The organism is Runella limosa DSM 17973, assembly GCF_000482465.1.
Taxonomy (GTDB): Bacteria; Bacteroidota; Bacteroidia; order Cytophagales; family Spirosomataceae; genus Runella; species Runella limosa.
In genome coordinates this window covers 66,267-123,937 of sequence record NZ_KI519431.1, presented here as the reverse complement: position 1 = coordinate 123,937, position 57,671 = coordinate 66,267, and the positions used below count along the sequence as shown (strand labels likewise).

Here is a 57,671-nt window from a genome sequence, read left to right as displayed (position 1 = left end):
GACAGTATAGTGCAAGTTCATGCCCTTCGAGCAAAGCATTCCTTTGCTCGAAGGATGCTCGGGATCGCCTTCTACCGAAATGCGTCCGTCGCGGTTTTTTTTGACCAATACCCCGCAGCCTACCCCGCAGTAACAACAAGTGGTTTTGTGGATTTCTACCATTGGACAATTTGGGTTAAACTGCTTGTAACTCTGCTTCAGGCTGCTCAATGGTGATGGTTTTGCCAAAATTGACTAAGAAAAGTAGCAAGCCGACGGTAGCGACTAATCCGCCGATGTACATAAATGCCTGTCCGTAGCTAATCGACTGGGACTTAAACAAAAAGCCCATCAACATTCCTCCAACGTTGCCTCCTGCGCCTACTACACCCGAAATTACTCCTACCGCTTTTGGGTTAACAAATGGAACAATCGCATAGGTGCCGCCGTTGGCCATTTTCAAAAACATGGCAAAGCCTAGCATAGATACAACTGCCATGGTCAGGTTGCCTGCTTGGGCAAAGAGCAAAATTCCGAGCCCTTCCAAGAGAAGCATGGAGGCTAAAAGAATACCTTTGCCGCGCATACCGTATTTTTGACCTACTTTATCTGCTACAATGCCTCCAACGGCACGGGCAAAAATGTTCATAAAGCCAAACAACATCGCCCAAAAACCTGCTTCCGTTTCTTCCATCTTAAAATTATCAAAGAAGTACAAAGCTGCTACGCCGTCGAACGTGATTTCCATGCCAAAGCAACACGCATAGGCCAAGGCCAAAGCCCAAACGCGAACATCGGAACAGGCTTTCCAAAAACTTACCTCTGACTTGGTCGTGGTAGTGCGGTTGATTTCGTCGTAGTTACCAGCAGGCGTATCTTTGGTATATTTCCAATAGATAAAGGCCATCAATAGCATGAGTAAGCCTGGAACAACCATGGCCAAACGCCAAGCGTCGGCTTTTACAAATCCAAACCCAACGATGGTTGCCATGATAAGGGGCATGGCCAATTGAGTGATTCCACCGCCAAGGTTTCCCCAACCGCCTGCTACGGCGTTGGCTGTGCCTTTGATGCTGGGCGCAAACATGGCCGAAGTGTGAAACTGCGTAATGACAAACGAAGCGCCAATAATGCCAATGGCCAAACGAAACAACAAAAACGTGGTGTAGTCGTGGGCCAGACCTACCAACATCACAGGCAAAGCGCCGATGATCAGCAAAGCAGTGTAGGTTTTGCGAGGCCCCCAGCTATCGCAGAGTTTTCCGATGATGAGTCGGGCAAAGATAGTGGCTGATACGGCCGCAATGATGGTGTTGCCAACTTGGGGTTTGGTCAAACCTAAATCGGCCCGAATCGTGGGCATGAGCGGCGCAAGGCCAAACCACCCAAAGAAACAGACAAAGAAGGTAAGCCAAGTAATGTGAAAGGTACGCATTTGTACCCCTTTGGTACTGAAAATAGTGAGTTTTGAAAGAGGCTGATTGGAAATAAGCTGGCTCATTGCGCTTTGTTGGTTAAAAGTAGAACATGAAACCAGCGTAAGGCCTGAAGCGATGCAATAGGGTACATCCAATAACGACTCCTCGTTCAACGAGTTTCGTTAAAGACTGTGCTACCTGCATCGGTTGAGCGCCGCCACGCTGCACCGATTTGGTACATCAAACATACAAAATAAGTAATTGTGCTCAAAGTTAAAAATGAGTAATTTTCGGAAAATACTCAATATTCTTTAAAATATTATACTAAATTTCTATAAAATAACAAAATACGATACAAAAAACGAATGTTTTTAAACTTAAATATGGGAATTGGTGATTTTTTTGTTTGTACTCAGTTGGAAACCCAACTGAGTACAAATGCAGCTACTTATTCATCTTCAATCGAAAACTTGTCGAAGAGCAAACTCATTAATTTGTCATGGGTTTCCATGTAAATTGGGTCGTGGACAATCTCCTTTTTGTTGCGTGGACGCGGTAAGGGAATCTCCACAATTTCTTTGATAGTGGCTTCGGGGCCGTTGTTCATCACTACCACGCGGTCAGACAAGAAAATGGCTTCTTCGATGTCGTGCGTTACCATCACGATGGTTTTGTTGCGGTTGTCCAAGTTCCAGAGTTTCAAAAGTTCAATGTGCATCGATCCTTTGGTAAGCGCGTCGAGTGCGCCAAAAGGCTCGTCAAGCAGCAAAATGCTAGGATTGATGGCAAAGGCGCGGGCAATGGCTACGCGTTGTTTCATTCCGCCCGAAAGTTGTCCTGGGAGTTTGTCTTTGTGCGCCCAAAGGTTGACCATTTTAAGGTTTTCCTCAACGATTTCCCGCTTCTCGGCGGCTGTTTTGTCTTTAAAAACGGAGTCCACCGCTTCGTAAATGTTTTTATAAACCGTCAGCCACGGTAGCAACGAATAATTCTGGAAAACGATGCCTCTGTCGGGGCCAGGGCCTTTGACCACTGCGCCGTTGGCGATGACCTGCCCGTTCGTAGGAGCCGTCATGCCCGAAATCGTCCCCATTAACGTGGACTTTCCGCAGCCAGAGTGGCCAATCAGCGCCACGATTTCGCCTTTTTTGATGGTGAGGTCAATGTCCTTGATGGCCGTAAAAACACCTTTGGGGGTTTTGAACGAAACGGTGATGCCTTTTACTTCGATGGAAGCAGGGCGCGACTGAATTTTATGAAACTCACTCGCCGAATCTATGGGGGCGGTAATTGGGTTGGATGTCATGGAAGTAGTGGTTTTGCTCCCCTTTCGCCTTTTAGGAGAAAGGGGTTGGGGGATAGAGGTTAAGAAAAAGCAAAGCGTTTTTGGAGCCAATCGAATCCTTTGTCGAGCAGTAACCCGACGGTGCCAATGATAAGAATCGCCGACAAGATTTTTTCGAGACTGAGGGCGTTCCAGCTATCCCAAACAAAAAAGCCGATGCCAACGCCACCCGAGAGCATTTCGCCTGCCACAATCACCATCCAAGCTACGCCAATGCTGAGGCGTAAACCCGTGATAATGTGGGGTAAAGCGTAGGGGATGATGACTTTGGTGATGTATTTCCAACGAGAAAACCCGAACGCTTTTGCCACGTTTTTATGGTCTTGGGGGATGGAAGCCACGCCAAACGCAGTATTGATCAAAGTGGGCCAAAGGCTTGTTACAAAAATGATGAAAACAGTGGCTCCTTCGGCAGCTTTGAAAGCCAGCAGTCCCAACGGAAACCATGCCAACGGCGAAACAGGACGGAGGATTTGAACAATGGGATTGATGAGGCGAAAAGCTGTTTTGCTTGAACCAATCAGCAACCCAAGTGGAATGGCCAACAGGCTCCCCGCACCAAAACCGCTAAATACGCGAAGAAGAGAGCTGAAGAGCTGATTTCCAATGCCTTTGTCGTTGGGGCCATAGTCGTAAAAAGGGGTAGCGAGCATTTCGCTAAAAACCGTCCAAGTGGACAATGGATTCGGGATTTCGTTGTTGGTCAGTAATGAAACTGTCCACCAAGCACCCAGTAAAAGCGTAGTACTTCCTAAGCCAAACAACAGTGGCAAGTAGGTTTGAAAATTGAGTAGTTTTTTCATGGGGTAAAACAGGGGGCTATTTTTTTGTTGAAGCTAAATACGCACCGACATTGCTAGGGTCAAACGACACATCGTAAGTGGTTTTGAAAGGTTTCATATCGTCGGTCATCACGGGTACTTTGGCCTCACGGGCAACCTCCGCAAACAAATCGTCTAGGATGAGTTTTTCTGCAATTCCTTTAAAATCAGGGTTAGATTTGAGGTAACCAAACCGCACATACTGCGCCATAAACCACATTCCGTGCGATTTGCGCGGGGTGTTTACGTAGCCTTTATTGTAAAAAGTCATGTAATCTTCTTTGTATTTGGCAACGCCCAACTCGCAACCTAAATCGCTTGAGCCTAGCAATCGCGCTTCAATAACAGGCAGGGCTGCATTTACATAAAAGGGTTTGGAGAGCCAACCTGCGGCTTTTTTGCGGTTGCCCATGTTGTCGAGCCATTGGCAGGCTTCCAGAATGGCCTTCATCACGTTTTTGAGGTTTTCGCGTTCTTTTGCCGCAAATGCTTTGTTGACAACCAATGCTTTTTCGGGATGGTGTTTCCAAATATCTTGCGACGCTATTTGGGTAAAACCGATGTTTTGAGAAGCCGCCACGCCGTTCCAAGGTTCGCCCACGCAGTAGCCTTCCATGTTATCGACGCGCATATTGGCGACCATTTGTGGCGGCGGAATGGTGATGATACCAACGCTTTTCTGATTGATACCCGCCGCTGCCATCCAGTTGCGCAGCCAAATATCGTGCGTACCTCCAGGGAAAGTCATGGCAAACGTGACCTCTTTGCGCCCTTGTACTTGTTTTACGGCAGCGTTTACTTTGCCCACCTCTTTGTAGCCGACGAGCCCACAAAAATCTTTGGAAAGGGTAATGGCTTGGCCGTTGTTGTTGAGCACCATCGCAATTTGCATTTCAGAGCCAGCTTTTCCACCCACCCCCGTATAAACCGAGAAAGGCATTCCAAATAGGCAATGAGCGCCGTCGAGTTCGCCATTAAGGACTTTATCGCGGATATTGGCCCAAGAGGCTTCTTTGGTCAAAACGACATCAACGCCGTACTTTTGGAAAAGACCTAGTTCTTTGGCAGCGACCAAAGGTGCGCAGTCGGTGAGGGGAATAAAGCCTAATTTAACTTGGGGAAGGGCGGCTTTGCGCATCGACATACCAGCAAGAAGAACCACGGCTGCACAGGCAGCAAGGAGAAATTTATAACTTAATTTCATTGATTTAGACAGTTAAAATGGAATAGGGAGACTAGGCTTATTGCTTGATAGCCACGGGCTTGGTATAGAAGAAATCAGGACGAATGTTCAACATCAAGTACGCCCAGTTGGCGCTGTGTTTGCTTTTGTCCATCGTGCCCAACTTGGCATATTCGAGGCTATTGGTACCGCTCAAGTGCGAATACCCCAATTCGACGTTGGTAAATTTGTTGAGGTTATAATTGACAATAAAGTCAAATTCATTGCCCAACTGACGCGCAATTTTTCCTCCCGAGGCATCTAGGCCATTTTTCATGTCATTGGCCAACGCAAAATTGTGGAAGTCGAGGGTAAAATAGAGGTTTGGATTGGCGACGTATTTGGTTTTTAGGAAGGCATTGGCCAAGCCACCTGCCGCTGCTCCAGTGCCTACGTAGAAATAATCCATGTAGCCCCAATGGCGGTGCGGTGTGCCATACAATGGGTCGAAACGGTGGTCTTTACCGTCGGGAGATACAGTATTGTTGCCCGAAAGTACTTCATAACCAGGGCCAAACGAGAACTTTCCTTTTTGGATGCTAAAGTTAGCCCCGTAGTGGAAAGCCGTCAGGTCTTGCCCGTCGCGGTTTTTACCACCTTGTTGATACGCAAAGGCTTGCCATGCAATTTTGCCTAATTTAGAAGACGCATTGCCAATTAAACCCGTAAGCATCGCCCCGTAGGTAATGCGACTATTGGTGCCTTCTACGTCGTAGCGGCGGCCATAGACTACGCCGTTGGCGGTGCTACCGAGGCTGTCTATACGGTACTTTTGAAAATCATCTTTGAAGACCAATCCCGAGAATTTTGTCTGTCCAAATTTGCGGCTCAAGTAGAGCATTTGCATTGATTTGAACATCTGGTTTTGTCCGTTGGTACTGAGCGGGGAGGCCAATACGGGAGCGCCCCCTTTGCCCGACGTGGGTATAAAATCGGAAGGAATGGTGACGTACGCCCCTTTGGAATTGGCAACTGTCGTGGGAGCATTGCCAGCGGTATAAAACGTACCCGCCCGACCAAAGGCGTCTGAATTTTGGTTGAAAGCAATGCCAAGGTCGATTTGCCAACCTTTTTTCATGGCTTTCAGTAACGCCATGTCAAAGCGGCGGCCTTGCTGAAGCCAATCGAGGTTGCCAATCAAACGCACATCGTCGTAGATTAACTCCTGACGACCTACTTTGAGGGAAAGATTGTCGAACGCCTTAAATTTAATGGTGGTATCGGCGATGTTGGCCAGTACAATTTCGGCCCACGCTTCGTGGACAAACAACTTAGAACCATCGGCGTTGTTGATAGACGCCGCATCTTGTCCCCATACGCGTACATCCCGTACGTTCATGCCAAACGTAAGCCGATCCCACTTGTAGCCAAAGTTCAAACTGGTTCGTTGGGAGGTAAAAGCGGCGGGTTTTGCGCCGATTTTGGCAAGGTTGCCCAGGCCGTCTCGTACTTCGGTACGGGTTCGTAATTGGCCTTGAAGAGAGATTTGAGAATGAGTAATTCTACTTACCAGTAGAGCAAAAAGAAGTACGCTGCACGATTGGACGTGTAACAATTTTTTCATAATTTTGTAACGTTTTAAGTTAATCCCTAATTTAGAACTACCAATAGCCCCGTCAGAACCGCCATTCTGCGGGGTTTTTCTTTTTCCTTACCACGAGCGTCCGCCAACGCCGTTATAAGTTCACGTAAGAGCATCCGATGTTATTGAGGTGGGTGATTGCTTGTATTCTTAAAAAAATTCAATTTGTCCTTTTTTTCTTTTCTGGGACGACAATTCGCTAAAAAACCTCTTGTGAAAAATATCGTTTGTAAAAAAAAGATTATTGAAAAAGTTTATACATTTACTACTCGGTTTAAGCAAAATAATATTTGTTAGTTGTGCCTGCTTAAAAATTTTACTTAAAGCTAGGTTCAATTTGTATAACTGCCAAATTTTAGTTTCACTTTTTGAGTAAAAAGCTAAAAGTTCTTTATATTTTCAAAAAGTTTCTTTGAAAAAGTACTATTTGAAAATAATAAATTGTGATATTTGATAATATTAGTTTTTAAACTAAGTAATTGATAAGTAATTGTGACAGCAACAGATTTCGCCTTAAAATACAATATAGACACACCTCTTGCGAAAGGAATTCGCCAAGTAGGGATAGGAAAACATGGAAGTAAATCACTTTCTGCCGAACTGGTAGAAGAGTGTTTGACCGAACTTCACCGAGGTGCAGCTAGTCATCTACAAAAAGGCATCTTTTTTGGTGCACTGATGATGAAAGGCCCGACCGAAGCAGAGCTAAAGTTAGAAGAATATATAGGTAAACACGCGTTTAGCAACCCTGTGTTTTTTCTCAATCGACTGTGTCCTGATTTGCCACCTCAGTTGTTTCCAATTGGCGTAAAATTGCTTAACGGACATTCACTACAGGTGTCAGAAGCGCATCAGTTGGGGGATTTTTTGTTTACTAGCGATTGCTGTGAAACTTTTAAAGGAATGGCCGTCAGTATTCTTCGGGTACGGTACGAGACAAACGATGAATACGAAGGTTTGTACGATGCCGTGAAAACTACCTTTACACCTGGGTTTCAACGGCACGTCAAAACCAAATTTCCCATTGTACAACTGGCCGAACCCTTTGATGGCGTGGAACATTCGTACATGATTACGCCGCTGTTGGCTTATTTTTTCCAAGAACGAAATTACAACGCCGTTACGGCACTTGGACGGTCGTCGGGGCCCAAATATGGACTTAATTCCCACGATTTATATTTATATATGGGAAGTTGGTTGCTGGCCGACAACCACGAGTTGCTCGAAATGAATCCTACTTTTGGCTGGGTACTTGACCAAAAATTGCTTTCACCCGCCCTTGATGGTTGGGTTGAACGCCGCCGAACGTCCATAAAACGCCCGTTTTTGGCTACCCTCGAAAAGGTATTAAATCCTTGCGGTGCCCGTATATTGGTGACGTCGGTGTTTCATATTACGTACCAAATGAAAATGGCCGAGTTGGCTTTGATGGCAGGTTTTGACGGCGTGATGGTGCTTAAACGTGGGTTGGAAGGAAGTCTTGCCCCTGCCACATCCAAAGCCAATGGCTTGCTGTGTGCCGTAAGAAATGCCAACGGACATTTGTTTTTTACGCACTTGGAGCACGATTTTCCGATGTTTTCGCAGTTTCGTACGGAAGCCGATGATGTCGTTGCAAACCCCACAGCAGAAGTGAATGCTACGCTCATTCGGAAGTATTTGCACAATGGCCGCACCGATTACCACGATTTTGATAACCGTGTCAATTATGCCAAAACCTTGTATATGCGTGGACTTGACTGGATTGAAAATCAGATTGGGTACTGAGTAAAGTACCCAAAGGGTATAAATAAGAGGAAAGGTGTCTTTTGGGATAAACCAACCACTTAACTCTTGAAGAAAATGAAAAAAGCCTTTTGTATGATTGCCGTTGCTTTGCTGTTGGTAGGGCAAGGAGTTTTTGCGCAGTCAAAAGTATATGATAACCTGAGTTTACCGAGTAAAATCCTCAAAGGCGACCGCAAGTTTGCCATTTATCTTCCTCCCAATTACGAAGCCTCCCAACGAAGCTACCCTGTGTTGTATTTGCTACACGGGGCTGGCGATGACCAAACAGGTTGGGTGCAATTTGGCGAAGTGCAGCACATTGCCGACAAAGCGTTTGCTGAAGGCAAAGCCACGCCGATGATTATTGTGATGCCAGATGCCAACACGGGGCAACGCGGCTACGCCAATGACCCTAAAAACGAATGGCGGTACGAAGATTTTTTCTTTCAAGAATTGATGCCTTACATTGAAAAGAACTACCGAACCAAACCCGAAAAGCGTTTTAGGGCTATTGCTGGTTTGTCGATGGGGGGAGGAGGTACGTTTACGTATGCGCTTCGCCGTCCCGAACTTTTTTCATCGGCTTGTCCTTTAAGTGCTGCCACTGGGCCTATGAATTTGGAAATGACCAAGGCAACTTTAAAACGCGCTAAACCCGAAGTTGAATATACCGATGCAGAAGTGGATGCGTATTACAAACGCCAAAGTGTGCTGGAGCTTATCAACGCTGTGCCAGATGACAAGAAAAAGGCAGTTCGTTGGTATATCGACTGTGGCGACGATGATTTTCTTTATGAAGGTAACTCGTTGGTACACATCGCGATGAAGAAAAAAGAGATTCCGCACGAGTTTCGTATCCATGACGGAGGACATACTTGGACGTATTGGCGCCGTGCCCTGCCCGAAGTGCTAGGCTTTATTTCGGATGCTTTCCATCAATACTAATTAAAAACAAAAAATCCCTTGGCTTTGGCTGAGGGTTTTTTTATTTCCGTTTATCCTTGTTTACTGCCGTTTATAAAAATATTTTACTACAACAAGGTACTATGTATTGCAAAGTATCTTTCATAGCATATATTCGTGGGTAAATTAACAACCATCCATCACGTTTAAAAAAGTAATGCTATGAAAACAACCGTCTTTTTTGCTACATTTTGTATTATCGTAGGGATTGCAAGTCTTCCTTATTTTGTAAAAGAAGCCAATGGTGACAACATAAGTATCAGTGTGAGTGATTCGGACGATATGTATAAGGTATCGGCAGATTATCCCAAAGACAAAGCAAGGAACGTTCAAAAGTGTTTGGATAAATGCCTTGACCCGTCGGGGATGTCATTTGTGAACGCCGAAATCGACGGTGACATTAACCCTGGAAATGACATGTTTTTTTACATCAAATCATCTCCTGGGAAGTTGAGAATCAAATTTGACAAACGGAAAAACTCTGCAAGCTCACTACGAAAAATGAAACAACTAGGAGAAGAGATTAAGAACGCAGTACGCTAATAAAAATGAATGTCGAGTGCAGAATGTCAAGAACAGAGTGTCGAGGGTAGAATGCAGAATGTCGAATAAAAATCCATTCGACACTCTGCACTCGACGTTCGACATTCAATTCGACATTTAACTCGACATTCTGCACTCGACGTTCGACATTTAACTCGATATTCTGCACTCGACGTTTGACATTAAATTCGACACTCTGCACTCGACGTTTGACATTAAATTCGACATTCTGCCCTCGACGTTCGACATTCGATTCGATATTCTGCCCTCGACGTTCGACATTAAAAACTATTCTTCTTTGAAGCTTTTGCTGATCCAGCCTCCGCCTACCACGTCGTCGCCTTCGTAGAAAACCGCCGCTTGTCCTGGAGCGATGGCGCTTACCGATTCGTGGAAACGAACCTTGATACGGTCGTCTTCGACTTGGGTAATGAGGGCAGGAGCACCGTCGTGTTTGTACCGAACTTTCGTAACTGTCTCGATGGGAGACTCAATGCGCGCGTATTTCTGAAGGTTCAGTTTTGAAACAAACATCCCGTTACGCTCAAGTTCTTTGTCGCGACCTAACACCACTTCATTGGTATCTTTACGAATTTCAGTAACAAAAATAGGATACCCCAACGCAATGCCTAAACCTTTGCGCTGCCCAATGGTATAGAAAGGGTAGCCTTCATGTTTGCCAACCACGGTTCCGTCTTGGAGCACGTAATTTCCGCCCGCTACTTGTCCTTCGAGTTCGGGCAAGCGGCGTTTGAGGAAACCACGGTAGTCGTTGTCGGGCACAAAACAGATTTCGTAGCTTTCCGATTTATTGACCAAATCCATGAAACCACGCTCTTTGGCCATTTCACGGATTTCGCTTTTGTGCAAATTCCCCAAAGGCAACTTTGTACGGGCCAAGCTCTCTTGCGATACGCCCCAAAGCACGTAACTCTGGTCTTTCCAAGCGTCGATGCCTTTTGATACCACAAAGCGATTGTTTTCTTCGCGCAGGTTGGCGTAGTGGCCCGTGGCAATAAACTCACAATCGAGGCGGTCGGCGCGGCGTAGAAGCGCATCCCATTTGATGTGGGTGTTACACAACACGCAAGGGTTGGGCGTGCGTCCTTCCAAATATTCGCCCGTAAAGTGATCGATGACATAATCACCAAATTCGTTACGAATATCTAATATATAATGAGGAAAGCCCAGCTCGACGGCAATGGTACGGGCGTCGTTGATGGAGTCGAGCGAGCAGCAGCCTGTTTCTTTTTTGGTGCCGCCGCTGCTGGCATAATCCCACGTTTTCATGGTCATGCCAATTACTTCGTAGCCTTGTTCGTGTAATAAGACAGATGCGAGAGAACTGTCGATGCCGCCACTCATGGCGACCAAAATACGTCCGTGTTTGCTCATGTGTCGTTTCTAAACGGATTCAAAGTCCGCCGAATTAGTTGAAAAAAATATTGTGGCTGCAAAAATAGCCATGAAATTTGTAACGAAGGTAGGTGGGTTAAAGTTCTTTTTCGGACGACTTGTAAGATATTTTAAACGTTTCATCCCCCGAAAAGGATGATTTAACACATTTTTATTCTTGGATGCAACCTTCCGTTATACATTTGCATCATTAGAGTGCGTTAACAACCAGAAGGGCTCATTGAAATTATTGAATGACAGCATAAACAAAGCGAAGTGTCCGCTATTGCAATTTAAAATGTTCGGAAACGGACAAATTTAAAATAGTTAAAATTTTGTAACTCATTGATAGTCAATAATATAAAATAAGTGACATAACTGGCACAACCTTTGAAAGTAAATAATTACAACAGCGATGTAACCTTTTGAACGATAGACAGTATTTAATAACAGCCATCAAGATTTTTTTTTTACAGCCATGAAGACAAGTAAATCATTCACTCAGTTTTTCCCAGATACATAACAAAACAGGCATTTGCCACCCATCCTTTTTAAGTACCGCTTGTGTACTTTGTATTGCAAGGTACTAAACAAAACAAGCATCTTTGTAACGTCAATAAGACAAACAGCCATTGAAAATCAAATTTTAATCATACACAACACAGCCAATTTTAAATTTCCAAAACCATGAAAACTTTCGTAACAACCCTCGTTTGCGCTTTAGCGCTTGGTTCAACTGCCACTTTTGCTTCTGATCCAACAGAAGATAAAAAAGCGAAACCGATTCAAATCGGCGTATTTACTACAAAGGAAGCCAAGATTCAGATGGCGGTGCGTAAAGGACAGGGCGAAAAAGCCGTTATCACCCTCCGCGATGCCAAACAAAACATCTTGCACGAAGATGTAATGAGCAAAAAGTCAGAAAAGTACGATGCGCGTTTTGACGTAAGTCAGCTCGAAGAAGGTGAATACACCTTAGAAGTAACTTCAGGGAAAGACAAAATCCAGAAAAAAGTGTCAATCCAGTCTGCCAAACAAGAGGCAGTTCGTAATGTAAAACTCAATAAGTAACAGCCATTTAATCCACTGCCATGAAATTCTTATCAAACATTTTTTTAGGGGGGCTCCTCCTGACAGCATCTACTGTGGCTTTTGCAAGTCCAAGGGTCGGGGAAAAAAAAGTTAGTCGGGTGTCGGACAATCGAACAGGAGTAACTTTTGAAACCAGTGCGTTTGTAACGAAGGATGCGGCCATACGCTTGGCCGTGAAAAAAAATGCGCCAGAGCGCGTATATATTACGCTACGGGATGCTAAAAACGTCATTTTGTACCGTGAAACAATCACCCAAAACGAAATGTCGTACGCCGCTAAAATTAACGTCAATGATTTGTCAGACGGTAATTACAAGCTCGAAATTGCCACCAACCAAGACCGCGTTGTCAAACACCTCCATTTGACTTCACCAAAGTCGGAGACCGAACGCGTTATTTCAGTAAATTAATTTTTTTCTTTCATAATCACAGCCAATTTAAAACAGTCAAACCATGAAAACGTTCATCAAATCAATTGCTTGCGCTTTGGCGCTTACTTCTACGGTAGCTTTTGCTCACCCTACAAAAGAAGAAAAAGCAGCTTCAAACACGCGTCCAGTTGCGGTATTTGAAAGCAGTGCTTACGTAACCAACGATGCCCAAATTAAAGTAGCCATTAAGAAAAATAAAGCCGAAAAGGTATTTCTTACGCTCAAAGACGCACAAGGGGATGTGCTTTACAAACAAACTGTTGGTAAAAACGAGATGAATTACTCGGCCAAATTCAACATCAATGAGTTGGCAGACGGTGTGTATAACTTGGAGATTGAGGCAGGCGAAAACCGTGTAGTAAAGCAATTGAATGTAGTGTCCAAAAAAATTGAAATCGAACGGAAAGTGACGGTTCAGTAACAAATAGGAGTGTTAAGTGTGCGCATCGGGTGATGCTGAGTAGGGTTCCTACTTAGTATCACCCGTTTTTTGTTGACTCCTTGGTTCAGACAGTTCACACCGCACATCCGACGGGTCGTCGCAGATGTGTGTGGTACAATTTACGGGATGTTGTAGTTTTGATACTAAATAATTCCTTTACTTTGGCTTTTATGAATGGGAGAAAAACACCGATGAAGTTTGCCATTAACCGAACAGACGCTATTAGCTGGTCGATTTCGGCAGCGTTGATTTTACTCTTGAATACAAACCTCAAAACAGGTGCGGTAAACTGGACGTGGACACTACTTATTTTTGCATCAGCCCTGACGATTAGTCGTATCCAAGAATACTTGATGCCGTTGTTGATGCGCCGTGCGGCCAACTGGCCCGTGCAGCGGATGCTGGGCGCCTATGTACTGGTATGTGTGCTGGTGGCAACCCTCATTAGCACGTTGGTGTTGATTATCATTCAATTGGTAAAAAAAGAAGCATTTCCCGCCCGAGTCTATGTCTCAAGCGGCCTGACGTACGTCTTGATGACCATTGCTTTTACGTCGGTATATGTGATTCAGCAGTTGACCGACCGCTGGAAAAAATCGCTACTTCAGCAAGAACAACTCAATCAGGCGCTGCTTAGGGCGGAATACGACGCCCTCAAAAATCAAGTAAATCCCCATTTTTTGTTTAATTCGCTCAATATCCTGAGTGCGCTTATTCCCGAAGACCCCGAAAATGCGGTGAATTTGGTCGAAAGGCTTTCTAAAGTGTTTCGCTACAATTTACAAAACAACGACCGCGTGACGGTAGAGTTGGGAACGGAGCTTAAAATCGTGGAGGCATATTTGTTTATTCATAAAATGCGTTTTGGGGAAAATTTACAATATGATTTGTCAGTTGATAAAGCAGATGGAACCCGTTCGATTGTCACCCAAGGGCTGTTGACGTTGGTGGAAAATGCGTTGAAACACAATGAATGTTCGAGCGAAAAGCCTTTGACCATTTCGTTGTTTGTCGATGGTGACCGTGCAGTGGTTCGAAATACGTTTCAGCCCAAAAACAAGCAATTTTTGGAATCAACGGGCATTGGATTAAGCAACCTGAAAAGTCGCTATAAGCTCGTTACATCCGCACCCGTTGAGGTGAAAGAAACTGCTGACTTTTTTGAAGTAAGTATTCCCTTTTGTAGTGCCTCTGGCTTCAGTACTTCTGGTTCCGTATAACCAGAAGAAAAGTATAACTTAAACGCTTTCAGCAATGAATATTGTGATTTTAGAAGATGAGCCTTTGGCGGCCAAGCGATTGGAAGCACTCGTCAAGTCTATCGAACCCCAAGCGGTTATTTTGGCTAAACTGGAAAGTGTGCGAACTGCGGCAAAATGGTTGAACGAAAACCCGCAGCCCGACTTGATTTTAATGGATATTCAACTCGCCGACGGTCTGTCGTTTGAGTTGTTTCAACAGGTCGATATAACGGCGCCGATCATTTTCACGACGGCTTATGACGAATATGCCATTCGAGCGTTTAAGGTAAATAGCGTCGATTATTTGTTAAAACCGATTGAAAAAGATGAATTGGAGGCCGCTTTTGAGAAATTTAATCAACAGCAAGCGGCAAATTCTCAGGACAAAATCGGGAAAGTGTTAGAGGCCATGTTGAGCCAACGTACCGACTGGAAGTCGCGTTTTTTGTTGAAAGCAGGTGCGAGATTCGACGTGGTAGAAGTACCCGAAGTGGCGTATTTGTATGCGGAAGACAAAGTGGTGTTTTTGGTCACCAAAGAGCAAAAGAAATACTTCGTGGACGATACATTGGATGAATTGGAGCAAAAGCTAAATCCGAAACAGTTTTTTAGACTCAATCGGAAATATTTGAGCCAAATTTCGGCCATTGAGCGCATTGAGCCGCATTTTAATGGGCGATTAAAAATCAAACTTCGCCACCGTGATGATGATGAAATCTACGTGAGCCGCGAAAAAGCAGAGAATTTTAAAAAATGGCTAGATGCCTAAAAACTTGCCAAGTTTTATTGTGTCGGAGTAGAAACTTGGCAAGTTTCGTTTGAGTCTGAGTAAAAACTTGCCAAGTTTGATTGTGTTAGAGTAGAAACTTGGCAAGTTTCGTTTGAGTCTGAGTAAAAACTTGCCAAGTTTGATTGTGTCGGAGTAAAACTTGCCAAGTTTGCTAGTTCATTAATTTTGATTTGATCCACCAGCTAATCTCTTGTTGCGGGTAGGTGGTTTTCCAAATATAATTCACCATGTCGTTGGCACTTGCAGTACGATAGGTAAACTCGACAACCCGCATGACGTCCGTGTGGTGCACTGCCACGTCAAAATCGGGGGCCAATGTCATTTGAATATCGCGGAATGGTACGTAAATCTCCAATTTGGCGCACACGTACTGGTCGCGTTCTACGTCGTAAGCCACCACGCGCCCGTCAGATAAGACAAGCATAAGTGGGCAGTGGAATAGTTGTTCGTAGAGAGAATTGAAATAATGCCAACCAAAGAAAAGATAAACTTTGCGTTGGAAACTAATTTCTACCATTTGCAGGGCGTGTTCAAGCGCGTAAGTGCGGTTCTTGATGTGGTCGGCCCAGTTGGGAAGTTTATGCGGGTCGATGTGGCGAAGCCAGCGGCGACTTTGCCAATCGTAAATTTCGGGTTTTCCGATTCGAAGCTTATAATCGTAAATGGAAGGCCGTTCGTGAACGTAACCAGGATAATACCACTGGCGCTCGGTCGATTTGGCATATTCCATTTCGAGAAGCATGGTATAAATCCCCAAACTGTACGAAGAATAACCTGGGTCAAACAGCCCCAGCAGACTCATTAGGCTGTTGTGGCCTTGGTCAAAGTAGCTGATAGCAATCAGGCGGTCTTCGTCATAAATGTCGATTTCGTAGGTTTCGAAGCGTGGTGTAAGTACCAAAAATTCTTCCAAAGAATTACTCAAAAAACTTCTGAACCGACGCTGGTGTTGGTGGAATAGTTCTTCTTTTTCGCGGGTGATGGTCGCCTTGCGAATTTCGTGCCGAAAAAGCTTTCCGTTCTTATTCAGTAGTTTTCTCATGCGCTTCGAATGCTCATGTTCCGCGAGGTTGATACGGATATTGATGGGGGAGCATATATCGTTATCGAAGCACGTTACCTTTGCTCTAAATAGCATATTTACAGTCCGAAACCAGCCTGATGCGAGGTAGCGGTCGAGGCGTTTGGGCGAGAGCTGATGGGGTAGGTAGTACTGAAGTATGGCGTCGTTCATGCACTAAAAATAAATGAAAAAAGGGGTAAAATGAAAAAGCGGTGAAAATTTTATTTTCACCGCTTTTCTAGTGCAAAAATCACGCCGAAATTATCCCAAACGGTTGATACAATTTAGGTCTTCAAAAGCAACTGCAAGGCGGTCAACCATGCTTTCTTCGCCTTTACGAAGCCATACGCGTGGGTCATAATATTTTTTGTTCGGAGAATCTGAGCCTTCTGGGTTACCCAACTGTGACTGCAAGTATCCTTCTTTTGATTTGTAATATTTCAAGACACCTTCCCAAGTTGACCACTGCATATCGGTGTCAATGTTCATCTTGATAGCGCCGTATTGGATGGCTTCGCGGATTTCTTCGCGGCTACTTCCCGAACCTCCGTGGAAGACGAAATTTACTGGAAGTGGGCCTGTCCCGAATTTTTCTTGGATATAGTCTTGAGAATTTTTCAAGATAATTGGGGCCAATTTTACGTTACCTGGCTTATACACGCCGTGTACGTTTCCGAAGGCTGCCGCAATGGTAAATTTGTCCGAAATTTTGCTCAACTCTTCGTACGCATACGCTACTTCCGAAGGCTGAGTATATAGTTTTGAGCTATCTACGTCGGTGTTATCCACGCCATCTTCTTCGCCACCCGTTACGCCTAGTTCGATTTCAAGCGTCATTCCAAGTTTTGACATACGCTCAAAATATTTTGAGCAGATTTCGATGTTTTCTTCGATAGGCTCTTCTGACAAGTCAATCATGTGTGAGCTAAACAAAGGCTTACCATGTTGGTCAAAATATTTTTCGCCTGCATCCAACAAACCGTCAATCCAAGGAAGTAATTTTTTTGCGCAGTGGTCGGTGTGCAAAATTACTGGAACACCATACAACTCAGCCATTTGGTGAACGTGCATTGCACCTGAGATTGAGCCCGCAATGGCAGCTTGTTGGTTCGCGTTTGAAATGCTCTTTCCTGCGTAGAAAATCCCACCGCCGTTTGAGAATTGGACGATGACAGGCGAGTTTACTTTTTTCGCTGTTTCAAGAACTGCATTGATGGAGTTGGTACCTACTACGTTGACAGCAGGAAGGGCGTAGTCATTTTGGTTGGCATGACGAAAAAGTTCGCTCACACCATCTCCTGTTACGACGCCCGCTTTGAAGAGGCTTGAAGTTTCGCTCATAGGAAAAATAATCTTTTTTAAAGGAAATGTTTAATTTTTACGGTGGGTTTCCCGACTAACGAGTGTTAGCGATGCAAAATAGGGAATTTTTAACGAAAAACCCTGATGTAGGGCTTCATTTAAGAAACCCTACTCGTAGCGACAGGGAGAATTATTGATACCAATTACCGTTTCAATTCAGCATAATGCTTGAAAAACAACGGGATGGTTTCAATGCCTTTGTAAAAATTGAACAAACCGTAGCTTTCATTAGGCGAGTGAAGGGCATCAATGTCAAGCCCGAAGCCCATCAAAATAGACTTTAAACCCAACTCTTGTTCAAACAACGCCACAATCGGAATACTTCCGCCGCCGCGCGTAGGCACGGGTTGTTTTCCGCCCCATGCTTCTTTCATCGCAAGTTCTGCGGCACGGTATTCGACCGAGTCAACGGGGGTAACGTATGGGAGGCCGCCGTGGTGGGGTTTGATGATCACTTTGACCGACGGTGGCGCAATCGACAAGAAATGTTGGGTAAACAACTCCAAAATTTCGTCGTTGTGTTGGTCGGGTACGAGGCGCATACTGATTTTGGCGTAAGCTTTAGAAGGCAGCACCGTTTTGGCACCTTCTCCAATATATCCTCCCCAAATCCCATTCACATCAAGGGTAGGACGGATGCCTGTACGCTCGATGGTGGTATATCCCGTTTCGCCCTCAATTTCGTCGATGGCCAAGTCACGCTTGTATTCGTCCAAATCAAACGGCGCTTCGTTGAGCGCGGTGCGTTGGTCGGCGCTTAGTTCTTGTACTTTGTCATAAAACCCAGGAATCGTAATGTGGTTGTTTTCGTCTTTCAACGACGCAATCATTTCGCACAATACATTAATTGGGTTGGCTACGGCACCACCATACACGCCCGAGTGGAGGTCGCGATTGGCACCCGTTACTTCTACTTCGAGGTAAGTCAGGCCGCGCAATCCTACTTCAATGGAAGGCGTATCGTTGGCGATGATGCTGGTATCGGAAATGAGGATGACGTCGGCTTTGAGTTTTTCTTTGTTTTCTCTCACAAACGTTCCGAGGTGGTCAGAGCCCACTTCTTCTTCTCCCTCAATCATGATTTTGACGTTGCAGGTCAGCGTGCCCGTTTCCACCATTGTTTCTAGGGCTTTGATGTGCATGTAAAACTGTCCTTTGTCGTCGCAAGCACCACGGGCATAAATCCGCTCGTTTTTGATGACGGGTTCAAACGGCGGCGAGTCCCAAAGCTCGTAAGGGTCGGCAGGCTGCACGTCGTAGTGGCCATAGATTAGCACGGTTGGGAGCGCGGGGTCAATGATTTTTTCACCATAAACGACTGGGTGGCCAGGGGTTTCGTGGATTTCGGCGAGGTCGGCACCTGCTTTCAAAATGGCCTCTTTGACTGCTTCGGCGCAACGGCGTACGTCGTCTTTGAATTTAGGATCTGCACTGACCGATGGAATGCGGAGCAAGTCGAGCAACTCGCTCAAAAATCTATCTTTGTTGGCTTCGATGTAGTTTGTCATCTTTTGGAATATAACGTTCTTGTTTGTTGGAATCCCTTTGCCCCAAAGTTAGTGCGGTAAACGGATTTTCTTGAGTTATTCTTGGTAAAAAATAATCTTTGTGAATAAATAAACAGACAATTCTAAAATGAAATTTTAATTTTGTCTGTTTATTTAGAAAAAACTATGATTACAAGAAGCATTTATACAGAAGTGACGGAGGCATTGGCTTACCTACCAAGCATTGCCATTTTGGGGCCTCGGCAGGTTGGAAAGACTACTTTTGTAAAATCGCTGATTCGTGAAATCAACCGACCAAGCATTTATTTAGATTTAGAGTATTTTGCCGACTATGCGAAACTTCAAACAGCGCCCGATTTGTACCTTGAAGAACATGAGGACAAAGTCGTGGTGTTAGATGAGATTCAACGAATGCCAGAATTATTTCCGTTGTTACGCTCGATGATTGATAGGAATCGGCGTCCAGGCCGATTTATTCTATTGGGGTCGGCTTCACCCGATTTGTTAAGACAGAGCTCCGAATCACTCGCTGGACGAATACTTTATCTGGAAATGGCTCCCTTACATCTTCGGGAGGTAGTTCATGCGGGAATTAGGTACCAAGATCATTGGTTCAGAGGAGGATTTCCTGACGCGTTATTGGCACCCAATGACAAAGCAATGGAATTATGGTTTAGAGGGTTTATTCAGACTTATGTTGAACGAGATTTGCCTGCTTTAGGATTGACTGCGACGCCTGTCACAGTTCGAAATTTATTAAGTATGCTGACTAGCGTGCAAGGTGGGCTGTTGACATATACTGATTTGGCTAATTCGTTGAATATCACACTTCCTACGGTAAAAACCTATGTTGATTTTCTAGAATCTGCTTTTTTAATCCGTCGTTTGTACCCATATTCTGTTAATATAAGCAAACGTCTAGTGAAATCGCCAAAGCTTTTTTTTACAGATACAGGTATGTTGCACTACCTAATGGGCATACGAAATTTTGAAGGGTTGTTGGGAAATATAGCCTTGGGTGGTTCATGGGAAGGGTACGTTATCCAGCAAATAATAGCTAATCTTCGCTCCGACGTTGAGCCCTACTTTTATCGTACGAAGGATAAAGCAGAAGTAGATTTAGTGTTGGTACAAAACACCAAAGTAAAAGTAGCAATTGAAATAAAATATGGTAACCTTCCAACGCTTTCAAGGGGTAATACCGTGGCGATGGATGATTTGCAGGCAAATCAAAATTTGGTAATTACGCCACAAGCAGATGATTTTTGGTTAAGGAATAATCTTAGGGTTTGTAACATTTCCACTGTGTGGAAGTATTTGGCAGAAGAGGGAGTATTAGCCTAAAAATATACCCCAAGGTTAGTGTGGTAAACGGATTTTCTTGAGTTATTCTTGGTAAAAAATAAACGAGGCTGTCTCAAAAGTTTTTGTCACCAAATTATCTTCGGCACCTATTCAACCTCACGGCAGCGGCCGACCGTCCCCTAAATCCCCCTCTCCTTTCTGGAGATGGGGACTTTTAGAGCCCTTCTCCAGAAAGGATAAGGGTTGGGATGAGGTTAAAACCAAAGAATATTTTGTAACCTGTTACTTTTGAGATAGCCTCGTTTATTCGTAAAAATGCTCAAATTTTTGCGGTATGTTGGACTTTTGCCGCTTCCAAACTTGTTATTCGTAGCTTTGTATTTTACCCCTTAAATTGATTACTGGCATTCAAACGTATATTCATAGACGTTTTTAGAAAATTCCGTCCAGCGGATTTTTTCTCCCACCTTTGTGAGCAAAGTAGGGCAGCTCGAATAAAGCACTTTGTATTCGTCGTCGTAGTCTTTCTTTTTGAGTTTTTGGGCTACGTTGTCACCTACCTGTACGTAGTACGATTTGTCGTCGCCACCCGCCATGGTCATGCCTCCAAAACCGACCCGCATGGTTTCGGCTGCAAAAGGATCGTGAAATACCTTGATTTTGCTGTTAAAACCTGGGTTAAGAAGTTGCATCAAAAGCATTTCTTGGTCTTTTTTGATGGCTACTTTGGCCTTTTCAAAATAGGCGTACCCTTTTTTGATGATTTCACTGTCGATGTAGGTTGCGTCCCATTTCTTTACTTTTGTCCCCACGTCCATGTTGGTCGAAAATTTAGAAAAACCACTGGGCATCAAGTACATCGACTTGATTTTGTCGGGCGTAAACTTCCATTTTTTGCCGTTGGCATCTTTAATTGTTACTTCTTCAATTAAACCTTTGCGGCGGTCTAGGTCTTCGAGCGTACCTTCGATTTTAGTGCCGTCTTCAAGGGTTAAGTAGGAAGTTTCTTTGCCCGAAAAACGATCATACGCAGGAATAAAATCCTGCGAATAAGTCGCAATTGAAGTCAAAATTGTTGTTCCTGCAGTAAGTAGATAGCGTCTGATAGTCATCGTATTATGGTTGAGTTGAAAGAAAAGTGGTTACTTTTTTAACCACTTGTTGCCATTAACGATGGGGTGGGGGTAATCATTGCCGAGCTGTACCCCAAAAGTTTGTTGTTCGGCAGGGCTGAGGTTCCAAACTTGGTGGATTTTGGTTGCGGGAACGTTGGCAAATGTGGGAAGCCAGGTCTTGACGTACTCACCTTTCTCGTCGTAGCGCGTAGCTTGGGTGTGAATGTTGAAATAGCGATTTTCGCGCGGGTCGTTGCCCACACCAGCCACATAATTCCAGTTGCCCCAGTTGCTACATACGTCATAATCAATGAGTTGGCTTTCAAAATAAGCCGCTCCCCATGTCCAGTTAAGGTGTAAATCTTTGGCCAAAAAACTAGCCACATTTTGGCGTCCACGGTTCGACATAAAGCCTGTCAATTGCAACTCACGCATGTTGGCATCTACAAAAGGAACGCCCGTTTGTCCGTTGAGCCATTTTTGGAAAAGCTCGTGGTTATTTTCCCATTTTTGCAAAATATTGTGTTGAATACCAGCGACTTTGAAGATACGAGAGCCAAATTTTAGGGTAATAAAACGGAAATAATCACGCCAAAGTAACTCAAAAACGAGCCAATAAGTCGATTCGTTGGCGCCGCGCTGGGCTTCGTAGCGTTTCACTTCTTCGTAGATGTGACGTGGCGAAACGCAACCGTAGGTCAACCAAGCCGAAAATTTGGACGAATAGTCTTCGCCAAGCAAACCGTTGCGGGTCTCTTTATAGACTTTGAGGTGATCGGTATCCCAAAAATAATTCTGTAATCGACGCAAACCTTCTGTTTCTCCTCCGTGAAAAGTAAGCACGCCACGGGCGTCAGAAACGGGGAGGCTCGAAAAGAGAATCAGCTCGTAGATTTCGGGAATCTTTCCAATTTCAATTCCTTCAGGAAGACGAACGGCCGCAGGCGCTGGAAACGTCGGGCGTATTTTCGACTGTTTTTCGACAGCTTTGCGAAACTCCGTAAACGTATCAGGAATACGCGAAACCCAAAACGGCAGGTCGCGGGGGTGATAGAGCGTAGATTGCCAAAATACCTCAAACTCAACGTTGTCAACCTTGAGTTTTTTGGAAAGTGCCGTTTCGATGTCGGCTTCCTCTTGGGCTGCTTCTTTGCTTGTATAAATCGCTTCGGCGGCATACTCACGGGCCAATTCGCTCAGAATAAGCTCTGGTTTTCCCGTACGAATGACCAAGTTACCGCCTTTTTTGCGGAGGTTATCTTGCAAGTTTTGGACGGATTCGAGCAGGAATTTTGCCCGAAATGTGCCCGTTTTGGGAAATCCTAGGCGGTCGAGTTGCTGAAACTGACGCGTATCAAAGACATACACAGGAATCACTTCTTCGGCGTCTTGGGTCGCTTTGAAAAACCCTTCGTTATCGTGTAAACGTAAATCGTTTCGGAACCAATAAATAATGCGTTTGGGCATAAGACAAATCGGATAATCGTTCTATTGTTCAAAACTACACTTTCGGCAGTAGGTTTTGAAAAAAGACGACATTTTTTTACCGTTTAATCAAAAGTACAACTACTACTTGCGTTTGCCTAAAAAAGCTTCTAGCTTGCCAATAATTACCCTGTTTTACCCTGCTTTTGAGAAAATAACTTGAAAATAAAGCCTAAAAAAGGCTTGAATATGAAGTATTTGTCTAAAAATCAGTACATTAAAACAGCTATATATGACTTTATTTAACTCATTTCCTAACCACTCCATTAATGCCTTTGTAAGGGTATTATCTAACATTGAGCCAACGCACGACGTAACGATGTTTGCTCGTGACCAAACCGACGGCCTTGTACCGCGCCGCTCACAGATAGCCGAAAATACGACGTGGTCGTCGAATGCTGAAATTCGAGAATTAGCGGGGAATAATCATCAGGAGATGAGACGGAGTCTTGTATCACGGAATGAGTTAAATAGAGCTTTTGATGCAGGCACTCAGTTTGGCAATAGCTTTTTTATTCCACGCCGATGAAATGGCTGAATGTACTAATCATGGTTACACTAATAGGTGTAACCATGACTTCCTGCAAGGAGCGGATTAACCTTGAAAAAGTGGACGAAAACGGGGTAGTTTTTCAGAAAAAACCAATTTGGAAAGTACCTACCAGTAGCGATGGCATAAACCCTGCTAATGGTGTAATAGGAAATATCTTTATCCAAAATGCTTTATTAAGTACTTTCAACGAAAATTCTGCTTCATTAGCCAATCATCTTTGCTTACAAAATACTGAAACAGGAGAATGTAAATGGCGTTGGCGCGATGTCATCAGACCAACCGAGGAAATTATGTTACATAATTATCAAGGTCACGAGGTTTATCAATACCAAAACCTTTTACTGTATCAGTATGGCCCACGTAATTATTGTATTAATGTGGAGACTGGCACGACTGTCTGGAAAAAAACGACTGGATATTCGGGGGTAGGGTTATGTTACGGCTTAGGGGCGCAGTACTTTACATTTGGTACTCCCATAGAGTTATATAAAGGCATTTGGGAACAATTCATTTATCGGGGGGATGTTCTAACAGGTAAGGAGGAAAAAATACTAATGCCCAATTACAGCCGTAAACATGTTGGACTGGGGATTACGCCGTTTCATGTGGGGTCTATCAATGACGTTCGTCCAGTAGTAGAAGGAAAAGATACATTATTGTTGATTACCTATACTGAACTTGGTTCTGAACGGAATGAATATGAGGCATATTTATCACTCTATAATCTCACGCAACAGAAGTGGTTATATGACCGTAAATCGTTGTGGGGGGGGCGAAAGGTAGGTGTTCTGAACGGAGCAGTTCGTTTGCGGGGTGATAAAATGTACACTATTACCAGTAACGAGGTGGTATGTCACAACTGGCGTACAGGAGACCGCGTATGGATTAAAGTATTGCCAAGCTTTGCAGAGATACAGGGAATATTTGAAGATCGCTACATGGTTTTGTATGATAGTATGAGTACACTTTACTGCGTAGATGCCGATACGGGGGAGCAGATTTGGAAACTTCCCAACGAAACACTTTCCTACACAAGCTCGTACTATGCTGGGGGGATTTTGTATTATCTTTCTAAGGGGCGGCTGCGTGCACGTGAGCTGAAAACCACCAAATTGTTGTGGGATATTCCCTCTGACACCGATGGAAAGTTAGACGGTCACTTTTGGGTTTTTGTAACGGGTTTGCCAGGCAAAGACGGTGAAAAGGGGCGAATATTTACCCGTACGGGCTATCATACGTATTGTTTTGAGGCGATTAAGTAAAATCTATAACTAACTATTGAAGCTATGAAACATCTTATTGGTATTTTATTGTGTTTGCTGGTTTTGGGAGAATCTTGCAACAAGAAAAGCGTCGAACCTGCCTTTTTTTTGAAAGCAACCATTGATGGAAACCTGTGGGAGTCGGCAACGGTGAGCCGTAGTTTGGGTGTAAAAAACCCAGATGGAACGCAAAATATTCTTTATTCAGGTCAAAAAAACAATAAAGAAGTATTGAGTTTGGTAATGTCTAAACAACCCTCAGCGACAGGTACTTATAATCTGGGAGTAGGCGGAGTTGGATTGGTGTTTTATTCACTTGATGCCTTTACTACGTACAGTTCTGGAAATTTGACGGGTAAAATGATCATTGAGTCTATTTCCGAAGAGGCTATCACGGGGAATTTTGAAATAGAGTTGATGGGAGGCTCACCTATTAAAACTGTTAGGATTAAAGAAGGTAAATTTAGTTTCCCTTTGAAATAATCAAACAGTCAGTAAAAAATAAACCCTGTTAGGGTATGTTTACTGGAGGACTAACTCCCACGAACACACCTATTTCTGTGCTCGTGGGGTATATCTTAATGAGAAGTTATAACACCTCTTTCAACGCTTCTTCGTTGGCCTCAATCAATTGTTGAACGTGCTGATCTTCAAGTGCGTACGAGAAAAATAAGCTCTCAAACTGCGAAGGGGCAAGGTAAATGCCGCGCTTCAACATGGCCTGAAAATACCGCCCAAACAACGCTAAATCGGAGGTTTTGGCCGAGTTAAAATCGGTCACGGGCTGGTCGGTCATAAACAACGTAAACATCGACCCAATTTGGTTGATGGTATAGTTCAGTCCGAGTTGTTGGAGTGATGCTTTGAAACCGTTTGTGATGGTTGTTCCCACCGTTTCGAGACGGGTATAGACTTCAGGATGACTGTCGAGGTAACGCAACATGGCCAAACCTGCCGACATCGCAATCGGATTTCCTGAGAGCGTACCTGCTTGATACACAGGCCCTGCGGGGGATACGCAGTCCATGATTTCACGCTTACCGCCGTAAGCACCTACAGGCATTCCTCCTCCGATGATTTTACCCATCGTGGTCATGTCAGGCACAATGCCAAAACGCTCTTGCGCGCCGCCTTTGGCCAAACGGAATCCTGTCATTACTTCGTCAAAAATCAAAACGATACCTTCTTTGGTACACAAGTCGCGGATGGCTTGGAGGTAGCCTTCGTTGGGCAGCACGCAACCCATGTTCCCAACCACAGGTTCTAAAATCAACGCCGCGACTTCGCCCTTGTTGGCTTCGACGAGGTTGGTAAGGGCGGCGAGGTCGTTGAAAGGAGCCGTAAGTGTATCGTTGGCGACGCCTTTGGTGACGCCTGGGCTATCAGGGACGCCCATCGTGACGGCTCCACTCCCTGCGGCAATCAAAAAACTATCGCCGTGGCCGTGGTAACAGCCTTCAAACTTGATGATTTTGTCGCGGCCCGTGTAGCCCCTCGCCACGCGAATGGCCGACATCGTAGCTTCTGTGCCCGAGTTAACCATCCGTACTTTTTCGACCGAAGGCACCATGCTAATAATTAGCTCGGCCATTTCAACTTCTTTGCGGGTAGGCGCCCCAAACGAGAACGAGTTTTGAATGGCATCCGATACGGCTTTTTCGATGAGCTCGTGGGCGTGGCCCAAAATCATGGGACCCCAAGAGTTGATACATTCGAGGTATTGGTTGCCGTCTTCGTCGTAGAGGTACGGGCCTTTGGCCGATTTAATAAAAATAGGGGAGCCGCCTACGGCACGAAAGGCACGTACGGGGGAGTTGACCCCTCCTGGGATGTATTGTTTAGCTTTTTCGAAAAGTGCTTGACTTTGAGTGATTTGCATTTCTGTTTTGGCAAAAATAATTGAGTTAATATTTTTTTTCTCGCAGATGTACTACCCGCAGATGAACGCAGAAGGAATCTGGGACAATCTGTGAAACACATCTGTTTCTTTCTGTGTGAACCTTATTTTCATTGGTTACTGAGCATTGACCCGCACCCACCTCGCATCGTCGATTTGGATAATGGGTACAACTTGGTTATCGTTGGAATGTTGGTAATTAAAACCCGACAATAAATAATCGTCGTCGTACGAACGAACGTCTAACCCGTTTCGTAGTTGGTTTTGGTATTTGTGGAGCATTCGCCCAAAAAACAACACGAGGTCGTATCCCTGCAAGGCATAAATTGACGGAACGGTATTGCGTTTTGAAAAATACAAATTCTGGAAATCACGGACTTGGGATTTGGCAATATCAATGAATTCGGTATCAATGATATAAATAGGTCGGTTGTTGAAGGCATTTGCCCCAACTCCGCCTACATTAAAAGCCGTAGAGTTAGCAAGTAGTGGAACGTTGATCTGACGTTTTTCCATCAAAGCCAAAATTTTGTTTCCATCGTTTTCATTACTACTAAAAACGGCAATGTGCCCTGGTTTGTTTACGCTCGAAATGGTCGCAGTGCTGTCTAGTTTTTCGCGGGTACGACGAAAATCCGACACCTGATAGCCGGAAGCGGTGGCTTTGGTGCGGTAAGCTGCGGCCAACGTGGAGTCGCGGCGAGAACTGCCGTAATAGATGGCTACTTTTTTGGAAGTAGCAGCGGGCAACGACCGCATATAATCAAAACTTTGAGACGCCTGACGTTCAAAAGAAGGTTGCAACAAAAGCGTGTTGGAAAAATTCGCACTTAGGTCGGTCACGAGCGAAGTGGGGTGAACGTAAAAAATGCCATTGCTTTGGGCAAAATCAGCGGCAAGTTTGGCTGGCTCGCTGTAAACGGGGCCAACGATGAGGTCGGTTTGGGCAAAATTGGTATTGTTGACCACATTTAGCATATCTTCGGGGTCGCTGCCTATGTCGTAGGTAAACATATTCACCAAAATTCCTTCTTGTTGGAGCTTGGCTTTGGCGAGTTTCATCCCTTCGTACATGTCGTAAGCAAACTGATTGCTACGAACGCGCTGGTTGGGCGAAAACTCCTTTACTTTAAATGGTAGAATGACTGCAATGTTATAATATCCCTTTGACTGACTATTGGTGTTTTTTTTCATCGGCGTCACGTCGTTGACAGGCTTGGTGGGAGCAATACCAAATCGATTCGTAAGGTCATCAGACAGTTCCAAATCGGCTTTGTCGTTGGAGGTTCGTTGAATAACGTCAATCAACCGAAGGGCAACAATCTTGTCGGAAGGGTGTTGCTGATTGAGCTTTTTTAACAACGCTAAGTCTTGAACGGGGTTGATATACACGCGTTTGAGTGGTTCTACGTCCTTTTTGACCGACACATTGGTGATTTCAGATAAGTACTCCAAGGCTTTGTTGTACTGCTTGTCCCGAAACGACAAATCGGCGAGCAAATACGACACTTCGTCCATTTTTTTCCATTCAGGAAAGCGTTCCCTCAGTTGGAGCAACATTTGTTGACTTTCGAGGGGGCGGTTGTTTTTGAGGGCCGCCAAGCTGTAATAGTATTGGGCAAAAGGAACCAGACCATGTTGGTATTTGCGGGCCGTCAACAGCAGTAAATCAGCCATGGCAAGGTTGTATTCGCCTGTTTTATAGAGTGCTACGGCACGTTTATAGTCGCGTTCGTAGTTGGCATCTTGGGCCAAACTTTTGAACGAGAGCGTTACCCCAGCCCACAGGGTAAGACACCATAGTAAGGTATTTATTTTCCTCATTACGAGTTGATTAGGGTTTGTACGTTGTATATGGTAGAATTTGGTTGGGTGTAAAAATACGGAAGAACCTCTAAAACAAAAAAGCCAACTCGCTATATGCGAATGGCTTTTCTCACACTTAACCTATGATGAAAAGCCCCAGGTTTTAGCTGGGACTCTAAACGTAACGTGAATATACGGCAAATTATTTTATCTGCCCAAAAATTTTTAAAAAAAATTATTATTTGGTCTTATTTCAATCCCAATTCTTCCCCGATAGAGGCTACTTTTTGTTTCAATGAAGCGTAAACCGCATCAAACTCTTCGTTGCTGTTGAGTGGTGCTACGACGCCTACATAAAACTTGATTTTAGGCTCTGTACCAGACGGGCGGCAGGTAAACTTCGTGCCATCGGCGGTAAAGAATTGAAGTACGTTCGACGATTCGATACCCATACTTCCCGAAGGAATGTCAACCGTCGTGCTGTTTTCGGTACGTTTCAAAAACTTATAATCGTCGATGCGAACCACGGGCGAGCCTGCCAACGACTGCGGAGGATTGGCGCGGAAGTCGGCCATCATTTGCTGGATTTCTTCGGCCCCCGCTTTTCCTTTTTTGGTCAATGAAATGAGCCCTTCGTAGTAGAAGCCAAATTGTTTATAGACTTCCATCAGCATATCAAACAAGCTCAAGCCTTTGTCTTTGGCGTAGGCCGTCAACTCGGCAATCATTCCGCAACTAGCAATGGCATCTTTGTCGCGCACAGCATCTCCGATGAGGTAGCCATAGCTTTCTTCGCCACCACCGATAAACTGTTGTTGTCCTTCTAACTCTCTGATTACTTGGGCGATGTACTTAAAGCCCGTGAGCGTATTGTAGCAATAAACGTCATAACCCGCCGCCATTTTATCGATGAGGTCGGTGGTGACGATGGTTTTACACACAAACTCTTTACCCGTCAATTTACCCGCTTCTTTCCACGCTTGGAGGAGGTAATAAATGAGCAATGTAGCGGTTTGGTTGCCGTTAAGGAGCTGAATTTCACCGTGGTGATTTTTAACGGCTATTCCCACGCGGTCAGCGTCGGGGTCGGTGCCCAGTACAAGGTCAGCGTCGATTTCTTTGGCTTTATTCACCGCCATCGACATTGCTTCTGACTCTTCAGGGTTGGGATACACTACCGTTGGGAATTGGCCGTTGCCGCTGGCTTCGGCTTGCTCGGCAATGACGGTCACGTTTTCAAAGCCCATTTTTTGGAGCAACGGCGGTACCAACGTCACGCCCGTTCCGTGGATGGGCGTAAAGACAATTTTAAGGTCTTTTTGGCGTGCAATGGCGTCTTTAGAAATAGAAAGGGAGACGATTTGGTCGAGGTATTTTTCGTCCACTTCTTTGCCAATGAGGTGAATTTTAGAGCTATCACCTTCAAACTTAATGTCGTCAATCGACTGGATTGCGTTTACTTCTGCAATCACATTGCGGTCGTGCGGGGCTACCACTTGCGAGCCATCGTCCCAGTATGCCTTGTAGCCATTGTACTCTTTAGGATTGTGAGAAGCCGTCACGACAACGCCGCTTTTACAGCCCAAAAGACGGATGGCAAAGCTCAGTTCTGGCGTAGGGCGAAGGGCTTCAAAAAGATACACATCAATGCCGTTGGCCGAAAAAATATTGGCAGTTACTCGCGCAAACTCATCCGATTTGATGCGGCTGTCGTGGGCAATCGCCACACTAATGGCTTCTCCTGCAAAATTTTTGTTGAGGTAATTGGCCAACCCTTGCGTAGCTGCCCCGATGGTGTATTGGTTCATCCGATTGGAACCCACGCCAATCAGACCGCGCAAACCTCCTGTTCCAAATTCTAAGTCTTTGTAAAACGAATCGGTAAGTTCGGTACTATTTTCTTGGTCAAGGAGTTGTTGGATCGTTGATTTTGTATCAGCATCGTAATTTCCGCCAAGCCATTGGTCTATTTTGGTTTGTACAGCAGCTTCGAGCATGGTAGGTTTAAGTTTTTGGAGGTTATAGAAAAAATCAATTGTTAGAATCTGATTGTGAACGGACAAATTTACTAACTCAGCCGAATCTTGCAAGTGAATCGAAAAGTTATGTCAAATTATTGAGGGGGAATGCGGTTACAAAAAAGAACCTCCCGAAAGTTTTTAACTTTCGGGAGGTTCAAACACTCAAACTATATTTATTCTATAAAATCCCAATTTGCACCTCGGTGACGTTGTTTTCGCTGTTTTCAAAGTCCATCATCACATAGAGTTCGCGGTTGGCACCACTCAATTGCAAGCCTTGTGAATGGATGAAACCCATGGCTTTTCCATACACCTGAGGAAGCTCTTCCCAAGGGCCTTCGTGTACAAGCGATACGCACTTGAAAGGTAGAATGGTTTGAAAGGCAAAGCGACCAGAAGGCACTTCTTTGCCTTGAACGGGTAACACAATGTCGAGGGTAAAAACCGTGTCAGGCTTACCGTCCAAACCTACGTAATTCCAGTGGATAGGCCCCGTTGGAAGTAAATTTAGTGCCGCTGCTTCGCGGTATAAATCTTGGGCAACGTGCCCAACGAGTGTTCCTAACTGTGGAAGTGTCGTTTGGGTCGTAAAGACGAGGGCAGTGAACGGTTTGGTATATTTGTTATTCATGGCTGTTGAAAAAAAGTGGGGTAATAGCTGCTAAGTTATTTTTGGGGATAGTCGTAATTCACCATCCATTTGACGCCAAACTTATCGGTAAAAGCACCAAAGTAGGCATTCCAGAACGTGTCTTGGAGGGGCATTTCAATTTCTCCGCCTGCCGACAAGCCGTTGAAGAGGCGTTCGGCTTCCTCTTTGCTGTCAGTTCCGATAGAAAGAGAAATATGGTTGCCAATGTTGACCGTATGGCCAGCGCTTTCGAGGGAGTCAGTGCCCATTATCACATAGCCAGGCGCAATTTCGTAGGTAATGTGCATGATTTTTTCTTGCTCATCGGCCGACATGTTTTCGCCGCCAGGGATGTCATTAAAGCGTTGAAGTCCAGCGAACTCTCCGCCAAAAACTGATTTGTAAAAAAGGAAAACTTCTTCGGTGTTTCCCAAAAAACTGAAGTAAGGATTAATTGTTGTCATGGCTTGTTGTAGGTTAAATAATGTGTTGTTTTATTTGACACTACAAAGGTAAAAGGCCGTGGTGACAACAGTATGTCAGTAGGGTTGCAGATAGTGTTCGGCCATTTCCGAAACGATGTCGCGCATGGTATCTTTGAGCTTTTGAGGGCCTTCGACGTTGATGTGCTTACCGTACGACAGCAGCCACCGACCAATGCCTTCGTAGTACTGGGTCATGAACGTCATACGGACGTATTTGCCTTGGGTTTCTTCCGAAATAAACCCCCAACTGTACTTTTGTTCTTGCATAAAAACCGCCGCACCACGGTGTACCCAAACGACCGTTTCTTCTAATTCTTCCTGTACTCGAAGGCGACCAAGGTAAGCTTGAAGGGTCAACAGGTTTTGCTTTTGGAAAAACTTCTCGGTATTGATTAATTGCTGAATGCGGTCGGTACGAAAATCGCGGTAGTCTCCCCGAAGGCGGCAATAGCCAATCAAGTGCCAATGTGAGTTGTAATAAACAAGGCCAATGGGCTCGATTTCGCGCTGCGTAGCTTGTGGCTGATAGTTGGATACGTAATCAATTAACAAAACGTGTTGGCGCACAATGGCCTGCTGAATTTGATTGAGCAAATGCTCCGAAAACGGCTGTTGACGGCGACGGTTCAAAACGGCGACTCGGCTATCGAGGTCTTCGAGGTGTTCTTTTTCCGAACGTTTAAGCACGGACTTGATTTTGTAAAGTGCCGATTCAAAACTTTCATTGAGCGAAGCATCGCCCATTTTACTCACCAGCTTGGCCCCAAAAAGCAAAGCGCTCGCTTCTTCGTTGGAGAACATAACGGGCGGTAAGTGGTAATCTTCTAAAAAATAGCCAATGCCCGCCTCGGCACCAATGGGAACGCCCGCTTCTTCGAGGGCGCGTATGTCGCGATACACGGTACGAAGGCTAATTTCAAAACGGTCAGCGATTTCTTGGGCTTTCACTACGCGCTTAGATTGCAATTGGATCAAGATGGCCGTAAGGCGGTCGATGCGGTTCATTGTTTTAAAAAAATGCGCTATACTTGTACGGAGAGACAACTTCTCGAAAGTTCTAGAACTTTCGAGAAGTTCATTTAAGGCTAAAAATACGAAAAAAAGCGATGAAATTACGCTATTTCCTACCCATTTTTCTATTCATAGTGCTAGGCTGTAACCGTCCTGCCGAGAATGTTGACGAGGCCCAAGCCAGACTAACGGCGGTGTCTAAATGGCAAATTCAAGAAATACTGATGGATGAAGCCCCTGTCTTTAAAGAAGGTAAGCATATTCCGCACATCAGCGGGGTGCAGTTTGACGAGTACATGGATTGGGTACGTTTTTTGCCCGATGGTACGTTTGAGGGGCATTTCAAAGGAGCGACCGAAAATAAACGTTTTCAGTGGGAAAAATACCAAAAACAAAATGTCATTGCCTTGCGTGATACCGTGGCTAAAACGGGCGGTTGGAACATTTATCCGCGCAACGTGTATGAAGATGCGTTTGAGATGGAAACGCGAAGTACGCTCTATGACCCTCCCCGCATGACAAAATTGACGTTGAAGTTTAAGAAGTTATAAATGTGCAGGTTGCTCACAACCTCCATTTTCTGCGGTTTTCGTTTGGTTGTGAGCAACCAAACTCACGGAAGTGTGCAGGAGGTTGCTCACAACCTCCCGATTTCGTCGATTTTCTCAAAGCCATTCATTTCTTACCCAAAGTTAATGAATTGTACCAAAGCGAGCCGATAATTTTGTGCCCAACATTCAAAAAATAAAGTGTATGGGATTTACAAAAAATCGGGAGCGCTCAATGGCGCTTTGGGCAGGTAGTTCGTTGATTTTGATGGCCTTATTGGCGGGAGTTGGCTACGGTTATGCGTTTGAAACCTTGTACGTAGAAGGAGATACGTTGGCGACTTTTCAACAATTTAACCAAACACCTTCGCTCGTATATTGGGTGGTAGCCACCTTCGTCGGGATTTTACTCTTGGATGTAGTGGTAGGTTGGGCGCTTTACGGCTTCTTTTACAGTACCAATTCACACTTGTCGATGCTGGCGGCGGTGCTTCGCTGGGTCTATTCGCTCTCGCTCGGTGCGGCGCTACTTCCGCTGCTCCCTTTGTTAGATTCAGCCAAAATGCCAAAGGCAGCGGAGGTCATGGCGCATTTAGAAGATTTCTTGCGGGTGTGGTCGTTGGGGCTAATTTTGTTTGGAGTTCACTTGTTGGTGTTAGGGTATTTGATTTTAAAGTCGCCTAAAATCCCAAAATGGCTTGGTTCTATGGTCTGTTTTGCGGGAATTTGTTACGTGGGCATTCATGCTGCCCAACAGATTATAGCTGATTTTTCGGTTTATCGTAAACAAATCGAAGGGATTTTAAGCGTTCCCATGGCTTTGGGCGAACTTTCTTTGGCCATTTGGCTTTTGGTGAGAGGCGGAAAGGGGTAGGACAGGGCCTTATTGTGGTAAAAGAAAGGGGATAAGTAGATTATTGTATTAAAAACCCTATTTTTGTACTTTCACCTTTAATCACATCACCATTGACTTTCGACGATTTTGACTTTGAATATGAGCTTTTGGATGGGCTAAATGCCATGGGGTTTGATGAACCCACCCCCATCCAAGCGCAAGCAATTCCCGTTATTCTTGACAATAAAGACCTCATTGCCTGTGCCCAAACGGGAACGGGTAAGACTGCCGCCTACTTGTTGCCAATTCTGAATAAAATTATCATTGCACCCGACGAAATTCGGCATCTCAATACCCTTGTTTTAGCCCCTACCCGCGAGTTGGCCATCCAAATTGACCAACAAATCGAAGGCTTGGGCTATTTTACGGGCGTAAGTTCCATTGCCATTTACGGCGGTGGCGATGGTGCCGCATGGAGTCAACAACGCCGCGCTTTGGCCGATGGTGGCAATGTGATTATTGCTACACCAGGGCGTTTGATTGCGCTTTTACAGATGGGCGAAATCAACTTTAAGCACCTGCAACATTTGATTTTGGACGAAGCCGACCGTATGTTAGATATGGGTTTCTACGATGACATCATCAAGATAATCAGTTACTTACCTTCGCAGCGCCAAACACTTTTGTTTTCGGCAACCATGCCGCCCAAAATCAGAACGTTGGCCAAGACGATTTTGCAGAATCCCGAACAAATCAGCATTGCCGTTGCCAAACCTGCGGAGGGGATTCTTCAGCAGATTTATATGGCGTATGATGCCCAAAAAATACCGTTGCTAAAGCATATTTTGAAGGAGGGAAGCTACGAAAGCATTATCATTTTTGCTTCCACGAAGGAAAACGTAAAAAAACTCAATGAAGAGCTTCGGAAGACCAAAATCAAAGCCAAAGCGTTTCACTCCGACCTTGAGCAAAAAGAACGTGAAGAGATTTTGCGGGAGTTTAAAAGCAGGGCTTTGCCTATTTTGATTGGGACGGATATTCTTTCCCGAGGCATTGACGTAGAAGGAATTGATTTGGTCGTGAATTTTGACGCACCCCACGACCCCGAAGACTACATTCACCGCATTGGACGCACAGCCCGCGCGGCTACGACGGGTACGGCCGTGACGTTTATCAACGAAAAAGACCAAAAAAAATTAGCTGCTATTGAGCGACTTATTGGAAAGGAACTACCAAAGTTGGCATTGCCAGCAAGCCTCGGTGATGCTCCTGTGTATAAACCTGCGTCGCCCAACAAAAAACCTAAAAGCAACAAACGACCTTTCCGCCGAGGGGGGCATTCTAAAGGGCCTAAAAGTACCCCACAGGCATAAGAAATGAGGATTGTTTCAGGATAATGCCGCTGCTGGGCTTGTCCTGAAATAAAGCTTAAACAGCGTTCCTTGGTTGGGTTCACTGTTTACTTCAATACTTCCTTCGTTGGCTTCTACCAACTCTTTGACCAAGACGAGTCCCAGCCCCGTACCTTGTTCAAGGTCCGTTCCTAGTTTAGAAGAAGTGGTACTCAAGCGAAATAGGTTTGCCAAGCGCTCCTTAGACATTCCGATGCCCGTGTCACGGATTTCAACCATTAGTTTATCTTGCTGAGGATTTGCTTTGATGGAAATGCTGCCTCCTGAGTGGGTAAACTTAATGGCGTTTTGAAGTAAATTTCTAACAATGATGGCTAAATGATTTTTATCCGCCACCAAAGTGGTATTGTCGGAGACACTATTAATGACCTGAATGGATTTCTTGGTAGCGGCAGGAGATAATACCTGAATTTGGCTTTCGAGTAAGTCCAGCAAACGAATTTGCTCTTTGATTGGTTTAATACCTCCCATTTGAGAAACTGACCATTGGAGGAGGTTATCGAGCATGGTGCGTACTTGGCTGATTTCTTGTCCGAGATTGTTGGTCATTTGAGAAAACTCTTCTTGGCTCAACGCGCCCCAATTGGTGAGCATGACGTTGTTTTCGAGTATGCCCACGGGCGAGCGTAAGTCGTGCGAGAGAATGGCGAAAAGTTTGTCTTTGGTGGTGTTGAGGTGGGTGAGTTCTTTTTTTCGTTTTTGTTCTCGTTTATAAAAAAGCAATACTAATCCTGATAAAAGAACCAAAAAGGCCGCTACGGTAAAGTTCAAATTTCTATAAAACCGTTCTCTTTCAACCTCATTTTGTTTTAAAATCAAATTACGTTCGCCTTCTGTCCGAATGACTTTCCGACCAGATTCTAAATTAACCATGTTTTTATAGATTTTTGCATAAAGTTGGGTGTATTGTCTTTGACTTTCTAAACTCTTTTGGTATTGCCCAAGGCGTTCATACGTATTTGAGAGGATTTCGTAAGCGAGCATTTTTCTTATGTCAACCTGTTTATTTACGCTTGGTTTTTTACAAACTTGATTGGCGACTTCAATTGCCAAATCGTATTGCTCGATAGCTAAACAAATCCTTGCAATATCATCCGAAAAATAAAAGTTGGTGTTTTGGTCTATTTTAGGCAGTAGTTTAATAATCTTTTGTTTGTAAAGCTGTTTTTCCTGTTCTTTTCCTGGGATTTTGCTCAATACGTCATATAAATTTCCATAAGCGACTATTTTGAAAGTAGCAGAAGCGGTTCGGGTGTCCACATAGTTGACAAATTCTCTGCAAAATTTTAGGGCCTCTTTTATCTGCTTTTTTTCCAAGTACATCACTTTTAGCCATGGGTGAGGTTTAATAAAGGCAACCCTGAGTTTTTTGGCGTACTCAACCGATTTGAATAGATAGGTATATGCCTCTTCTTGGAAGTATTGGTGCTCGTATATTACCGCCAATTCATAACAGATGATGGCGCAGGCTTCGTCATCTTTTTCTTCTTGAGCAGAGCGTAACGCCTGTGAATACAGCTTGAAGGCTTTGGGTTCATCCAAGAGGGCATACATCTGGAAATGCGCTATTTCTATCAAAAAAGAAATGGTGCTTTTTCTATCCTCTATGCGTTCAGCGATGTTAAGCGCTCTATTATAGAGATTTATTGTGGGAATAGGTTTTTCATAATAGTCATCAATACGATGGGGAGCATTGCGCAGTACGTTGATTTTTTCGGTATCACTTTTGGCTGCATCAAACTGCTTGCTCAAACTGTCTATTTTTGGGGTAGTATGTTTTTTGGGTATATTACTTTGGGCTTGCGTTAGAAGGGATAGGCACGTTGTAAATGCAATGGCAACAAAGACGGAACGCATTTTGATGGGTTTCAATGGGCTGTTTTGGAATTTATTTATTTCTGCTAAGGAGTTTGCCTTCAAGGTGTTTGCGATTGATAAGGCTGCGGTATTGCTCTCCAATAGGGATTTTTTCGTTATTGTTCAAAATAATATCGTCTTTGGTGATGGTCATAATCGCGGCCCGATGCACCAGATAAGAGCGATGTACCCGCAGAAACACGTCACCTTTGAGTTGTTCTTCGATTTTAGAGATAGAAAGCAGCGGACTGTAAGTGTGAGTAGGAGTGACAATGTGCAAAAAATGCTCTTGTGCTTTCATGTAGAGCACTTCATGGTAGGCTATCTGCGCGTAATTGTGCCCGTCACGCACAAAAAAATAGGGAGCGATAGTAATGTCTTCAGGCTGGCTAAGTAGGCGTTTTCGGACTTTTTCGATACTCAACAAAAAACGCTCAAAATTCAAAGGTTTAAGCAAAAAGTCCACTGGTGATACCTCGTAGCAGTCGAAGGCATATTCTTGGTGGGAAGTTACAAAAATAATAAGTGGTCCATTGGGGAGGCTTTTGGCTAAACCTATCCCCGAAATGTCAGGCATTTCGATGTCACAAATCAACAAGTCAATTTCCTGTTCGGTCAGTTTGGCATATGCTTCAAACGCCGATTCACAAATGCCCACCAACTTCAAAACGGGGTTCATTTCTACAAACTTACTCAAGGTCAAGCGCCAATTGGGGTTGTCGTCTATGATAAGAGTATTAATTTTCATGTACTAAAAAGTGGGTTTTATGAAGTAAAATGCCTGCTTGGTGAATTGCTGGTTTTTGGGCTATTTTCTCCGAGAGGGGGGCTTTACTTTTGGATATTCCAATGGTATGTTCAGCCTGTTACAAAGCTACGCATTATTCCTTTTTATTTCACTAATCCTAATTATGAGACCTATCGTTTACCCTGCTCGCTTTTCCAAAAGTATGCCTTTGTACCCTTTTCTGTTACACCATTGTTTGGGGATATTATGTATTTTAGTGGGCAGTATTTCTATCAGTCATGCCCAAACGGCTTGCGTAGATACCATCATTACGCCAATGCCTGATTATATTGGTATGGGTTATCAGCCGTACAAATTTTACCATGCCGATGGCTCAACGGCCACTACTTTTTACAGAGGCGAAACCATTTATACCTTCGCTCCTAATACAGCAGGTGCGTGTCGTTTTCCTAATGGTGCGACGTATATTGCTCCAGTGATGCCTGCCGAAGCTACGGCTCTATGTACACCTATCACAAGTAGTCAGTTTTGGTTAGGTGCCACTTTCAATGGGATGCCTTCTGTTAGTAGAAAAATCTGTCCAAGAGCGGGGGCTACACAAATGATGTACTCACAGCATCAAAAGTTTGTCATTGTTACTCCTGGTACCTATAATGTACCGTTTACCAATAGCAATGGGACTACAGTTAGTCTATCTATTGTCTCCCGTGTATGTGTCAGAGTGGACTGTGGGAATTTTGGTGGTGCGTATGAGCAAAAAGGGCTTCGTAACGGCAAGGTAGATTTGTTTGACGAAGATGGAAACGAACTTTACTATGAAAATGGAATGTGGCGAATCAGTGATGCCAATGGGATTGCTTTTCAGTCCACCTCACCTGGAGACTACCCCCCTACAACAAATTGGCTACCCGTCGTAGGGGCTGCTTGTGTAGGTACCATTATTTCAGTAAACAGCGGAGATTGTCCGCCTCCTACTCACTACAATATTAAAGCGACTATATCAAATGCCTGTGCCCAATTTAATGGGGTGTATATGCAAACGGGTTTTAGCCATGGGAGACCTACCCTGAAAGGGCCTAATTCTGCCCAGTTGCATTTTGCGCCATCATTAGGGTGGGTTTTCTCAGGAGATGTTTTTAGTGTTAATCAGACCTATCAAGGGGTAACGGTTTTTGCCAATAGTGCCCGTGGTTTTATACCCCCTACCACGGGCTGGGTAAGTAATACCGATTATCCTTGCGACGGCCCTCCTATTTTTAATATTGAAATAGTACCCGCCGCCATCCTCAACCCTATTCTTATGTGTGTGCAGGCCTCGTGTGGGACTATCCAGGGCAAATACACCCAAACCCGCACATGGAACGAGCGGCCTGATTTGTATGATGAAGACCAAAATCGGTTGTTTTATTGGGGCAGCGGCAGCGTGACACGTCCCGAAGGCTGGTATATTCGTGATAAAAACGATGTGTCCCTTTTTTATAATCCATCAACGGATACAAACCCACCTACTTCAGGTTGGACACCCTTCACTGGTGATGGTACTAGCTGTAGTGCCACTGTGGTGATTTCGTCAGGTGAGTGTGTCAGTTGCCCGCCGCCAACAACCTCGATTTCCTACACAGGGTCTCCTTATTGTTCAACAGTGGCGGAGGGGACTGTAACTCGGGCTGGCGTTGTAGGCGGAACGTACAGCTCAACAACAGGTTTAACGCTTGACTCGCAGACGGGAAAAATCACTCCATCGAGCAGTACGGCAGGCGCTTACACGGTGACTTACACGGTCAACAATAACGGTTGTTTGGAAGTGGTGAGGACCCAAGTGGCAATCGCTTCTCTTCCGACGGTTTATTCATTGACAGGTGGCGGGGTATATTGCTCGGGGAGTTCGGGGGCTGTCGTTGGCCTTTCTGGTTCAGAAACAGGAGTAACTTATCAGCTCAAAAATGGGAATGAACATGTTGGTACGCCTTTGGTAGGCACGGGTTCAGTGCTGAGTTTTGGCTCGCAAACGGCAGGCGTATATACCGTTGAGGCGATACGACAGGCTGGCGGTTGCACTTCGTTAGTGACAGGTTCGGTTATGGTTCAAATGGTCAGTAAGCCCACGATAAGTCTAGCAGTATTACAACAAACCCTCAACGAAGGCAATTCTCAAACCTTCTGCGATACAGACGCTAATCCAGTGAACAGTTTACAGTTTAATGTTTCGGGTTTGTGTGTGGTGGGTTCTCCCGTATGGCGGGTACAGGTAGGCAGCGGTGTTTGGAGCGCTTGGTCATCAGATGCTCCAGTCTCTCAATTATCCAATAACCAACCCCACCGCTACCAAGCAGCTTGCGATGCGACTTGCCCAAGTACCTATACGACTCTGATTGAATTGACAATCAATTATCGCGCTTCGGTGCCTCAAAATGTATCATTGTTGGTGGACGGTGTGACAGTAGCGGCTGGTGAAACGAAAGAAGTGTGTAGTGTTTCCAATACTGCGCTCACGTTTAATGCCAATTGCGGTGCAAATGAAGTGACACTTTACTCCGTTGACGGCGGCGAGTATTCCTCAGTGCTGCCCATGGGTTTGGTGGATAATCAATTCCACAATTACCGCGTACGTTGCCGTAAATCAGACGGTACGCCATCGTGTGTGGAATCTGAATCAGGCGTTATGCGTCTGAAATTAGTGACCATTCCATCAGCGCCGACGGTATCATTGACAACAACCTCAGGTTGCGATGCAGCAGCTAGTTTCAGTGGACAGTCCTCTTGTGGAAGCTTACGAACGGTTTGGTACAATGCTACTACGAACGTGGCCTTGCCCAATTTGCCATCGACAGTTCCATCGGAAACGACGTCGTACTACGCCCGTTGCCAGACGGAAAATGGCTGTGTGAGCGAGCGCAGCAATGTGGTGACGTTTACGCTGGCCTCGACGCAAGTAGCGCCCGAGGTGAGGGTATCTCAAGAGGTAGTTTGTACAGGGACGACGGTTCAGATTTCGGCGAATTGCCCTGTGGGAAGTCAGACATTTTGGAACACAGGGGTAACGACGCCGAGTTTTGAAGTCTCGTTTAACAACGTCATCAAGCAGAGTTATTGGGCGAAGTGTGTATTTGCAGGTGGTTGTCAAAGTGCAGAAAGTGCTCGTAAGGATGTGTATTGGGATGCTTTTGTGGTGAGGTTGATTAACATTGGGGAAAGTAAATCGTCGGTGAAGGTAAATGACCGTTCTGCGTGGAGTAGTCAGTTCATTACGCGTGACGGTGGGCCAGAATTGGGACAAAGTACGCAGCAAAATCCGACTTTATATTTTGTAGAAAATGCTAACAAAGTAGCACCCCGCTACTGGACAATCAACGCTGATGTGTGTGGTTTGGGGACAAATGGTTCGTTGACGTTCGACATGTTGGCGGCGCCTGAAATGGGCGTGCTACGTTCGTTCAACACGCACGAAAACAATGCTCCTTACTTTATGTACGCTAACCGCGAAGGCTGGACGGAGTTGTACGCCCAAAACCACCCCGCCTACGGCTTTTACCAAGACAACGGCGCAGGTGGCAACGTGTATGATGCAGGTTTGCCCAAGGGTTTGTACAAATTAGGTATTCGTTATTGGGATATGAAAGGCTGGGGTAGTATTTATCCATCGACGCGGAAGGCACAGGGGAATGTGTTGGCGTACCAAGAATACTGGTTCAGAATCCAGTCGAAAGATGGAGTAGGGGTAGGCGCAGCGCGGGAAGCTACCAGCGATTTGTCATCCCGACGGTTCGCCGATGCGAGGGATCTAAAACCTGCTGATAACGGGTCTTTCGCTACTATCCTCCCCAACCCCGTCACCAACATCCTTCGTCTCCAAGTGCAAGCTAACAAGGGGCAAGCAGTTCAAACTACCTTAACGGATGCGTCGGGTCGTCGGGTTTTGAGTCGCCAATTTGTTCCCGAAACCAACACCCATCAAGAAGAATTTAGGGTGAGTGAGCTGCCTGCGGGAATGTATTTCTTGCAAGTAAATGCGGGAGACAAACAGGCTACGCTGAAAGTAGTAAAAGTAGATTAAAACAAATTTTTTATTTTTATTAAAAAAGGCTATTCTAACGATTTGGGATAGCCTTTTTTGATGGGCCAACGCCAATCGTAAATCAAAAATCGCCCATCAACCATAGTATAATAGCGTCTGTTTTCGGATATTTGACAATGTTTTTTCGCATCATTTTTATTGTTTGTTGTCTATGCACCCGCGTTTTAGCCCAGTCGGAAGGTTGGCAGGAAATCTCCATTGGCGAAGGTCTTTCTCAGGGAATGATTCAGGAAATGACCCAAACAAAAGACGGCTTTATTTGGGTTGCTACCAAAGACGGGCTCAATCGCTACGATGGCTATAATTTTAAGGTTTTTACCCACGACCCATATAACAAATACAGTATTGCAGAAAATAACTGTACACAACTTCTGGAAGATAGCAAAGGAAGATTGTGGGTGAGCATCAATCGGAATCGACTTGATTTATTTGACGCGCGTACCCAACGGTTTTACCACTGCGAATTGAATCTTCAAACCAAACTTCCCGCGAGTTCTTACGAAATTAGTGCCCTTTTAGAAGATCCAGAAGGAAATATTTGGGTAGGGGCGGGGCAAAACAGTGTCTTTAAAATCAGCTTGCCTACTCACCTGAAAAATGGATTTCCTTCTGAGGCTAACTTTACAAAAGACTTAATTATCAAAGAGTTTTTCTTAGACGCTGTCAAAAATCAGGAAAATATCATTCGCTACATCAGTTTTAGCACCAACCATCAGGCAGTCATTGTGACCAATTATGGGCTCTACCAAATTGATTGGAAAAATCCCCGCACTACCACCAGAATCCCCGTTGCTTTTAATCAAAAATCTCCTTGGGCCACGGAAGATAAACAGGGACGTTTGCTCATTGCCCAATCCTCGCGAAGTATTCTATTTTGGAAGGATAGCATTCTCAAAAATGTACCTACATCGGTTCCTGTTGATCAAAGCCTGATTATTAAAAATGCTCCCCAAAGCCTGTTTATCAGAAAGATAGCTGACGGTCAATTTCTAATCACTTCAGATAAATACCTCTGGCTGATGTCTTCAGACGAAATTCTTCGTCGTGGGGTATTGACACCCTCTTCTGCGTTTTCGGCGCTGCCTCCAGAAATTGGAGCACGGGCGATGTTGAAAGACTCAGCTGGGAATATTTGGTTGGGTACGGGAGGGTACGGACTACGGAAATTAAATCCTCAATTCAGGCACTTTCATTCCTATTTGCCCAAGACTTCTGTTTATCAAATCTACCAAGACCATCAGGGAAGAACGTATATCTGCTCGCCGTTTGATCTTTTTTTAGTGGAAAGAACAACCAACAAAGCCGTTTCGCTGAAGCTGAATTCGGGCCGCTATCGTTTGCATCATTTGGTGCAAGACCGCCAAGGCGTTTTTTGGTTAACCGTAACCGATGAACTGCTCAAACAGGAATTGTTATGGAAATTTTCGACGGATTGGAAATTGCTCAAAACGTATCTGCTTCCTTCCAATGTGCTTTTAGGCTACCGCTATAACAAAACGTTGGAAGACAAAGAAGGAAATCTGTGGCTGGCCGACACTCGGAATCAATTGGTCAAGTTTATTCCCCAAACGGAGGCGTTTCGGGTCTATAGTTATCAGCATTTGTTCCCCAAAAACAGCACGGATGAAATTCTGGATTTGTACCAAGATCATGCAGGACGCTTGTGGATAGGAACCCAAAAAGGGCTGGTCAAGGTCGAAAATCCGCAGGCCAATACGCCTTCATTTCGCTTATATCGCAACTCCCGTACTGACCGAAAAAGCTTGAGCAATGATGTAGTATCAAGCATGATTGATGACCCCTACCAACCAAGCCGTTATTTGTGGGTTAGTACGAAAGGGGGTGGCTTGGAACGGTTTGATAAACAAACTGATGATTTTGAGCACTTTACTGAAGAGAAAGGACTGCCCAATAAAGTCGTGTATGGACTGTTGGAGGATGAATCGAAGCACCTCTGGATGAGTACCAATCGGGGGATAGCACGGCTGAATGTACAAACTTTGACCTTTAGAAATTTTACGAAAGCCGATGGCCTGCAGGACGACGAATTTAATACACAATCTTATTTCAAGGCGGCGTCGGGCGAGTTGTTGTTTGGGGGAGTAAACGGCCTTACCATCTTCAGGGCATCGGAAGTGGCTGAAAGTAAGATGAAGCCAATTGTTAAAATCATCGGTTTAAAAATCAATAACAAAACCATTGAACCAGGCGATGAAAGTAGCATTTTACTTCAATCCATCGACTATCTTCCCCCGCTCCATTTGGCCCATGATCAAAACTTGGTTACGCTCGAATTTGCGTTGAATGATTTTACCAACTCAGCCCGAAATCGCTACCGTTATCAATTGGTCGGCGTAGATAAAAATTGGGTAGAGGCAGGCACTAATCGTTTTGCCAATTACGCTCAACTTCCTGCGGGAAACTACACTTTTCGCGTTCAGGGCTCGGCCAACGGGGAAGAGTGGAGCCGACCGATTGCATTACGAATCCAAATCAATCCCCCCTTTTATCGAACCTGGTGGGCGTATTTACTTTACTTCTCGTTGCTGGCGTATGTCGTATATCGCCTTTACCTCAATCAACTCAGGCAAGCTATTTTGCGGTCGCAGGTGGCTGCTGGGAAACGGGAAGCAGAACGCCTGGAGGAATTGGATGCGCTCAAAACGCGTTTTTTTACCAATATTTCGCACGAATTTCGGACTCCTTTGACGCTGCTTATTGGCCCTTTAGCCGATTTAAAAGCCCAAATGCCGCATATCTCGGTGTTCAATACGATGCTGCGCAACGGTAATCGGTTGTTGCATCTCATCAATCAATTATTGGATTTAAGTAAATTGGAAGCGGGACAGCTTCAACCTGACATTCGTCAGCAAGATTTGATTATGTTCCTCAAAATTTTGGGAGAATCATACCAATCATTGGCCAAAAGCCAAAAGATTCAATTCGAAATCATTCGCAATATAGATTCGGCCATTGCCTATTTTGACGAAGATAAAGTGGAGAAAATTGTGAGTAATTTGCTTTCAAATGCCTTTAAATTTACCCCTCAAGGACAATCGGTTACGCTGTCAATTCACTATGAGGAGGCAACTGCCCGTTGTATTTTACGGGTTATTGATACGGGGATTGGGATTGCAGAAAGTCGTCAAAAACACATTTTCGATCGCTTTTATCAAATCGACAGTTCAGTTCAACGCCAATATGAAGGCACTGGAATTGGATTGGCGCTGGTAAAAGAGGTTGTACAGGTGCTAAAAGGAAATATCTACCTTCAAAGTCGGGAAAGGCAAGGAAGTACATTTACCGTCGAATTACCAGTTGGAAGGGACGATTGGAAACACTTGCCGATGGGAGAAAAGGCTATTGAAGAATATAGCGCTGTTGTATCCACCAAAGTAAATAATGCAAAAGAGAATGAAGTGACCGATTCCGTAATTCCTGCATCGGACAATTTGCTACTCATTGTTGATGACAATGCTGATATCCGCGCCTATGTTCGCAGTTTATTTGCTGCTTCGTATGCCATTATTGAGGCTGAAAATGGATTAGCGGGTTTGGAGAGAGCGATTGAGCAAGTGCCCGACCTCATTATTTCCGATTTGATGATGCCCCAAATGGATGGTTTTACTTTTTGCCAACAGCTCAAAGCCAATACTGCCACCAGTCACATTCCCGTATTGATGCTCACGGCCAACGCCTCGCTGGAGAGCCGACTGAAAGGTTATGAGTTGGGAGCTGATGATTATTTGACTAAGCCTTTTAACAAACAGGAAATACAGGCTCGGGTCAAAAATCTGATTCAGGCACGCGAACATCTACGGCAAAAATATAGCCAAATCACTGCTTTGAATCCTGCTAGTGAAGAATCTGAATCCGCTTCTCTGACCCTCGACGAACAGTTTTTGAAAAGAGCCCATGAACTGATTGATGCACATTTATCCGACAGTTCCTTTGGCGTGGAGGCGTTTTGTGAAGGGATGCATTTGAGTCGGTCGCAGGTATGGCGAAAACTCAAAGCACTCACCAATCAAACCGTCACGGAGTTCATCCGGAAGCACCGTCTCCAAGCAGCTGGCATACTTTTGCAACGTCAGTCTGGTACTGTTTCCGAAGTAGCTTATCAGGTAGGTTTCGAGAGTTTGTCTTATTTTTCCAAAGCTTTTCAGGAAGAATACGGCGTTTTTCCTTCGGATTACACCAAAAACTCCCCCGTGCAACAATAGAGCTAAAGAATGCAACAACAGCGTTAATGGCCATTGAGGGCATATTTTACCTTTGTCCTTCTCAACTATTCACGCTTGTTTTGATGAAAAACTTTTTACTCTTGCTCTCCTGCTGGCTATTGGCCAGCACTGCGTATGCCACTCGCTATTACGTTAAAACTGACGGCAACAATACCAACGACGGCCAAAGTTGGAATGCTGCTTTTGCCACCCTCCAAAAAGCACTGGAGGCGACTACTGGCAACAATGACGAAATTTGGGTTGCTAAGGGTACCTATTATCCTACGGTCAGAAGTAGCAGCAGCAACAGTCGTTCTGTAACTTTTGCCATGAAAAACGGCGTGGCCATTTATGGGGGCTTTGCTGGCACCGAGAACGCTCTTGCCGATAGAGTCTCTACCTTGATTCATAGCACTAATAAGACTGTTCTCAGTGGCGACGTGGATATGGACGGCATTCTTGACAGCGAAAACGCTTTTCAGGTTATTCGTAATGAGTCATTGAACAGTACCGCTAGAATAGACGGCTTTACCGTTTCGGATGGATATGCCAACGGAGCTACCACCCGTCATTTTGGCGGCGGAATGTACAACGCAGCAGCTTCTCCTACGGTGTCTAATTGTCGTTTTATCAACAACAGTGCCGAATCTGGTGGAGGGATGTATAATATAGCTTCTTCTCCAACTGTTACTAACTGTAGTTTTATAGAAAATACGGCCACCGATACTGGGGCTGGAATGTACACACTAACCAATTCTTCTCCTCTCATTTTTGATTGCCTTTTTTCTAAAAATACCGCTTCTTCCTTCGGAGGAGGAACGTACATTTTAAACTCTTCTCCTCAATTTACACGCTGTATTTTTTCTGGAAATACGTCCGCTGAAGGTGGCGGAGCAGTAATTGACACCTCTTCTCCTATTTTCACTAATTGCAGTTTTTCGGGAAACAAGGCAACGAGAACAGGAGGTGCTATCAGTATGTCCACTTCTAACCCTGTTATTACCAACTGTAGTCTATCAGGCAATCAAGCGGCTGACGGAGGCGGTGGTATTTATGCCTATTCCTCACGACTATCTACTATTAAGTTGCGAAATAGCATTATTTGGGGTAACAATACCGATGAATTGTTCCCCGCTGTTTCAGGCGGGAATGTTATCTATACCTTTACCAACACCATTGTTAAGGGGATGAATAATGGTTCGGGCTTTTTGGATGGTACCCAAGATCCGCTCTTTGTGAGCCAACCCGATTATAACGCTGCCCCTACTGCTCTGGGTGATCTTCGGTTGCAGGCTTGCTCTCCAGCCCTCAATGTAGGGGACAATACCGTTTTCAACGCTGGGCAAACGCCAGATTTATCGGCCATTACCACTGATTTGGCCAGTAACCCCCGCATTTTTAATACGACCGTAGATGTAGGGGCTTATGAATTGCAATCCATAGCCTCCGTTTTATATGTAAAATCCGATGGTGATGATAGCAACGATGGGTTGACTTGGAGTACGGCCTTCCAAACCTTACAACGGGCCTTAGATTTTGCATGCAGCGGTAAACAAATATGGGTAGCAAAAGGTACGTATTATCCTAACTCAGGTTATGGAGGCGGTAGATACGTACACTTTGAGATGAAAAACGGAGTGGCTATTTACGGGGGATTTGCTGGCACCGAAACGACCCTTTCCGAGCGGGTGGCTGCCCTCATTCATACAACCAACGCCACCATTCTCAGCGGCGATATAGATAAAGACGGGCTTCTTGATTCCGATAACGCCTATCAGGTGATTCGGAATCTAAACGTGAACAGCACCGCCCAAATAGAGGGTTTTATCATTTCCGATGGAAATGCTACCGGAAGCAATTCGTATCATTACGGCGGAGGGATGTTCAACTCAGGCTCTTCTCCTACAATCTCCAATTGCCGATTTACCAACAATCGTGCCGATACGGGTGGTGGTATGTATTCAGGTTCAGGTATTGTCACCAATTGCACTTTTACTGAAAACTATGCCAACGAATTTGGTGCTGGAATGGGAATGACCCGTTCGTCTCCCACACTTATTGATTGTCTGTTTTCTAATAATAAGTCCGTATATGGTGGAGCTTTGGATATTTTGGGATCGACCCCTAAGTTTATTCGTTGCATTTTTTCCGGAAACAGTGCCTCTCACGGCGGAGGAATATTAAATACCACTTCTGCTTCGATTTTCACTAACTGTAGCTTTCTGGGTAACAAGGCAGATGATGAAGGAGGGGGGATGTATATTGCCGCTTCCAAACCTTTATTTACTAACTGTACTTTTTCGGGTAATCAATCCCCTTTGGGCGGGGGAATACGCACCTATACTACTTCCAGTGAGGTAAAGATGCGTAACTGCCTTATTTGGGGTAACAGTACAGAATTATACCCTGTTGCGGCAAGTGGCAATATTACTTATACCTTTACCAACACCATTGTTAAGGAGATGAATAATGGTTCGGGCTTTTTGGATGGTACCCAAGATCCGCTCTTTGTGAGCCAACCCGATTATAACGCTGCCCCTACTGTTCTGGGTGATCTTCGGTTGCAGGCTTGCTCTCCAGCCCTCAATGTAGGGGACAATACCGTTTTCAACGCTGGGCAAACGCCAGATTTATCGGCCATTACCACTGATTTGGCCAGTAATCCCCGCATTTTTAATACGACCGTAGATGTAGGGGCTTATGAGTATCAATCTGATAATTCGTTGACCATTACTGCCAATTTTTCCAACCCTACTACCTGTGGTGGTACCAATGGCAGTATTACACTAAGCGGACTGACGGCCAACATAAGTTATACGGTTACTTACAAAAAAGATATGGGAAATACTCAATCGGTCAACTTGACAGCAAATACAGATGGTCAACTTACTTTGACTGGGTTATCCGCTGGAGACTATACCGATTTGGTGGCTACGTATGGAAGTTGTATCAGTGCTCCTACCACCGTCCATTTAACTCAACCTTCGGCACCTACAATCATTTTAGGAACAATTCCTACCATCTGCCAAGGCGCGGTTGAGGCAATTTTACCCTTCTCGAATGCAGTGAATAACCCCAACCAATTCAGCATTGATTTTAGTGTAAATGCTGAAACAGCTGGTTTTATTGACGTAAATAATGTCAACCTTTCTGGTTCTTCCACCTCAATAACAGTTCCAGGGAATGTAGTCGCGGGTAACTATACAGCTATTTTTACTGTAAAGAATTCAGATACTCAATGTGCCACTTCTCAACCAATCAACATCCAAGTCAATTCACAACCCATCGGCCCAACTTCAAACACTAAAATGCCTAACGTAGCGGCTGTTTGTTTTGGTACAGGTGTCAGTGCTACCTTTAACGCAGGAAGCGGTGGTGTGGGTTGTTCCGATGATTTCATTCTTATTATTGACAATGGAACGCCCGTGGCCTATACGCCTGGCAGTACTGTAGGTACGATGGCCACTACCTCTATCGTTATTCAAGGTCGCCGCGCCAATTGCAATCCCAACTCGGGCTGTAGCGGAAGTGAATATCTCACATTGGCAAGTTGGAATGTCAACGCTTTACCCACAGCGAGTATTTCTGGGACAACGACAGTTTGTCAAAACAGCCCTGCGCCAAACATCACGTTTACGGGGGCAAATGCCACGGCGCCATACACGTTTACGTACAAAATCAACGATGGTTCAGCCCAAACGGTGAAAACTACGAGTGGCAATAGCGTGACAGTCGCCGCGCCTACGGCTATGCCAGGGACATTTGTTTATACCTTGTTAAGTGTATCCGAAGGTTCCTCGACGAGCTGTAGCCAAACGCAAACAGGTTCGGAAAAGATAACGGTACAAGGCAAACCCACGATTGTTCTGAGCACGTTACAACAGACGTTAAATGAAGGCAATTCTCAAACCTTCTGCGACACGGATGCTAATCCAGTCAACAGTTTGCAGTTTGATGTTTCGGGTTTGTGTGTGGTGGGTTCTCCCGTATGGCGGGTACAGGTAGGCAGCGGTGTCTGGAGCGATTGGGCAACCAATCCACCAGTTTCCCAATTATCCAATAATCAACCCCACCGCTACCAAGCGGCTTGCGATGCGACTTGCCCAAGTACTTATACAAATCCGATTGAGTTGACGATTAATTATCGCGCTTCGGTGCCTCAAAATGTATCATTGTTGGTGGATGGCGTGACAGTGGCGCCAGGTGAGACGAAAGAAGTGTGTAGTTTGGTTAGAATTCCGCTCACGTTTAATGCCAATTGCGGTGCAAATGAAGTGACACTTTACTCCGTTGACGGTGGCGAGTATTCTTCAGTGCTGCCCACAAGTTTGTTGGACAATCAATTCCATAATTACCGTGTACGTTGCCGTAAACCAGACGGTACGCCATCGTGTGTGGAATCTGAATCGGGCGTCATGCGGTTGAAGTTGGTAAGTATTCCATCAGCGCCGACGGTATCATTGTCAACCACCTCAGGTTGTGATGCAACGGCCAGTTTCAGCGGACAATCCTCTTGCAGTAATTTGAAAACGGTTTGGTACAATGCTACTACGAACGTGGCCTTGCCCAGTCTGCCATCGACCATTCCAAGCGAGACGACCTCATACTACGCCCGTTGTCAGACGGAAAATGGTTGTGTGAGCGAAAAAAGTAGTGTGGTGACGTTTACGCTGTCATCAACGCAAGTAGCACCCGTGATCACCGCCTCGCAAGAGGTAGTTTGTACAGGAACGACGGTTCGGGTATCTGCCAATTGCCCTGTGGGAAGTCAGACATTTTGGAATACAGGGGTAACGACGCCGAGTTTTGAAGTGTCGTTTAACAATGTCATTAAGCAGAGTTATTGGGCGAAGTGTGTATTTGCAGGTGGTTGTCAAAGTGCAGAAAGTGCTCGTAAGGATATTTATTGGGATGCATTTGTGGTGAGGTTGATTAACATTGGGGAAAGTAAATCGTCGGTGAAGGTAAATGACCGTTCTGCGTGGAGTAGTCAGTTCATTACGCGTGACGGTGGGCCAGAATTGGGACAAAGTACGCAGCAAAATCCGACTTTATATTTTGTAGAAAATGCTAACAAAGTAGCACCCCGCTACTGGACAATCAACGCTGATGTGTGTGGTTTGGGGACAAATGGTTCGTTGACGTTCGACATGTTGGCGGCGCCTGAAATGGGCGTGCTACGTTCGTTCAACACGCACGAAAACAATGCTCCTTACTTTATGTACGCTAACCGCGAAGGCTGGACGGAGTTGTACGCCCAAAACCACCCCGCCTACGGCTTTTACCAAGACAACGGCGCAGGTGGCAACGTGTATGATGCAGGTTTGCCCAAGGGTTTGTACAAATTAGGTATTCGTTATTGGGATATGAAAGGCTGGGGTAGTATTTATCCATCGACGCGGAAGGCACAGGGGAATGTGTTGGCGTACCAAGAATACTGGTTCAGAATCCAGTCGAAAGATGGAGTAGGGGTAGGCGCAGCGCGGGAAGCTACCAGCGATTTGTCATCCCGACGGTTCGCCGATGCGAGGGATCTAAAACCTGCTGATAACGGGTCTTTCGCTACTATCCTCCCCAACCCCGTCACCAACATCCTTCGTCTCCAAGTGCAAGCTAACAAGGGGCAAGCAGTTCAAACTACCTTAACGGATGCGTCGGGTCGTCGGGTTTTGAGTCGCCAATTTGTTCCCGAAACCAACACCCATCAAGAAGAATTTAGGGTGAGTGAGCTGCCTGCGGGAATGTATTTCTTGCAAGTAAATGCGGGAGACAAACAGGCTACGCTGAAAGTAGTAAAAGTAGATTAAAACAAATTTTTTATTTTTATTAAAAAAGGCTATTCTAACGATTTGGGATAGCCTTTTTTGATGGGCCAACGCCAATCGTAAATCAAAAATCGCCCATCAACCATAGTATAATAGCGTCTGTTTTCGGATATTTGACAATGTTTTTTCGCATCATTTTTATTGTTTGTTGTCTATGCACCCGCGTTTTAGCCCAGTCGGAAGGTTGGCAGGAAATCTCCATTGGCGAAGGTCTTTCTCAGGGAATGATTCAGGAAATGACCCAAACAAAAGACGGCTTTATTTGGGTTGCTACCAAAGACGGGCTCAATCGCTACGATGGCTATAATTTTAAGGTTTTTACCCACGACCCATATAACAAATACAGTATTGCAGAAAATAACTGTACACAACTTCTGGAAGATAGCAAAGGAAGATTGTGGGTGAGCATCAATCGGAATCGACTTGATTTATTTGACGCGCGTACCCAACGGTTTTACCACTGCGAATTGAATCTTCAAACCAAACTTCCCGCGAGTTCTTACGAAATTAGTGCCCTTTTAGAAGATCCAGAAGGAAATATTTGGGTAGGGGCGGGGCAAAACAGTGTCTTTAAAATCAGCTTGCCTACTCACCTGAAAAATGGATTTCCTTCTGAGGCTAACTTTACAAAAGACTTAATTATCAAAGAGTTTTTCTTAGACGCTGTCAAAAATCAGGAAAATATCATTCGCTACATCAGTTTTAGCACCAACCATCAGGCAGTCATTGTGACCAATTATGGGCTCTACCAAATTGATTGGAAAAATCCCCGCACTACCACCAGAATCCCCGTTGCTTTTAATCAAAAATCTCCTTGGGCCACGGAAGATAAACAGGGACGTTTGCTCATTGCCCAATCCTCGCGAAGTATTCTATTTTGGAAGGATAGCATTCTCAAAAATGTACCTACATCGGTTCCTGTTGATCAAAGCCTGATTATTAAAAATGCTCCCCAAAGCCTGTTTATCAGAAAGATAGCTGACGGTCAATTTCTAATCACTTCAGATAAATACCTCTGGCTGATGTCTTCAGACGAAATTCTTCGTCGTGGGGTATTGACACCCTCTTCTGCGTTTTCGGCGCTGCCTCCAGAAATTGGAGCACGGGCGATGTTGAAAGACTCAGCTGGGAATATTTGGTTGGGTACGGGAGGGTACGGACTACGGAAATTAAATCCTCAATTCAGGCACTTTCATTCCTATTTGCCCAAGACTTCTGTTTATCAAATCTACCAAGACCATCAGGGAAGAACGTATATCTGCTCGCCGTTTGATCTTTTTTTAGTGGAAAGAACAACCAACAAAGCCGTTTCGCTGAAGCTGAATTCGGGCCGCTATCGTTTGCATCATTTGGTGCAAGACCGCCAAGGCGTTTTTTGGTTAACCGTAACCGATGAACTGCTCAAACAGGAATTGTTATGGAAATTTTCGACGGATTGGAAATTGCTCAAAACGTATCTGCTTCCTTCCAATGTGCTTTTAGGCTACCGCTATAACAAAACGTTGGAAGACAAAGAAGGAAATCTGTGGCTGGCCGACACTCGGAATCAATTGGTCAAGTTTATTCCCCAAACGGAGGCGTTTCGGGTCTATAGTTATCAGCATTTGTTCCCCAAAAACAGCACGGATGAAATTCTGGATTTGTACCAAGATCATGCAGGACGCTTGTGGATAGGAACCCAAAAAGGGCTGGTCAAGGTCGAAAATCCGCAGGCCAATACGCCTTCATTTCGCTTATATCGCAACTCCCGTACTGACCGAAAAAGCTTGAGCAATGATGTAGTATCAAGCATGATTGATGACCCCTACCAACCAAGCCGTTATTTGTGGGTTAGTACGAAAGGGGGTGGCTTGGAACGGTTTGATAAACAAACTGATGATTTTGAGCACTTTACTGAAGAGAAAGGACTGCCCAATAAAGTCGTGTATGGACTGTTGGAGGATGAATCGAAGCACCTCTGGATGAGTACCAATCGGGGGATAGCACGGCTGAATGTACAAACTTTGACCTTTAGAAATTTTACGAAAGCCGATGGCCTGCAGGACGACGAATTTAATACACAATCTTATTTCAAGGCGGCGTCGGGCGAGTTGTTGTTTGGGGGAGTAAACGGCCTTACCATCTTCAGGGCATCGGAAGTGGCTGAAAGTAAGATGAAGCCAATTGTTAAAATCATCGGTTTAAAAATCAATAACAAAACCATTGAACCAGGCGATGAAAGTAGCATTTTACTTCAATCCATCGACTATCTTCCCCCGCTCCATTTGGCCCATGATCAAAACTTGGTTACGCTCGAATTTGCGTTGAATGATTTTACCAACTCAGCCCGAAATCGCTACCGTTATCAATTGGTCGGCGTAGATAAAAATTGGGTAGAGGCAGGCACTAATCGTTTTGCCAATTACGCTCAACTTCCTGCGGGAAACTACACTTTTCGCGTTCAGGGCTCGGCCAACGGGGAAGAGTGGAGCCGACCGATTGCATTACGAATCCAAATCAATCCCCCCTTTTATCGAACCTGGTGGGCGTATTTACTTTACTTCTCGTTGCTGGCGTATGTCGTATATCGCCTTTACCTCAATCAACTCAGGCAAGCTATTTTGCGGTCGCAGGTGGCTGCTGGGAAACGGGAAGCAGAACGCCTGGAGGAATTGGATGCGCTCAAAACGCGTTTTTTTACCAATATTTCGCACGAATTTCGGACTCCTTTGACGCTGCTTATTGGCCCTTTAGCCGATTTAAAAGCCCAAATGCCGCATATCTCGGTGTTCAATACGATGCTGCGCAACGGTAATCGGTTGTTGCATCTCATCAATCAATTATTGGATTTAAGTAAATTGGAAGCGGGACAGCTTCAACCTGACATTCGTCAGCAAGATTTGATTATGTTCCTCAAAATTTTGGGAGAATCATACCAATCATTGGCCAAAAGCCAAAAGATTCAATTCGAAATCATTCGCAATATAGATTCGGCCATTGCCTATTTTGACGAAGATAAAGTGGAGAAAATTGTGAGTAATTTGCTTTCAAATGCCTTTAAATTTACCCCTCAAGGACAATCGGTTACGCTGTCAATTCACTATGAGGAGGCAACTGCCCGTTGTATTTTACGGGTTATTGATACGGGGATTGGGATTGCAGAAAGTCGTCAAAAACACATTTTCGATCGCTTTTATCAAATCGACAGTTCAGTTCAACGCCAATATGAAGGCACTGGAATTGGATTGGCGCTGGTAAAAGAGGTTGTACAGGTGCTAAAAGGAAATATCTACCTTCAAAGTCGGGAAAGGCAAGGAAGTACATTTACCGTCGAATTACCAGTTGGAAGGGACGATTGGAAACACTTGCCGATGGGAGAAAAGGCTATTGAAGAATATAGCGCTGTTGTATCCACCAAAGTAAATAATGCAAAAGAGAATGAAGTGACCGATTCCGTAATTCCTGCATCGGACAATTTGCTACTCATTGTTGATGACAATGCTGATATCCGCGCCTATGTTCGCAGTTTATTTGCTGCTTCGTATGCCATTATTGAGGCTGAAAATGGATTAGCGGGTTTGGAGAGAGCGATTGAGCAAGTGCCCGACCTCATTATTTCCGATTTGATGATGCCCCAAATGGATGGTTTTACTTTTTGCCAACAGCTCAAAGCCAATACTGCCACCAGTCACATTCCCGTATTGATGCTCACGGCCAACGCCTCGCTGGAGAGCCGACTGAAAGGTTATGAGTTGGGAGCTGATGATTATTTGACTAAGCCTTTTAACAAACAGGAAATACAGGCTCGGGTCAAAAATCTGATTCAGGCACGCGAACATCTACGGCAAAAATATAGCCAAATCACTGCTTTGAATCCTGCTAGTGAAGAATCTGAATCCGCTTCTCTGACCCTCGACGAACAGTTTTTGAAAAGAGCCCATGAACTGATTGATGCACATTTATCCGACAGTTCCTTTGGCGTGGAGGCGTTTTGTGAAGGGATGCATTTGAGTCGGTCGCAGGTATGGCGAAAACTCAAAGCACTCACCAATCAAACCGTCACGGAGTTCATCCGGAAGCACCGTCTCCAAGCAGCTGGCATACTTTTGCAACGTCAGTCTGGTACTGTTTCCGAAGTAGCTTATCAGGTAGGTTTCGAGAGTTTGTCTTATTTTTCCAAAGCTTTTCAGGAAGAATACGGCGTTTTTCCTTCGGATTACACCAAAAACTCCCCCGTGCAACAATAGAGCTAAAGAATGCAACAACAGCGTTAATGGCCATTGAGGGCATATTTTACCTTTGTCCTTCTCAACTATTCACGCTTGTTTTGATGAAAAACTTTTTACTCTTGCTCTCCTGCTGGCTATTGGCCAGCACTGCGTATGCCACTCGCTATTACGTTAAAACTGACGGCAACAATACCAACGACGGCCAAAGTTGGAATGCTGCTTTTGCCACCCTCCAAAAAGCACTGGAGGCGACTACTGGCAACAATGACGAAATTTGGGTTGCTAAGGGTACCTATTATCCTACGGTCAGAAGTAGCAGCAGCAACAGTCGTTCTGTAACTTTTGCCATGAAAAACGGCGTGGCCATTTATGGGGGCTTTGCTGGCACCGAGAACGCTCTTGCCGATAGAGTCTCTACCTTGATTCATAGCACTAATAAGACTGTTCTCAGTGGCGACGTGGATATGGACGGCATTCTTGACAGCGAAAACGCTTTTCAGGTTATTCGTAATGAGTCATTGAACAGTACCGCTAGAATAGACGGCTTTACCGTTTCGGATGGATATGCCAACGGAGCTACCACCCGTCATTTTGGCGGCGGAATGTACAACGCAGCAGCTTCTCCTACGGTGTCTAATTGTCGTTTTATCAACAACAGTGCCGAATCTGGTGGAGGGATGTATAATATAGCTTCTTCTCCAACTGTTACTAACTGTAGTTTTATAGAAAATACGGCCACCGATACTGGGGCTGGAATGTACACACTAACCAATTCTTCTCCTCTCATTTTTGATTGCCTTTTTTCTAAAAATACCGCTTCTTCCTTCGGAGGAGGAACGTACATTTTAAACTCTTCTCCTCAATTTACACGCTGTATTTTTTCTGGAAATACGTCCGCTGAAGGTGGCGGAGCAGTAATTGACACCTCTTCTCCTATTTTCACTAATTGCAGTTTTTCGGGAAACAAGGCAACGAGAACAGGAGGTGCTATCAGTATGTCCACTTCTAACCCTGTTATTACCAACTGTAGTCTATCAGGCAATCAAGCGGCTGACGGAGGCGGTGGTATTTATGCCTATTCCTCACGACTATCTACTATTAAGTTGCGAAATAGCATTATTTGGGGTAACAATACCGATGAATTGTTCCCCGCTGTTTCAGGCGGGAATGTTATCTATACCTTTACCAACACCATTGTTAAGGGGATGAATAATGGTTCGGGCTTTTTGGATGGTACCCAAGATCCGCTCTTTGTGAGCCAACCCGATTATAACGCTGCCCCTACTGCTCTGGGTGATCTTCGGTTGCAGGCTTGCTCTCCAGCCCTCAATGTAGGGGACAATACCGTTTTCAACGCTGGGCAAACGCCAGATTTATCGGCCATTACCACTGATTTGGCCAGTAA

40 protein-coding genes (1 of these 40 only partly in view) are annotated in these 57,671 nt (G+C 44.9%); 20 read left to right on the top strand and 20 right to left on the bottom strand.

The features are described from left to right. The 6 genes from K339_RS0130740 to K339_RS0130715 all read right to left on the bottom strand — a co-directional run. Positions 1-162: the beginning of a nitrate reductase gene (locus K339_RS0130740; RefSeq protein ID WP_028527015.1), read on the bottom strand. The gene continues 3,351 nt to the left of window position 1, outside the view; only the first 162 of its 3,513 coding nucleotides appear in the window; its start codon is at positions 160-162; its stop codon lies off the left edge, out of view. A gap of 13 nt (positions 163-175) precedes the next feature. After that, on the bottom strand, positions 176-1,480 hold the full coding sequence (locus K339_RS0130735) for a NarK family nitrate/nitrite MFS transporter (protein ID WP_028527014.1): 1,305 nt from the start codon (positions 1,478-1,480) through the stop codon (positions 176-178). 365 nt (positions 1,481-1,845) lie between these two features. Next, positions 1,846-2,703, bottom strand: a complete 858-nt coding sequence (locus K339_RS0130730; RefSeq protein ID WP_064751026.1) for an ABC transporter ATP-binding protein — start codon at positions 2,701-2,703, stop codon at positions 1,846-1,848. Positions 2,704-2,762: 59 nt separating this feature from the next. Beyond that, the gene (gene ntrB, locus K339_RS35445) at positions 2,763-3,545 is read right to left on the bottom strand and encodes a nitrate ABC transporter permease (RefSeq protein ID WP_051398383.1); all 783 of its coding nucleotides are present in this window, start codon (positions 3,543-3,545) and stop codon (positions 2,763-2,765) included. Positions 3,546-3,561: 16 nt separating this feature from the next. Then, entirely contained in the window at positions 3,562-4,767 is a 1,206-nt protein-coding gene (locus tag K339_RS0130720; RefSeq protein ID WP_028527012.1) for a CmpA/NrtA family ABC transporter substrate-binding protein, read from the bottom strand. Positions 4,768-4,804: 37 nt separating this feature from the next. After that, a complete protein-coding gene (locus tag K339_RS0130715; protein ID WP_084332371.1) occupies positions 4,805-6,349 on the bottom strand; it encodes an alginate export family protein in 1,545 nt (514 codons plus the stop codon). A gap of 510 nt (positions 6,350-6,859) precedes the next feature. Here K339_RS0130715 and K339_RS0130710 point away from each other — a divergent pair. The 3 genes from K339_RS0130710 to K339_RS0130700 all read left to right on the top strand — a co-directional run bounded on the left by K339_RS0130710 (position 6,860) and on the right by K339_RS0130700 (position 9,640). Beyond that, the gene (locus tag K339_RS0130710) at positions 6,860-8,134 is read left to right on the top strand and encodes an anthranilate phosphoribosyltransferase (protein ID WP_157607816.1); all 1,275 of its coding nucleotides are present in this window, start codon (positions 6,860-6,862) and stop codon (positions 8,132-8,134) included. A 75-nt stretch (positions 8,135-8,209) separates the two neighbouring features. Further along, complete coding sequence (locus tag K339_RS0130705; RefSeq protein ID WP_028527009.1) at positions 8,210-9,079, top strand: alpha/beta hydrolase; 870 nt, start codon at positions 8,210-8,212, stop codon at positions 9,077-9,079. Between the two features lie 180 nt (positions 9,080-9,259). Then, positions 9,260-9,640: a hypothetical protein gene (locus tag K339_RS0130700; RefSeq protein ID WP_028527008.1), complete on the top strand. Its 381-nt coding sequence runs from the start codon at positions 9,260-9,262 to the stop codon at positions 9,638-9,640. 288 nt (positions 9,641-9,928) lie between these two features. Here K339_RS0130700 and mnmA read toward each other — a convergent pair whose 3' ends face one another. After that, positions 9,929-11,035, bottom strand: coding sequence for a tRNA 2-thiouridine(34) synthase MnmA (gene mnmA, locus K339_RS0130695; RefSeq protein WP_028527007.1), 1,107 nt, complete (start codon positions 11,033-11,035; stop codon positions 9,929-9,931). Positions 11,036-11,722: 687 nt separating this feature from the next. On the opposite strand from mnmA, the gene K339_RS0130690 reads away from it, so the two are divergent. The 5 genes from K339_RS0130690 (at position 11,723) to K339_RS0130670 (ending at position 15,010) form a co-directional block, all read left to right on the top strand. Beyond that, the gene (locus tag K339_RS0130690) at positions 11,723-12,106 is read left to right on the top strand and encodes a T9SS type A sorting domain-containing protein (RefSeq protein WP_028527006.1); all 384 of its coding nucleotides are present in this window, start codon (positions 11,723-11,725) and stop codon (positions 12,104-12,106) included. A 20-nt stretch (positions 12,107-12,126) separates the two neighbouring features. After that, positions 12,127-12,537 (top strand): T9SS type A sorting domain-containing protein, encoded by a 411-nt coding sequence (locus K339_RS35440; protein ID WP_051398382.1) that lies wholly within the window; start codon positions 12,127-12,129, stop codon positions 12,535-12,537. A 43-nt stretch (positions 12,538-12,580) separates the two neighbouring features. Then, positions 12,581-12,979: a T9SS type A sorting domain-containing protein gene (locus K339_RS35435; RefSeq protein WP_051398381.1), complete on the top strand. Its 399-nt coding sequence runs from the start codon at positions 12,581-12,583 to the stop codon at positions 12,977-12,979. A 191-nt stretch (positions 12,980-13,170) separates the two neighbouring features. Next, on the top strand, positions 13,171-14,220 hold the full coding sequence (locus tag K339_RS35430) for a sensor histidine kinase (RefSeq protein ID WP_084332370.1): 1,050 nt from the start codon (positions 13,171-13,173) through the stop codon (positions 14,218-14,220). Between the two features lie 34 nt (positions 14,221-14,254). After that, positions 14,255-15,010, top strand: coding sequence for a LytR/AlgR family response regulator transcription factor (locus tag K339_RS0130670; protein WP_028527005.1), 756 nt, complete (start codon positions 14,255-14,257; stop codon positions 15,008-15,010). 172 nt (positions 15,011-15,182) lie between these two features. On the opposite strand, the gene K339_RS36410 is transcribed toward K339_RS0130670, so the two are convergent. The 3 genes from K339_RS36410 to K339_RS0130655 form a co-directional block, all read right to left on the bottom strand. Next, entirely contained in the window at positions 15,183-16,265 is a 1,083-nt protein-coding gene (locus K339_RS36410) for a hypothetical protein (protein WP_051398379.1), read from the bottom strand. A gap of 90 nt (positions 16,266-16,355) precedes the next feature. Continuing rightward, entirely contained in the window at positions 16,356-17,435 is a 1,080-nt protein-coding gene (gene fbaA / locus K339_RS0130660; RefSeq protein ID WP_028527004.1) for a class II fructose-bisphosphate aldolase, read from the bottom strand. 164 nt (positions 17,436-17,599) lie between these two features. Continuing rightward, a complete protein-coding gene (locus K339_RS0130655; protein ID WP_028527003.1) occupies positions 17,600-18,964 on the bottom strand; it encodes a dipeptidase in 1,365 nt (454 codons plus the stop codon). Positions 18,965-19,129: 165 nt separating this feature from the next. On the opposite strand from K339_RS0130655, the gene K339_RS0130650 reads away from it, so the two are divergent. After that, a complete protein-coding gene (locus K339_RS0130650; protein WP_028527002.1) occupies positions 19,130-20,308 on the top strand; it encodes an ATP-binding protein in 1,179 nt (392 codons plus the stop codon). Between the two features lie 359 nt (positions 20,309-20,667). Here K339_RS0130650 and K339_RS36405 read toward each other — a convergent pair whose 3' ends face one another. Beyond that, on the bottom strand, positions 20,668-21,381 hold the full coding sequence (locus K339_RS36405; RefSeq protein ID WP_028527001.1) for a hypothetical protein: 714 nt from the start codon (positions 21,379-21,381) through the stop codon (positions 20,668-20,670). A 30-nt stretch (positions 21,382-21,411) separates the two neighbouring features. Next, a complete protein-coding gene (locus K339_RS0130640) occupies positions 21,412-22,851 on the bottom strand; it encodes a DASH family cryptochrome (RefSeq protein ID WP_028527000.1) in 1,440 nt (479 codons plus the stop codon). A gap of 250 nt (positions 22,852-23,101) precedes the next feature. On the opposite strand from K339_RS0130640, the gene K339_RS0130630 reads away from it, so the two are divergent. From K339_RS0130630 to K339_RS0130620, 3 genes are read left to right on the top strand one after another with little or no spacing between them, the layout of a single operon-like run. Next, complete coding sequence (locus K339_RS0130630) at positions 23,102-23,398, top strand: hypothetical protein (protein ID WP_028526999.1); 297 nt, start codon at positions 23,102-23,104, stop codon at positions 23,396-23,398. A 20-nt stretch (positions 23,399-23,418) separates the two neighbouring features. After that, complete coding sequence (locus K339_RS0130625) at positions 23,419-24,684, top strand: outer membrane protein assembly factor BamB family protein (protein ID WP_169731918.1); 1,266 nt, start codon at positions 23,419-23,421, stop codon at positions 24,682-24,684. A gap of 24 nt (positions 24,685-24,708) precedes the next feature. After that, complete coding sequence (locus tag K339_RS0130620) at positions 24,709-25,167, top strand: DUF6252 domain-containing protein (protein WP_028526997.1); 459 nt, start codon at positions 24,709-24,711, stop codon at positions 25,165-25,167. Between the two features lie 106 nt (positions 25,168-25,273). On the opposite strand, the gene hemL is transcribed toward K339_RS0130620, so the two are convergent. From hemL to K339_RS0130590, 6 genes are all read right to left on the bottom strand, one after another. Continuing rightward, the gene (gene hemL / locus K339_RS0130615) at positions 25,274-26,563 is read right to left on the bottom strand and encodes a glutamate-1-semialdehyde 2,1-aminomutase (protein ID WP_028526996.1); all 1,290 of its coding nucleotides are present in this window, start codon (positions 26,561-26,563) and stop codon (positions 25,274-25,276) included. 135 nt (positions 26,564-26,698) lie between these two features. Beyond that, the gene (locus K339_RS0130610) at positions 26,699-28,405 is read right to left on the bottom strand and encodes an ABC transporter substrate-binding protein (protein WP_051398378.1); all 1,707 of its coding nucleotides are present in this window, start codon (positions 28,403-28,405) and stop codon (positions 26,699-26,701) included. 230 nt (positions 28,406-28,635) lie between these two features. After that, complete coding sequence (locus tag K339_RS0130605) at positions 28,636-30,384, bottom strand: phospho-sugar mutase (RefSeq protein ID WP_028526994.1); 1,749 nt, start codon at positions 30,382-30,384, stop codon at positions 28,636-28,638. A 202-nt stretch (positions 30,385-30,586) separates the two neighbouring features. Continuing rightward, entirely contained in the window at positions 30,587-31,039 is a 453-nt protein-coding gene (locus tag K339_RS35415) for a GyrI-like domain-containing protein (RefSeq protein WP_051398377.1), read from the bottom strand. A gap of 35 nt (positions 31,040-31,074) precedes the next feature. Beyond that, positions 31,075-31,503, bottom strand: coding sequence for a VOC family protein (locus K339_RS0130595; RefSeq protein ID WP_028526993.1), 429 nt, complete (start codon positions 31,501-31,503; stop codon positions 31,075-31,077). A 75-nt stretch (positions 31,504-31,578) separates the two neighbouring features. Beyond that, the gene (locus K339_RS0130590) at positions 31,579-32,529 is read right to left on the bottom strand and encodes a helix-turn-helix transcriptional regulator (protein WP_028526992.1); all 951 of its coding nucleotides are present in this window, start codon (positions 32,527-32,529) and stop codon (positions 31,579-31,581) included. A 101-nt stretch (positions 32,530-32,630) separates the two neighbouring features. Here K339_RS0130590 and K339_RS0130585 point away from each other — a divergent pair, with 101 nt between their 5' ends. The 3 genes from K339_RS0130585 (at position 32,631) to K339_RS0130575 (ending at position 35,291) form a co-directional block, all read left to right on the top strand. Next, positions 32,631-33,086 (top strand): hypothetical protein, encoded by a 456-nt coding sequence (locus tag K339_RS0130585; protein ID WP_028526991.1) that lies wholly within the window; start codon positions 32,631-32,633, stop codon positions 33,084-33,086. Positions 33,087-33,288: 202 nt separating this feature from the next. Next, on the top strand, positions 33,289-33,957 hold the full coding sequence (locus tag K339_RS0130580; protein WP_028526990.1) for a DUF4386 domain-containing protein: 669 nt from the start codon (positions 33,289-33,291) through the stop codon (positions 33,955-33,957). 92 nt (positions 33,958-34,049) lie between these two features. Then, positions 34,050-35,291, top strand: a complete 1,242-nt coding sequence (locus K339_RS0130575) for a DEAD/DEAH box helicase (RefSeq protein WP_028526989.1) — start codon at positions 34,050-34,052, stop codon at positions 35,289-35,291. A gap of 15 nt (positions 35,292-35,306) precedes the next feature. On the opposite strand, the gene K339_RS36400 is transcribed toward K339_RS0130575, so the two are convergent. Beyond that, on the bottom strand, positions 35,307-37,187 hold the full coding sequence (locus tag K339_RS36400) for a tetratricopeptide repeat-containing sensor histidine kinase (RefSeq protein WP_051398376.1): 1,881 nt from the start codon (positions 37,185-37,187) through the stop codon (positions 35,307-35,309). A 31-nt stretch (positions 37,188-37,218) separates the two neighbouring features. Continuing rightward, positions 37,219-37,935: a LytR/AlgR family response regulator transcription factor gene (locus K339_RS0130565; RefSeq protein ID WP_028526987.1), complete on the bottom strand. Its 717-nt coding sequence runs from the start codon at positions 37,933-37,935 to the stop codon at positions 37,219-37,221. A 163-nt stretch (positions 37,936-38,098) separates the two neighbouring features. Here K339_RS0130565 and K339_RS0130560 point away from each other — a divergent pair, with 163 nt between their 5' ends. The 5 genes from K339_RS0130560 to K339_RS38150 form a co-directional block, all read left to right on the top strand. Then, positions 38,099-41,989 (top strand): T9SS type A sorting domain-containing protein, encoded by a 3,891-nt coding sequence (locus tag K339_RS0130560; RefSeq protein WP_028526986.1) that lies wholly within the window; start codon positions 38,099-38,101, stop codon positions 41,987-41,989. Between the two features lie 137 nt (positions 41,990-42,126). Continuing rightward, positions 42,127-46,233 (top strand): hybrid sensor histidine kinase/response regulator transcription factor, encoded by a 4,107-nt coding sequence (locus K339_RS0130555; protein WP_037302334.1) that lies wholly within the window; start codon positions 42,127-42,129, stop codon positions 46,231-46,233. 83 nt (positions 46,234-46,316) lie between these two features. Continuing rightward, positions 46,317-52,040 carry a right-handed parallel beta-helix repeat-containing protein gene (locus tag K339_RS0130550; RefSeq protein WP_028526985.1) on the top strand — a complete coding sequence of 1,908 codons (5,724 nt, stop codon included), beginning with the start codon at positions 46,317-46,319 and terminating at the stop codon, positions 52,038-52,040. Positions 52,041-52,177: 137 nt separating this feature from the next. Continuing rightward, entirely contained in the window at positions 52,178-56,284 is a 4,107-nt protein-coding gene (locus K339_RS0130545) for a hybrid sensor histidine kinase/response regulator transcription factor (protein ID WP_037302334.1), read from the top strand. A gap of 83 nt (positions 56,285-56,367) precedes the next feature. Beyond that, positions 56,368-57,671, top strand: a 1,304-nt coding sequence (locus tag K339_RS38150) for a right-handed parallel beta-helix repeat-containing protein (protein ID WP_211243864.1), incomplete at its 3' end; no start/stop codon positions are given.

Excerpts from the sequence above, each read along its gene's own strand:
- K339_RS0130735 (WP_028527014.1), bottom strand. The coding sequence starts at position 1,480 with ATGAGCCAGCTTATTTCCAATCAGCCTCTTTCAAAACTCACTATTTTC.
- K339_RS0130730 (WP_064751026.1), bottom strand. The coding sequence starts at position 2,703 with ATGACATCCAACCCAATTACCGCCCCCATAGATTCGGCGAGTGAGTTT.
- ntrB (WP_051398383.1), bottom strand. The coding sequence starts at position 3,545 with ATGAAAAAACTACTCAATTTTCAAACCTACTTGCCACTGTTGTTTGGC.
- K339_RS0130720 (WP_028527012.1), bottom strand. The coding sequence starts at position 4,767 with ATGAAATTAAGTTATAAATTTCTCCTTGCTGCCTGTGCAGCCGTGGTT.
- K339_RS0130715 (WP_084332371.1), bottom strand. The coding sequence starts at position 6,349 with ATGAAAAAATTGTTACACGTCCAATCGTGCAGCGTACTTCTTTTTGCT.
- K339_RS0130705 (WP_028527009.1), top strand. The coding sequence starts at position 8,210 with ATGAAAAAAGCCTTTTGTATGATTGCCGTTGCTTTGCTGTTGGTAGGG.
- K339_RS0130700 (WP_028527008.1), top strand. The coding sequence starts at position 9,260 with ATGAAAACAACCGTCTTTTTTGCTACATTTTGTATTATCGTAGGGATT.
- mnmA (WP_028527007.1), bottom strand. The coding sequence starts at position 11,035 with ATGAGCAAACACGGACGTATTTTGGTCGCCATGAGTGGCGGCATCGAC.
- K339_RS0130690 (WP_028527006.1), top strand. The coding sequence starts at position 11,723 with ATGAAAACTTTCGTAACAACCCTCGTTTGCGCTTTAGCGCTTGGTTCA.
- K339_RS35440 (WP_051398382.1), top strand. The coding sequence starts at position 12,127 with ATGAAATTCTTATCAAACATTTTTTTAGGGGGGCTCCTCCTGACAGCA.
- K339_RS35435 (WP_051398381.1), top strand. The coding sequence starts at position 12,581 with ATGAAAACGTTCATCAAATCAATTGCTTGCGCTTTGGCGCTTACTTCT.
- K339_RS35430 (WP_084332370.1), top strand. The coding sequence starts at position 13,171 with ATGAATGGGAGAAAAACACCGATGAAGTTTGCCATTAACCGAACAGAC.
- K339_RS0130670 (WP_028527005.1), top strand. The coding sequence starts at position 14,255 with ATGAATATTGTGATTTTAGAAGATGAGCCTTTGGCGGCCAAGCGATTG.
- K339_RS36410 (WP_051398379.1), bottom strand. The coding sequence starts at position 16,265 with ATGAACGACGCCATACTTCAGTACTACCTACCCCATCAGCTCTCGCCC.
- fbaA (WP_028527004.1), bottom strand. The coding sequence starts at position 17,435 with ATGAGCGAAACTTCAAGCCTCTTCAAAGCGGGCGTCGTAACAGGAGAT.
- K339_RS0130655 (WP_028527003.1), bottom strand. The coding sequence starts at position 18,964 with ATGACAAACTACATCGAAGCCAACAAAGATAGATTTTTGAGCGAGTTG.
- K339_RS0130650 (WP_028527002.1), top strand. The coding sequence starts at position 19,130 with ATGATTACAAGAAGCATTTATACAGAAGTGACGGAGGCATTGGCTTAC.
- K339_RS36405 (WP_028527001.1), bottom strand. The coding sequence starts at position 21,381 with ATGACTATCAGACGCTATCTACTTACTGCAGGAACAACAATTTTGACT.
- K339_RS0130640 (WP_028527000.1), bottom strand. The coding sequence starts at position 22,851 with ATGCCCAAACGCATTATTTATTGGTTCCGAAACGATTTACGTTTACAC.
- K339_RS0130630 (WP_028526999.1), top strand. The coding sequence starts at position 23,102 with ATGACTTTATTTAACTCATTTCCTAACCACTCCATTAATGCCTTTGTA.
- K339_RS0130625 (WP_169731918.1), top strand. The coding sequence starts at position 23,419 with ATGGTTACACTAATAGGTGTAACCATGACTTCCTGCAAGGAGCGGATT.
- K339_RS0130620 (WP_028526997.1), top strand. The coding sequence starts at position 24,709 with ATGAAACATCTTATTGGTATTTTATTGTGTTTGCTGGTTTTGGGAGAA.
- hemL (WP_028526996.1), bottom strand. The coding sequence starts at position 26,563 with ATGCAAATCACTCAAAGTCAAGCACTTTTCGAAAAAGCTAAACAATAC.
- K339_RS0130610 (WP_051398378.1), bottom strand. The coding sequence starts at position 28,405 with ATGAGGAAAATAAATACCTTACTATGGTGTCTTACCCTGTGGGCTGGG.
- K339_RS0130605 (WP_028526994.1), bottom strand. The coding sequence starts at position 30,384 with ATGCTCGAAGCTGCTGTACAAACCAAAATAGACCAATGGCTTGGCGGA.
- K339_RS35415 (WP_051398377.1), bottom strand. The coding sequence starts at position 31,039 with ATGAATAACAAATATACCAAACCGTTCACTGCCCTCGTCTTTACGACC.
- K339_RS0130595 (WP_028526993.1), bottom strand. The coding sequence starts at position 31,503 with ATGACAACAATTAATCCTTACTTCAGTTTTTTGGGAAACACCGAAGAA.
- K339_RS0130590 (WP_028526992.1), bottom strand. The coding sequence starts at position 32,529 with ATGAACCGCATCGACCGCCTTACGGCCATCTTGATCCAATTGCAATCT.
- K339_RS0130585 (WP_028526991.1), top strand. The coding sequence starts at position 32,631 with ATGAAATTACGCTATTTCCTACCCATTTTTCTATTCATAGTGCTAGGC.
- K339_RS0130580 (WP_028526990.1), top strand. The coding sequence starts at position 33,289 with ATGGGATTTACAAAAAATCGGGAGCGCTCAATGGCGCTTTGGGCAGGT.
- K339_RS36400 (WP_051398376.1), bottom strand. The coding sequence starts at position 37,187 with ATGCGTTCCGTCTTTGTTGCCATTGCATTTACAACGTGCCTATCCCTT.
- K339_RS0130565 (WP_028526987.1), bottom strand. The coding sequence starts at position 37,935 with ATGAAAATTAATACTCTTATCATAGACGACAACCCCAATTGGCGCTTG.
- K339_RS0130560 (WP_028526986.1), top strand. The coding sequence starts at position 38,099 with ATGAGACCTATCGTTTACCCTGCTCGCTTTTCCAAAAGTATGCCTTTG.
- K339_RS0130555 (WP_037302334.1), top strand. The coding sequence starts at position 42,127 with ATGTTTTTTCGCATCATTTTTATTGTTTGTTGTCTATGCACCCGCGTT.
- K339_RS0130550 (WP_028526985.1), top strand. The coding sequence starts at position 46,317 with ATGAAAAACTTTTTACTCTTGCTCTCCTGCTGGCTATTGGCCAGCACT.
- K339_RS0130545 (WP_037302334.1), top strand. The coding sequence starts at position 52,178 with ATGTTTTTTCGCATCATTTTTATTGTTTGTTGTCTATGCACCCGCGTT.